At 52.1% G+C, this 57,671-nt stretch carries 40 protein-coding genes and 1 riboswitch (2 of these 41 running past the window's edge); of the genes, 22 read left to right on the plus strand and 18 right to left on the minus strand.

Translation table 11 applies throughout. The features are described 5' to 3' along the window. Positions 1-91: the start of a YfhO family protein gene (locus BQ5453_RS02710; RefSeq protein WP_071122033.1), read on the minus strand. Its footprint begins 2,552 nt before the window's first position; 91 of the gene's 2,643 nt are visible here — the first part of the coding sequence; it begins with the start codon at positions 89-91; its stop codon lies beyond the left edge, outside the window. A 193-nt stretch (positions 92-284) separates the two neighbouring features. Then, positions 285-1,943, minus strand: coding sequence for a putative transporter (locus BQ5453_RS02715; protein ID WP_071122034.1), 1,659 nt, complete (start codon positions 1,941-1,943; stop codon positions 285-287). A gap of 1,001 nt (positions 1,944-2,944) precedes the next feature. On the opposite strand from BQ5453_RS02715, the gene pafA reads away from it, so the two are divergent. From pafA to BQ5453_RS14025, 4 genes are all read left to right on the plus strand, one after another. Beyond that, complete coding sequence (gene pafA / locus BQ5453_RS02720) at positions 2,945-4,561, plus strand: alkaline phosphatase PafA (protein ID WP_071122035.1); 1,617 nt, start codon at positions 2,945-2,947, stop codon at positions 4,559-4,561. 28 nt (positions 4,562-4,589) lie between these two features. Beyond that, positions 4,590-6,239 carry a glycerophosphodiester phosphodiesterase family protein gene (locus BQ5453_RS02725; protein WP_337486889.1) on the plus strand — a complete coding sequence of 550 codons (1,650 nt, stop codon included), beginning with the start codon at positions 4,590-4,592 and terminating at the stop codon, positions 6,237-6,239. Positions 6,240-6,348: 109 nt separating this feature from the next. Beyond that, positions 6,349-7,689, plus strand: a complete 1,341-nt coding sequence (locus tag BQ5453_RS02730) for a hypothetical protein (RefSeq protein ID WP_071122037.1) — start codon at positions 6,349-6,351, stop codon at positions 7,687-7,689. Positions 7,690-8,242: 553 nt separating this feature from the next. Beyond that, the gene (locus BQ5453_RS14025; RefSeq protein ID WP_143033268.1) at positions 8,243-8,473 is read left to right on the plus strand and encodes a hypothetical protein; all 231 of its coding nucleotides are present in this window, start codon (positions 8,243-8,245) and stop codon (positions 8,471-8,473) included. A gap of 430 nt (positions 8,474-8,903) precedes the next feature. On the opposite strand, the gene cysS is transcribed toward BQ5453_RS14025, so the two are convergent. From cysS to BQ5453_RS02765, 7 genes are all read right to left on the minus strand, one after another. Next, on the minus strand, positions 8,904-10,388 hold the full coding sequence (cysS, locus tag BQ5453_RS02735) for a cysteine--tRNA ligase (RefSeq protein ID WP_022101255.1): 1,485 nt from the start codon (positions 10,386-10,388) through the stop codon (positions 8,904-8,906). A gap of 177 nt (positions 10,389-10,565) precedes the next feature. After that, positions 10,566-11,912: a sodium:proton antiporter NhaD gene (gene nhaD, locus BQ5453_RS02740; protein WP_071122038.1), complete on the minus strand. Its 1,347-nt coding sequence runs from the start codon at positions 11,910-11,912 to the stop codon at positions 10,566-10,568. Positions 11,913-12,587: 675 nt separating this feature from the next. Then, entirely contained in the window at positions 12,588-13,172 is a 585-nt protein-coding gene (locus BQ5453_RS02745) for a DUF488 domain-containing protein (protein WP_071122039.1), read from the minus strand. Between the two features lie 69 nt (positions 13,173-13,241). Then, positions 13,242-14,372, minus strand: a complete 1,131-nt coding sequence (locus BQ5453_RS02750; RefSeq protein WP_071122040.1) for a DNA recombination protein RmuC — start codon at positions 14,370-14,372, stop codon at positions 13,242-13,244. Positions 14,373-14,570: 198 nt separating this feature from the next. Next, a complete protein-coding gene (locus tag BQ5453_RS02755; protein WP_071122041.1) occupies positions 14,571-15,497 on the minus strand; it encodes an AEC family transporter in 927 nt (308 codons plus the stop codon). Positions 15,498-15,565: 68 nt separating this feature from the next. Continuing rightward, complete coding sequence (locus tag BQ5453_RS02760) at positions 15,566-16,102, minus strand: cob(I)yrinic acid a,c-diamide adenosyltransferase (protein ID WP_071122042.1); 537 nt, start codon at positions 16,100-16,102, stop codon at positions 15,566-15,568. Between the two features lie 199 nt (positions 16,103-16,301). Continuing rightward, the gene (locus tag BQ5453_RS02765) at positions 16,302-16,883 is read right to left on the minus strand and encodes a hypothetical protein (RefSeq protein WP_071122043.1); all 582 of its coding nucleotides are present in this window, start codon (positions 16,881-16,883) and stop codon (positions 16,302-16,304) included. Between the two features lie 931 nt (positions 16,884-17,814). Here BQ5453_RS02765 and BQ5453_RS02770 point away from each other — a divergent pair. After that, the gene (locus BQ5453_RS02770) at positions 17,815-18,192 is read left to right on the plus strand and encodes a hypothetical protein (RefSeq protein WP_143033269.1); all 378 of its coding nucleotides are present in this window, start codon (positions 17,815-17,817) and stop codon (positions 18,190-18,192) included. A gap of 82 nt (positions 18,193-18,274) precedes the next feature. On the opposite strand, the gene BQ5453_RS02775 is transcribed toward BQ5453_RS02770, so the two are convergent. The 7 genes from BQ5453_RS02775 to BQ5453_RS02805 form a co-directional block, all read right to left on the minus strand. After that, positions 18,275-19,318 (minus strand): transposase, encoded by a 1,044-nt coding sequence (locus BQ5453_RS02775; RefSeq protein WP_074027632.1) that lies wholly within the window; start codon positions 19,316-19,318, stop codon positions 18,275-18,277. Between the two features lie 34 nt (positions 19,319-19,352). Continuing rightward, complete coding sequence (locus BQ5453_RS02780) at positions 19,353-19,730, minus strand: ISAon1 family transposase N-terminal region protein (RefSeq protein WP_143033257.1); 378 nt, start codon at positions 19,728-19,730, stop codon at positions 19,353-19,355. A 4-nt stretch (positions 19,731-19,734) separates the two neighbouring features. Further along, complete coding sequence (locus BQ5453_RS02785) at positions 19,735-20,334, minus strand: hypothetical protein (RefSeq protein WP_071122045.1); 600 nt, start codon at positions 20,332-20,334, stop codon at positions 19,735-19,737. A gap of 278 nt (positions 20,335-20,612) precedes the next feature. Continuing rightward, positions 20,613-21,773 carry an IS110 family RNA-guided transposase gene (locus tag BQ5453_RS02790; protein WP_071122046.1) on the minus strand — a complete coding sequence of 387 codons (1,161 nt, stop codon included), beginning with the start codon at positions 21,771-21,773 and terminating at the stop codon, positions 20,613-20,615. A 699-nt stretch (positions 21,774-22,472) separates the two neighbouring features. After that, positions 22,473-22,751, minus strand: a complete 279-nt coding sequence (locus tag BQ5453_RS02795; protein WP_022103001.1) for a putative quinol monooxygenase — start codon at positions 22,749-22,751, stop codon at positions 22,473-22,475. Positions 22,752-22,772: 21 nt separating this feature from the next. Further along, on the minus strand, positions 22,773-23,441 hold the full coding sequence (locus BQ5453_RS02800) for a porin family protein (protein ID WP_071122047.1): 669 nt from the start codon (positions 23,439-23,441) through the stop codon (positions 22,773-22,775). Positions 23,442-23,475: 34 nt separating this feature from the next. Next, positions 23,476-25,320 carry an SLC13 family permease gene (locus BQ5453_RS02805; protein ID WP_071122096.1) on the minus strand — a complete coding sequence of 615 codons (1,845 nt, stop codon included), beginning with the start codon at positions 25,318-25,320 and terminating at the stop codon, positions 23,476-23,478. 167 nt (positions 25,321-25,487) lie between these two features. Between BQ5453_RS02805 and BQ5453_RS14425 the strand changes: the two genes are divergently transcribed. The 3 genes from BQ5453_RS14425 to BQ5453_RS02815 all read left to right on the plus strand — a co-directional run bounded on the left by BQ5453_RS14425 (position 25,488) and on the right by BQ5453_RS02815 (position 29,836). Continuing rightward, the gene (locus BQ5453_RS14425) at positions 25,488-25,625 is read left to right on the plus strand and encodes a hypothetical protein (protein WP_022102998.1); all 138 of its coding nucleotides are present in this window, start codon (positions 25,488-25,490) and stop codon (positions 25,623-25,625) included. Positions 25,626-26,200: 575 nt separating this feature from the next. Further along, positions 26,201-26,335, plus strand: a riboswitch (cobalamin riboswitch). Between the two features lie 29 nt (positions 26,336-26,364). Beyond that, the gene (locus BQ5453_RS02810; RefSeq protein WP_143033271.1) at positions 26,365-28,389 is read left to right on the plus strand and encodes a TonB-dependent receptor; all 2,025 of its coding nucleotides are present in this window, start codon (positions 26,365-26,367) and stop codon (positions 28,387-28,389) included. Positions 28,390-28,672: 283 nt separating this feature from the next. Beyond that, positions 28,673-29,836, plus strand: coding sequence for a YncE family protein (locus tag BQ5453_RS02815; RefSeq protein WP_071122048.1), 1,164 nt, complete (start codon positions 28,673-28,675; stop codon positions 29,834-29,836). 99 nt (positions 29,837-29,935) lie between these two features. Here BQ5453_RS02815 and BQ5453_RS02820 read toward each other — a convergent pair whose 3' ends face one another. Then, positions 29,936-30,742, minus strand: coding sequence for a Cof-type HAD-IIB family hydrolase (locus BQ5453_RS02820; protein WP_071122049.1), 807 nt, complete (start codon positions 30,740-30,742; stop codon positions 29,936-29,938). Positions 30,743-31,127: 385 nt separating this feature from the next. Next, positions 31,128-31,655 carry an RNA methyltransferase gene (locus BQ5453_RS02825; RefSeq protein ID WP_071122050.1) on the minus strand — a complete coding sequence of 176 codons (528 nt, stop codon included), beginning with the start codon at positions 31,653-31,655 and terminating at the stop codon, positions 31,128-31,130. A 1,277-nt stretch (positions 31,656-32,932) separates the two neighbouring features. Between BQ5453_RS02825 and BQ5453_RS02830 the strand changes: the two genes are divergently transcribed. The 14 genes from BQ5453_RS02830 to BQ5453_RS02895 form a co-directional block, all read left to right on the plus strand. Further along, positions 32,933-34,828: a hypothetical protein gene (locus BQ5453_RS02830; RefSeq protein WP_143033272.1), complete on the plus strand. Its 1,896-nt coding sequence runs from the start codon at positions 32,933-32,935 to the stop codon at positions 34,826-34,828. A gap of 36 nt (positions 34,829-34,864) precedes the next feature. Then, positions 34,865-36,295, plus strand: a complete 1,431-nt coding sequence (locus BQ5453_RS02835) for a DUF5723 family protein (protein ID WP_071122052.1) — start codon at positions 34,865-34,867, stop codon at positions 36,293-36,295. Between the two features lie 507 nt (positions 36,296-36,802). Continuing rightward, on the plus strand, positions 36,803-37,456 hold the full coding sequence (upp, locus tag BQ5453_RS02840; RefSeq protein WP_022102882.1) for a uracil phosphoribosyltransferase: 654 nt from the start codon (positions 36,803-36,805) through the stop codon (positions 37,454-37,456). Between the two features lie 224 nt (positions 37,457-37,680). Continuing rightward, positions 37,681-39,996, plus strand: a complete 2,316-nt coding sequence (locus tag BQ5453_RS02845) for a beta-galactosidase (RefSeq protein ID WP_071122053.1) — start codon at positions 37,681-37,683, stop codon at positions 39,994-39,996. A 231-nt stretch (positions 39,997-40,227) separates the two neighbouring features. Then, entirely contained in the window at positions 40,228-43,716 is a 3,489-nt protein-coding gene (locus BQ5453_RS02850) for a discoidin domain-containing protein (protein ID WP_083361102.1), read from the plus strand. 643 nt (positions 43,717-44,359) lie between these two features. Beyond that, positions 44,360-46,468 (plus strand): HD family phosphohydrolase, encoded by a 2,109-nt coding sequence (locus BQ5453_RS02855; RefSeq protein ID WP_071122055.1) that lies wholly within the window; start codon positions 44,360-44,362, stop codon positions 46,466-46,468. A gap of 548 nt (positions 46,469-47,016) precedes the next feature. Then, a complete protein-coding gene (locus tag BQ5453_RS02860) occupies positions 47,017-48,339 on the plus strand; it encodes a sialidase family protein (protein WP_071122056.1) in 1,323 nt (440 codons plus the stop codon). 20 nt (positions 48,340-48,359) lie between these two features. Then, positions 48,360-49,124, plus strand: a complete 765-nt coding sequence (locus tag BQ5453_RS02865) for a sialidase family protein (protein ID WP_071122057.1) — start codon at positions 48,360-48,362, stop codon at positions 49,122-49,124. Positions 49,125-49,139: 15 nt separating this feature from the next. Further along, positions 49,140-50,138 (plus strand): discoidin domain-containing protein, encoded by a 999-nt coding sequence (locus tag BQ5453_RS02870; protein WP_071122058.1) that lies wholly within the window; start codon positions 49,140-49,142, stop codon positions 50,136-50,138. A gap of 1,604 nt (positions 50,139-51,742) precedes the next feature. Continuing rightward, positions 51,743-53,641, plus strand: coding sequence for a hypothetical protein (locus tag BQ5453_RS02875; RefSeq protein WP_071122059.1), 1,899 nt, complete (start codon positions 51,743-51,745; stop codon positions 53,639-53,641). Between the two features lie 87 nt (positions 53,642-53,728). Then, a complete protein-coding gene (locus BQ5453_RS02880; protein ID WP_071122060.1) occupies positions 53,729-53,923 on the plus strand; it encodes a hypothetical protein in 195 nt (64 codons plus the stop codon). A 671-nt stretch (positions 53,924-54,594) separates the two neighbouring features. Beyond that, complete coding sequence (locus BQ5453_RS02885) at positions 54,595-55,290, plus strand: fumarate reductase transmemBrane cytochrome b subunit (RefSeq protein ID WP_022101461.1); 696 nt, start codon at positions 54,595-54,597, stop codon at positions 55,288-55,290. Between the two features lie 122 nt (positions 55,291-55,412). Then, positions 55,413-57,389 carry a fumarate reductase/succinate dehydrogenase flavoprotein subunit gene (locus BQ5453_RS02890; RefSeq protein ID WP_071122061.1) on the plus strand — a complete coding sequence of 659 codons (1,977 nt, stop codon included), beginning with the start codon at positions 55,413-55,415 and terminating at the stop codon, positions 57,387-57,389. Positions 57,390-57,395: 6 nt separating this feature from the next. Further along, on the plus strand, positions 57,396-57,671 hold the start of the coding sequence (locus BQ5453_RS02895; RefSeq protein ID WP_071122062.1) for a succinate dehydrogenase/fumarate reductase iron-sulfur subunit. 483 nt of this gene lie beyond the right edge of the window; only the first 276 of its 759 coding nucleotides appear in the window; its start codon is at positions 57,396-57,398; its stop codon lies beyond the right edge, outside the window.

Genomic DNA, 57,671 nt, shown 5'->3' on the forward strand with positions numbered 1-57,671 from the left:
GGGTGAAGAAGTAGGCTATGCTGATAGCCAGGAATATGAGCACCGCCACGAGGTCGGGTGCTGCCTTCTTCATGATGTTTGAGAAATTCATTATATAGATGTGTGTTTAATTGATGACAGTTGTTGTTTTGGGTTAGGGGGTTAGCGGGTTAGGGGGTTAAAAAGTAACTTTCTCAACTTTTACGAACTGGGCAAGCAGCGGTAATCTTTTAACCCATTAACCCGCTAACCCATTTAACCTCCTACCCCCCTAACCTCATAACACCCTCTAACCCATCACCCCCTCACACCCACAGCATGACGATGAGCTGCGCAATGATTACGCGCAAAAACATACCGAGAGGGTATACGGTGGCGTAGGCCACAGAAGCCTTGTCGTTGCCGGGCAGCGAGTCGTTGACATACTCCAGGGCAATAGGGTTGGCCATGGCGCCACAGAGCATGCCTGCCGTGGTGGCATAGCTGCGTTTGTAACACACCACGCCCACTATGCTCATGATGATAACCGGCACCAGGGTGATAACCATGGCAATGCCTATCCACCACAAAGCTTGCGGCTGCATGACGGTGGCAAGGAAGTCCTTGCCCGCATCAAGCCCCAAGCAGGCCAGATACATTGACAAACCCAACGAGCGCAACATCAGGTTGGCACTCGTGGTGGTGTAGGCCACCATGTGGAAACGTGGACCAAAGGCGCCAATGAGTATGCCCATCACAATGGGACCGCCCGCCAAACCGAGCGTGACGGGAAACTTTATGCCGGGCACAAACACTGGGATACTGCCCAACAGCAAACCCAGCACAATGCCTATGAATATGGTCACCATATTAGGCTCGTCAAGGCGTTTCACCACATTACCCAGTTCGGTAGCCACGCGCTTTATGCTCTCAGCCTCGCCTACCACCGTCACACGGTCGCCCATGCGCAGTGTCAGGTTAGGGGTAGCCACGAGTTGTATGCCCGAGCGTTGCACACGGCTCACATTCACGCCGTAGCGGTTGCGCAGTTGCAAGTCGCCCAAGTGTCGTCCGTTAATGCTGGCTTGCGTAATGAGTATGCGTTGCGATATAAGTTTTGAGTCGAGCGCGTTCCAGTCCACATCGTTGCGGTTCCAGTTCGTTTCATCGCGCTGACCAAAGTATATGGTGAGCTGCGCCACCTGCCGCTGATGCGTGATAACAAGTATGCGGTCGCCGTTTTCGAGTCGTGTGTCGGCATTGGGCAGTATCACCTTGCCATCGCGCCACAAGCGCGACACCACGAATTTACTTTCGTCCATGCCGCTTATCTCGCCCAGGGTGTGGCCAAACACGGCCGGGTTGCACACCAGGAACGAGGCTATAAAAGCCTCATCGTCGTTATTGTCGTCGCTCGCCTTTTCGTGGCGTGAGAGCCAGCCCTTCACCAGCAGCAGGGCCACAATCACGCCCACCATGCCAAAGGCATACGTCACAGCACAGCTCAGGGCCGCACCCGAGGCTGGCATGTTGCACTGCTTGAGCGTTTGTTGAGCCGCACCGAGTGCCGGAGTGTTGGTAGTGGCGCCACACAGCACGCCCATCATGTCGGGCAAAGGCAGCAGTCCGGTCCAGCCCGGCACAAGTGCCAGCACCGTGCCCAGCACCACCACACCAAGTGCCAACAGGTTGAGTGTGGTACCGCCCTTGCGGAAGGTGCTCATAAAGCCCGGACCCACCTGCAAGCCCAATGTGTATACAAACAGTATCAAGCCAAAGCTTTCGGCATAGTTCAGCATCTGGCTGTCGACCTTCAAACCTGCGGCTCCGGCCAATATGCCGAAAAAGAACACGTAGGTGACGCCAAGACTGATACCACGTATGCGCCACTTGCTCAGAGCCAGTCCGAGCGCGCATATCAGGCAAATAATAATGACAGCCTGTATGGCTGATGGTATTTCAAAAAGCGTTGTTAACCAATTCATGGTCTGGTATATAATGTGTGTTGGGTTGATTTGGCGACAAAGTTAGTGCAAACCGAATGCAGTGCAAAGCGAAAGAGGGACTTTTTCGCTTTGCACTGCTGAGGTGCAGCCTAACTTGGACGAAGTAAAAGTTAGTGCAAACCGAATGCAGTGCAAAGCGAAAGAGGGACTTTTTCGCTTTATTGCCGCTTAGCGCGGAAGACATAAGAATATAAGTTGCAGCGTGTGTTAGCCGCTAACGCGGAATACATAAGAACATAAGAACAAAAGAACATAAGATATGACGTTTGTGTTAGCCGCTTACCGCGGGAACATAAGAACATAAGCTACATAAGTAACATATAAGGCCGCTGCGCGACTGACGGCCACGGACTAACGTCCGGGTGGCCTCAAGAAACATAAGGGCTGACACCGTAGCGTGGATTGGCAGCCGCTAACGCGGTAAACATAAGAACATAAGGACATAAGGACATAAGGGCTGACGCCGTAGTATTACATATAATAACGCTACGGCGTCAGCCCTTATGTTTCTTGAGGCCACCCGGACGATAGTCCGTGGCCGTCAGCCGCGCAGCGGCCTTATATGTTTCTTATGTAGCTTATGTTACTTATGTCTCCCGCGCTAAGCGGCAAGCACGAACGTTATCTTCTGTTCTTATGTGTCCTTATGTCTCCCGCGTTAGCGGCTGTCAAGCCACGCTACGGCGTCAGCCCTTATGTCTCTTGAGGCCACCCGGACGATAGTCCGTGGCCGTCAGCCGCGCAGCGGCCTTATATGTTTCTTATGTAGCTTATGTTCTTATGTCTCCGCGGTAAGCGGCTAACACAAACGATATATCTTATGTCCTTCTGTCTTCCGCGCTAAGCGGCAATAAGTATTAGCGGCTGCTTACTCCCCACCGTCACACATTCGTCACACAATCTTAAACACTTTCGTAACACCAGCATAATACCTTTGCACCCGTAATAACAAACTACTGACATAACCAACACACTACACAATGAAACTAAAGACATTGCTATTCATCGCCGCCTCAGCCCTGACCTGCACCATGGCCAAAGCCGGACAACAAGTGGCACGCCCCAAACTGGTGGTGGGACTTGTGATAGACCAAATGCGTTGGGACTACCTGTACCGCTACATGCCACACTACGGCGAGGGAGGTTTCAAACGTCTGCTCAACCAAGGCTATAGCTGCGAAAATACACGCATACCCTATGTGCCGTCTGTCACAGCCATAGGCCACACGTGCATCTACACCGGCTCGGTGCCAAGCATTCACGGCATTGCCGGAAATAACTTTGTAAAGAACGGTCAAAAGGTGTACTGCACCGACGATGCCACAGTGCGTCCCGTGGGCACGACAAGCAAGGCAGGCTATATGTCACCACGCAACCTGTGGGTAACTACCATTGGCGACGAACTGCGCATGGCCACCAACGACCAAGCCAAGGTGGTGGGCGTAGCCCTGAAGGACCGCTCCTCCATTCTGCCGGCCGGCCACAATCCCAATGGTGCTTACTGGTTCGACGATGCCACGGGATGCTTTATTACAAGCACTTACTACACCAGCAAACTGCCCGCATGGGTTAAGGCGTTCAACGCACAGAAACTGGCCGACAAATATCTGTCGGCACCATGGAACGCGCTACTCGACAAGAAAGCCTACACGCAGAGTACTGCCGACCGCACAAATTATGAAGACGGCATACAACCGGGCGTGGAGGCCACGCTGCCGCTCAACCTGCCCGCACTGCGCAAGCAATATGGCTACGGCATACTGCGCCACACGCCTTTTGGCAACACCATCACGCTCGACATGGCCAAAGCGGCCATTGAGGGCGAAGCCCTTGGCACCGACAGTGTGACCGACCTGCTGGCCGTGAGCTGCTCGAGCACCGACTACATAGGGCACCAGGTGGGCACCAATGCCGTTGAGATTGAGGACACTTACCTGCGCCTCGACCGCGACATTGCCGCTTTTCTCGACTATCTTGACCAAAAGGTGGGACGCGGCGAATACCTGATATTTCTGTCGGCCGACCACGGTGCGTCGAACAATGCACTCTACCTTACCGACCGCCGCATTCCTGCCGGCAGCTGGGACAGCGATGGGGCTAAAAGGTACCTGAACGAGGCGGTGAACGCTGCCGTACACACAAGCGGCAATGTGGTGAGCCACGTGATGAACAACCAGGTGTTTTTCGACCGCAAGGCCATTGCAGCCCAAGGGCTTGACTTTGACCGCATAGAGGCGGCTGCAGTGCAGCGTCTTGAACAGGACTCGGCGGTGCTCTATGCCGTAGACATGGCCAAAACGGCTACATCGGCTCTGCCCGACGAGGTGAAATTCCGCATTATCAACGGCTACAACCGCGAGCGCAGCGGCGATGTGCAGATTGTGCTGAAACCGGGCTTCTCGGCTCACGGTCTTAAAGGTACCGACCATGGTACATGGAACCCCTACGACACACATATTCCGCTCGTGTTCATGGGTTGGGGAGTAACCCCCGGCGCCAGCACACGCCAGTGCTACATGACCGACATTGCACCCACCATAGCCGCCCTGCTTCACATTCAAGCTCCCAGCGGCTGCATAGGACAACCCATTTTTTAAGCACACAACAACACACTACTAATAAATAATGACGCTTAAACACATCATGGCATTAGCCATTGGGTGCGGCAGCATGCTGTTCACCCTGTCTGCGTGCTCAGACGAGCAGCAATTTACCGACAACAACACCGATGCCAAGCGCATCGAGGTGCAACACATCACACCCGAAATGGCCAAAGTGCGCGACTATGTGCCACTCTACGCCGTAGTGGCCCACCGAGGCTCTACCTTTTGGGCACCTGAGGAGACTGAGGCCGCCTGGCGCTGGGCGCGCGAAATGGGGGCAGACTATCTGGAGTCGGACATGCAGGCCACCAAGGACGGCGTAATCCTGGCCAATCACGACGAAAACCTCAAGCGCACTACCAACATTGCCAATGTGTACTCCGAATATGTGCCGGCCTCGCGCAAGGACTTTTACCGCAGTTTTAAGAATGCCGATGACTCGCAACACTTCAGCGAGGAGGACATCGAGGCTCAGTACCAGCGCGATGTGAAGGACTTCCGCCCATACTACACCATGAGCTATTACTACCACGAACTGCTGGCCCTCGATGCTGGCAGCTGGTTCAACACCTCAAGCCCCGACCAGGCACGCGCTGCCTTTGCCCAAAAGGGCGGCATACACCAGTATGTGTCGGCCCTGCAGGACCAAGTGGCCTATGCCCAGGGCAAAATGCTGCGCCGCGATGCCAATGGCGAGCGTGTGCTTGCCTACCACATCAAGGACAAGTACAAGGACATGACACTCGAGCAGATTTACAATGCCGAAAAGCGCACTACCAAATGCGACGACCCCTCGGTGTCGTACACCTATGCCGCTAAATACATGGACTTTGTAGACTATGACTTTGACGATGCTTATGTGGCCGACCCGCAGGACATGGGCAACCGTCCGGGCATCTACATCGAGTTCAAGGAGTCGTGGCTTAACCCCAAGGACATGGAGGTGCGTGTGTACAACGCCTTGGCCGACTGTGGCTGGAACATTGCCACACAACCCGAAACGGAGCACAAGCCTTTCTACACCAATGGCAAGGTGAATGTGGGTAATACCAACGGCAAGGTTATTTTACAAACCTTCTCATTCGACGCGCTCACCCGTGCCTACAACGTGTTCAAAGGCAAGGTGCCCATGTGCTTCCTGTTGTGGACGGGTACTTATGCCACCGACTTGAAATACAACACGCCCACAGGTTATGCCGACTTTATTAGCTACGGCCTCAACCACGGTGCCCACATCATGGGGCCGGCCATATCGGGTGCACCTAACAACTATCCCGAAATGAACAACCCCTGGCAAGCTTACATGATACGCAAGTCGGGCATGATTAACCACCCCTACTCGTTCGACTCTTACGCACAGATGGCCAAATACATGGGCTACTACAACGACTACTATGATGCCGGCAACACCACACAATTTGACGACCTGCTGCTCACCACCGTGCCTGCCACAGCTCACACCAACTTTAGCGGCACCAAGTCGACACCTGTCTACATGGACGGCTTCTTTACCAACCGCTCTGAAATGTCGCTGCGCTTCATGATTGAAAACGGCTTCCGCTGCAACGCCAACTTGCCTAACCCCTTCCACAAGGGCGAGACGTACGACAACTCTCAGGCTCCATCGAGCGTGCCCGATGCCGAAAAGACATTGCAACGACTGGGATATTGATTGTAATAACTATTTGTCACACACACATCATAGAAGGCACGCAACATTAGTCAATACTATAATTGGTGCTTTGAATGCCTGCCTACTTAACATATAACTTTCACAACACATGAACAAATATATAACGCTGTCTCTTCTGGGCCTTGCCGCGCTCGCCAGCCACGCACAGGACTTTGACTCAAAACCGACTCTTGAACTTGGCAACAAGGAGCAGGACGTGAAATTTACCATCGGTGCACGCATGATGACCGATGCAGCATACTACCACTCAGACTTTACGCCCATGCACTCGGGTGCTGCGCTGACTGATGCGCGTATACGCACCTCAATGACTTACCGCAACTGGTACTTCTATGCCGACTTTGGCTTTGGCAAGGGCAAGTTTGACCAAAAGAACATTTTCCTGCAATATGCTGTCAAAGACAAACACGAGGGTAACCATGCCGTAAAGGTGGGCTATTACACCGACCCCGCAGGCTCTATGGCACGACTCACCTCGCTGGGCAGCTACCACTTCATTTCGCGTGCAGGGGCAGCCAATGCCTTGGGCACAGGACGCGAACTGGGTGCCACCTACAAGTACACCAACAAACACGTCACTGCCTACCAGGGCGTGTTTGCCGAGAACCAATACAACAAGGTGGACGCTGGCATCAATGGCGTGAGTGTGGCCGGACGATGGGTGGTGCGCCCCATTAGCACGGCTGACCAAACTTTACACTTGGGACTCAACATGCGCTACGCCCACTTGGGAGGCGGCGAAACTTACAACAATGTGCTTAAAAAGTCGCTCTCGTTGGGGCAGTCGCTCGAAACTTATGTTGACGAAAACCAAGACTTCTCATCATGCACGCTCGACTGGGCCAACAACACGTTCGACGTGGGGGCCGAAGCACTCTACCACAACAAGCGCTTTTTTGTGCGTGGTGAATACCGTCACAAACTTGTCACCAAAAAGCGTGACTCTAAAACGCTCTTCGAGGCTTCTAACGACAACATCGACACATGGGGCACGCTCAGTGCATGGGAGGCTGCCAACCCCCTGCGCACCAACCACTTTAATGGTGGATATGTTGAAGCGGGCTTTCTGATATTTGGCTCTCCCTATCACTACGACACAAACGAGGCTGTGCTTGGTGGGTTGAAAGGCAAAGCGCTCGAGGTCGTAGCCCGCTACAACTACACAGGACTTAACGACATCAACAAGGGCGAGTACTTCTCGGCAGGCCGCAACCAATACTACCCCGACGGCTACATGGCCGACTATCCCTACAACTCAAGCAGTGTGGGTGGTGGCAATGTCAATTCGTTCACCGTGGGCTTGAATTACAGTTTCAACAAATATGCGCAGGTCATGCTCAACTACACCTTGCACAAGGTTGACAAGGACTTCCTGCCTTACGACAAGACCATTCATGCACTCCAGGCTCGCGTACTCTTCTCGTTCTGACGGGGCAACACAGCATATATGAATATTGCTGTCAAGTGAAACGTTAACTTACGAACGGACTCAAGAAGTCGTAACGTGTGTGTTAGCCGCTAACGCGGGAGACATAAGAACATAAGCTACATAAGAAACATATAAGGCCGCTGCGCGGCTGACGGCCACGGACTAACGTCCGGGTGGCCTCAAGAAACATAAGGGCTGACGCCGTAGCGTGGATTGGCAGCCGCTAACGCGGTAAACAGAAGAACATAAGAACATAAGGACATAAGGGCTGACGCCGTAGCGTTACTATATGTAACACTACGGCGTCAGCCCTTATGTCTCTTGAGGCCACCCGGACGTTAGTCCGTGGCCGTCAGCCGCGCAGCGGCCTTATATGTTTCTTATGTAGCTTATGTTCTTATGTTCCCGCGGTAAGCGGCTAACACAAACGTCATACTTCTGTTCTTATGTCCTTATGTTCTTATGTCTTCCGCGTTAGCGGCTAACACATGCGCTTAACAACTAACAAGAAATGCAAAAGTGCCTGCACCTTGCACTTTTTGCTTTTAATAAGATGAATATCAGAGCATTACGCAGTGTATGCACACTTGCACTCTACCTACACTCTACCTACACTCTACCTGCACTTACCTACACTCTACCTGCACTTACCTACACTCTGCCTGCACTCTACCTGCACTTACATCACTGCTACGTATCACAACATAGGGAGGTAGAAAAAGTTATCGGAGCAACCGAAAAATCCACCTCCCTATACACACACAACGCCCTGGCACAACCGTAAACTCTACTACGCCTGGGCGTGCAGACAAGCATATTGTGCAGGCAGGTGTGTACACAAAAACGACCATTACCTACACACCCGAAAACAATGATTACCAGCGCATTACGTCAAAAAGTGCAAGGTGCAGGCAAAATCACCAAACAAATATTTAGGGTTGTGCACCTATAACACACTAACAGCACAAGCACCCAACGCAAGCACCAAGCACTACCACTAAGCGCTACCTCTAATGGGGGCGACGCGTCCCGCGTCGGGATTAAAGACAAAGGCTCACAGACAGGCAGTGTAATCACTGCTGTCTGTGAGCCTTTATTTTGTGTATGGACATTGCATTTTTCCCCGACGCGGGACGCGTCGCCCCCATTAGAGGTAGCGTTGGGTACTTGAGTCCGTTAGCATGTTTACGTTTATAATAGAGAATGTATGCGCATCAAGGCAGTTTCCAGGTGGCACCCTCTTTGGTGTCCTTCACCTCAAAGCCAAAGGCGGCCAGGTCGTCGCGTATCTTGTCGCTTGTGGCCCAATCCTTTTCGGCCTTGGCCTTGGCACGCAGACTGAGCAACAGGTCGATGGCATGGCCAAAAGCCTCCTCGCGCTTGGCGTTGCCACCCTCGGCCTCGCTCTTCAGACCCAATATGTCGAACACAAAGGTGTTTACCACCTTGGTCAAAGCCTCAAGGCCGGCAGGGGTGATAGTTTGCTGCTTGTCGACCAACTGGTTGATGACGCGGCATGCCTCAAACAAGTGACTGATAACGATGGGCGAGTTAAAGTCGTCGTCCATAGCCTCGTAACACTTGGTGGCCAGCTCGTTGGCATAAGCCTCGTCGAGTTTGCCGTTGGCCACAGCCTCAATGCGGCCGAGCTGCGACACGGCGTCCATCAAGCGATCGAAACCCTTCTTCGAAGCCTGCAATGCCTCGTTTGAGAAATCGACTGTTGAGCGGTACTGTGCCTGCAGTATGAAGAAGCGTATCGTCATGGGCGAGTAGGGCTGAGTAAGCAACTCGTGACTGCCGTTGAAGAACTGGTCGAGCGTGATAAAGTTGTTGTAACTCTTGCCCATCTTCTTGCCGGCAATGGTTATCATGTTGTTGTGCATCCAGTACTTTACCATTTGGTCGCCCTGCGATGCCACAGCCTGGGCTATTTCACACTCGTGGTGGGGGAACACCAGGTCCATGCCGCCGCCGTGAATGTCGAAGTGGGCACCGAGGTACTTGCGACCCATGGCCGTACACTCGCAGTGCCAGCCGGGGAAACCCTCGCTCCAGGGTGAGGGCCAGCGCATGATGTGCTCGGGCTGTGCCTTCTTCCAGAGGGCGAAGTCCACCTGGTGGCGTTTCTCGCCCACACCGTCAAGTTCGCGGCTGGCGTCGTGCACATCTTCAAGGTTGCGGCCCGACAGTATGCCATACTTGTGGTGCTCGTTGTACTTTACCACATCAAAGTATACCGACCCGTTGGACTCGTAGGCATAACCATTGTCAAGGATTTGCTGCACGAGCTGCTCCTGCTCAATGATGTGGCCTGTGGCGTGCGGCTCGATGCTTGGCGGCAACACGTTGAGCTTGGCCATGGCAGCATTAAAGCGGTTGGTGTAGTACTGTGCCACCTCCATGGGCTCGAGCTGTTCGAGGCGTGCTTTCTTGGCTATCTTGTCCTCGCCCTCATCGGCATCGTGCTCAAGGTGTCCCACATCGGTGATGTTGCGCACATAGCGCACCTTGTAGCCAAGGTGCTTGAGGTAACGGAACACGAGGTCGAAGGTAATGGCGGGACGGGCATGGCCCAAGTGGGCATCGCCGTACACCGTGGGGCCGCACACATACATGCCCACATGTCCGGGGTGGATAGGGGTGAACAGTTCCTTGCGGCGCGTCAGCGTATTGTAAAGGAATAATGAATGTTGCATATACTAATCCTAATTATTTTATTGGAGGGTTTTGTTAACGGGGTTGACGAGAGGGGGGTAACGGGTTAACAAGTAAGTACGCGGTACACTACTTATTATGTTAAAGTATGAATGGTAAGAAGGCAAACTTACCCGTTAACCTGTCGACCCGTAAACTTGTCAACCTATAATTTAGAGTTACACTCCCAGCACCACGCGCTGCACGAAGTAGCAAACGATGCCGGCCAAGTAGCCCACAAAGGCAATCCACGAAATGTGCTTCATGTACCACCCGAAAGTAATCTTTTCGAGTCCCATCACCACCACACCGGCGGCAGAGCCAATGATGAGCATCGAACCGCCCACACCGGCACAGTAGGCCAACAGTTGCCAGAATATGCCGTCCTGTGCAAAGTCGCCCACAGCAGTCATGGGATACATGCCCATGCAGCCGGCCACGAGGGGCACATTGTCTACAATGCTCGACAGCACACCGATAATGCCTGTTACGAGGAAGTGGTTACCCTCGAACACGATGTTGAGGCCCTGGCCCAGTTGTACGAGCACACCAATGGTTTCGAGACAGGCCACTGCCATGAGTATGCCAAGGAAGAAGAGTATGGTGCTCATATCGATACGCGACAGCATGTTGGTCACACGTTTTTGCATAGCACCCTTCTCCTCGGTATGACCAAGGTGACGGTAGAATATTTCGCTCACCGTCCAAAGCACGCCCAGCACAAGCAGTATGCCTACAAACGGGGGCAGATGGGTAATGCTCTTGAATATGGGCACAAAGATGAGGCCACCCACGCCCAGGAAGAATATCACCTTGCGCTGGCGTGCCGTCAGGTCACTGGCTGAGGTGGCAGCCTGTGGTGTGGCCGCGTAGCCGAGCTTGCCCTTGAGGGTGTACTGCATGATAAAAGCAGGAATGACCATCGACACGACAGAGGGTATGAATATCTCCTTTATCACGCCTGCGGCTGTGATGAGACCCTTGTTCCAAAGCATGATGGTGGTTACATCGCCAATGGGCGAGAAGGCACCGCCCGAGTTGGCGGCTATGATAACGAGCGAGGCATACTTGATGCGGTCCTTGTGGTCGCTCACGAGCTTGCGCAATATCATTATCATCACAATGCTCGTGGTAAGGTTGTCGAGTATGGCCGACAGGAAGAATGTCATGATGGCTATGCGCCACAGCAGACTGCGCTTGCTGGTAGTGCGCATCAGGTCGCGCACAAAGTTAAAGCCTCCGTTTTGGTCGACGAGCTCAACAATGGTCATGGCACCCATCAAGAAGAACAAGGTGGTGGATGTGGTGCCAAGGTGATGCTCTATCACCTCGCTCACGGCTTGCGGTATTTTGTCGCCAATGGCGGCGGCAAGGTACTGGCCAGGGTCGAACATGAAGATGGTCCAACAGCCCACAAACATGAGCAAGGCAATGGCGGCTTTGTTGATTTTTGTAAGGCTTTCGATGGCTATCATGAAGTAGCCCAATACGAATACAGCCACAATCAATGCGGTAAGTGTAGTCATTACGCTTTGTGTTTCAAAAGTTCATAGAGTTAATTTCACGGCAAAGTTGGGCAAAATTAGTGAGGGTTGCAAGTATTTATGCCATAAATGCTTGCAACAAATGTGCGAATGGGGTTGTTAATGTGGTAATATGCTAATGTGGTAATATGGTAATGTAGTAATGTGACAATGTAGTAATATGCTAATGGGCTGACGCCGTAGCGTGACTTGGCAGCCGCTAACGCGGGAGACAGAAGAACATAAGGACATAAGGACATAAGGCCGCTGCGCGGCTGATAGCCACGGACTGACGTCTGCGTGGCTCAAGAACATAAGGGCTAACGCCGAGGTGGGGACTTTTGAAGCGCTTACCGCGGGAACATAAGAACATAAGCTACATAAGAGACATAAATTGGAAGTCTAGGAACTGCGTTCCCAGACTATAAGAGACATAAGGGCTGACGCCGTAGCGTGACTACTTGAGTAGTACTTGGTACGCTACGGCGTCAGCCCTTATGTTCTTGAGCCACGCGGACGTCAGTCCGTGGCCTTCAGCCGCGCAGCGGCCTTATGTTCTTTTGTTCTTATGTTCTTCTGTTTTCCGCGTTAGCGGCTAACACACTCCACAACTTATGTCCTTATGCCCTTATGTTCTTCTGCTTTCCGCGTTAGCGGCTGCCAAGTCACGCTACGGCGTCAGCGAATTTCCGCATTCTTCAACCTATAAGCGTCAGCCAGTTGGTCGGCATCGGTATAAGGGTCGAACAATGCTGCTACGGGCTTGAGCACCCCCTTGCGCAAGTACTCGGCCACCATTTCGCGCTCAAGCGACAACTGGGTGCGCTGCCTGCCGTCCTTAAGCAGATGCACCACCTCCACACCAATATGCTGGAAATAGCGTCCCAACAGACAAAAACGGTGACACATCAATGGATCGGCCTCGGCACACATCAGCACAACGCCATACCCCGCAGCCAAGCCACGCACCACACGCGCAGCACTTTGTACAAAATAAGGCATCTGCATCACACGTTCATAGCTCACCAAACCCAGCGAGTCAATACAGTCGAAGTGACGCGGACCAAAGTCGCGACAAAAGTTGAGGTAGTGGCCGCCATGCCGAACTATAAACGTGCGCAAACGGTCGTCGTTATACTGCGGTGTATAACGACTCACAGGCTGGTTACGCACATCTATCACACACGTCACCCCAACCCGCTGCAATATTTGCCAAAATGTGTCGACTGGCAAATTAGAATGGCCTATGGTGTAAAGCGTCATACGCAACAATGTATGTGAGTAATTGGTTAACCCGTCACCCTCGTTACCCCCGTCAACTAATTAGCGTGTCTACTCCTCGTCGAATGTCAGCCCGTCGGGCATCGAGGCCGAAGGGTTGAGTCCCTTCTCCTTCCACCCCTCGAGCTGGCTCACTATGTTGCCGCGCCCCGTGGTGAGCTGGCGCTGTGCATCGTCGTAGGTGCGATGCAGCTGGTCGATGCTCTTGCCTATCTTGACAAAGTTCTGCGCAAAGGTGCTGAACTTCTTATAGAGCTTTTCGGCTGAGGTATATATCTCGTTCACCGAACGGCTCTGCAGTTCGCTCTGCCACAGGTTGTAGGCCAGTTGCAAGGCCATGAGCAGATTGGTGGGATTGATAAGTATGACGTGCTGCTGATAAGCCTCGGTGGGCAGATTGGGGGCTGCCGTAACGGCCGACACATAGGCTGCCTCGCCGGGTATGAACATCAGCACATAGCCTATGCTGTCGGGCACTATGCGCCCATAATCCTTGGCAGCCAGCTCCTTGACGTGCTGGCGCACACTGCGCACATGCTCCTTTAGCAGAGCCTCTTGCTGGGCGGCATCGTCGGCCGCCACATAGTCGGTAAAAGCCTTGAGCGACACCTTGGAGTCGATAATGACATTGCGCTGCCCGGGCAGGTGCACCACCACGTCGGGTATGGCCACTGAGCCGCGACCGTCGGGCTGATGGCTCTGCAGGGTGTAGTCGCGTCCCTCGGTAAGCCCTGAGGCTGACAGCAGATTGTTGAGCACAGCCTCGCCCCAGTTGCCTTGCAACTTGTTATTTCCCTTGAGGGCCTTGGCCAGGTCCTCGGCCTCGCGGCCCAGCGAGTTAGTCTGTTCCACAAGGGCCTTGATGTAGCCATCGAGCGAGGCGTGGCCTTTGACAAACTGTGTGCGGAAGTCCTCTATGTCGTGCCCAAGGGGTTTGAGCAACTCCTCGAGGGTGTGCAAATGTTGCTGTCGCAGACTGTCGCTTTGCGTGCGCATCATCTCCACCGACATGGCTTTGAATTCTGCCCGCAGTGCCTGTGCCTGTTTGCGCATGGCTTCCTCGGCATGCTGCTGCTCGGCTTTGAGTTGTGCCTGCGCACTGATGGCGGCACGCTGGGTGCGCAACACGCCTATGGCATAACCCGCCGCAAGGGCTACTATTGTGACTATTACAAAATACATAAGCGGGTAGGGGGGAGAGGGGGTAGAGAGTTAGGGGGTTAAGAGGTTAGAGGGTTAAGAGGTTAGAGGGTTAAGGGGTTAGAAGGTTAAAAAGTCACCTTTGTGAGTTGAACAAGCAATGGTAATCTTTTAACCCACTAACCCATTAACCCTCTAACCCATTAACCCTCATAACCCCCTAACCTTATAACCCCTAAATTAGAACAAACTTGCCACGTAGGCCACAAGAGGTATGGTCACCACCGACATCAGCGTGGTAAAAAACAGTCCCTGCGTCATCACACGCTCGTCCTTGCCATACTGCAAGCAAAGCATGATGCCGTTAGTGGCCACAGGCATGGCACTCAGCACCACCGCCACATCGCTCACAAAGGGATTGATGCCCATCAGCGCCAGCACACCACCCACAGCAAGGGGCAGCACAATAAGGCGCAACAGCGTCATGGAATAAACAAAACGGTTGCCAAACATATCGCGCACAGGTATGTGGCTCAGACTCGAACCAATAATGAGCAAGGCACAGGGGGTGGTGAGGTCGCCCAACAGGTGGAACCATTCGCCCACGGGGACGGGCATTTTAATGCGCGCAATGGCTATGACCACAGCTATGAGCGAGGCTATGACGCAAGGCGAAAGAATGAGTTTGGGCGAAAAGGCACTCTTGGCCTTTCCACCATTGATAAACGACACGCCAATGGTAAACACCAACAAGTTGAAAGGTATGTTGAGCACCGAAGCGCAGAACACGGCTTTGGAGCCAAACACGGCATCGCACACAGGATAGCCAATGAAACTCACATTGCCAAAAGCCAGCATAAAACGGCATATACCCATACGCGCCTTGTTCACCTTGAACACATGGGGTATGAGATAGGCCAGCCCTATCAGCACTATGTAGTTGACCACAGCCACCACGCCAAGAGCTACGAGCTCGGAGTTTTCAAAAGCCAAATCCTTGCCCATTACCGAGGCAAGAATTAATGCTGGCATGGATATGTTCATTATAAAAACCGACAGTTTGCGGTCGAGGTCGCCCGACCACAAGTCGCGTTTGGCGGCAAACAAGCCTACCAGCACAATGCCGAATATCATCAGCATCTGCGTCACGATGTGTAATAAGTCCATTGGTGTGTTTAGTCTTTGTTGTGTTATTGATGCTGCAAAGTTACGAAGATATGCTTAATTATAGGCACTCACTCCGCCACCAATGTCTCGGCCGTAGCAGTAAGGCTGTTTATTTTGCGTGCAAGGGCAAACAGAAAGTCGGACAAACGGTTGATGTAGGCCATCATGCCAGGCTGTAGCATACGTTGCACATCATCGGCAACACTGAGTGAGCAGAGCTCGCGCTCCGTGCGGCGGCACACACAGCGCACCACATGGGCCACAGCTGCCACGGGGTGTCCACCGGGCAACACAAAACCACGGAATATGCCGCCCACCAATGTGTCGGTGGCATCGATGCCGTGTTCAAGAGCCTCAACGTCATGCGGGGTGGCATCGAGGCTGAACAGCAGTCGCTGGGCACGCACTATCAGCCTTTCGTCAGCCTCAAAAGCATGTGGCGCCCCCTCAATGTGCAGAGTAGCGAGTTGTGCACGCAACAAACCAAGCTGCGCGTTGAGTTCGTCAAGGGCACCATAGCAGGCTATGCGCGCATCAGTTTTTGGCACACGTGTGCCGTCGGACAGCGAAGTAGTGCCAACATCGCCGGTTCGGGTATATATCATGAGCAAAGGGATTAGTTTACTGGTTGACGGGGTGACGGGGGTTGACAAGTTGACAGGTTAACAGGTTGACAGGTAAGTTAGTCAAGTTATGACGTTCCTTGTCTTTTCAGCCTTTAACACGGGCCGAATGTGCAGAACATACTTACTTGTCAACCCGTCAACTTGTTACCCCGTCAACCACGAATTCCATCAACAAGTTTTACAAGTAATTCACCACATAGTGCTGCCGCTGCAATTCGGGACGGAAAAACACTATGCCAAAGTCGTAAAGGTCAAACGCCACCTGCGCCTTGGGGTGCTGCAGCAGTTTGAGCCACGCCTTGCGATGGCGCCCGCCCACCTGGGTGAGCACCATCATGCCCCCCTCGGCAAGGGCATCAGTCAGTGCTTCGGCACAAGCGGGCCAGTTTCGGTTAGCCACTATCATGTCGGCCTTGCCGCCAGCATGGGTAGTGTAATGCGTGCCGCTGCTGCCAGCCTTGAGCCAGGCTGCCTCTGCCCCGTCGGCGGCATACCCCACACACCAGCAGCGTGCCGGGTGCTGAAAGTTGGCCAGGCGCAGCAGCAGGCGCAGGTCCTTTGGGCGCAAGGGGCAGCCATTCAGCATGCCGCGCCACTTTTGCGCAAGCGGCGCATAGGCATAGTACGCACCGGCCTCGTACACCACACCCGTCACAAAACCAAAGGCAAAGGGTGAGTGTATGCCGTACCCCCTGCGATGGCGAAAGCGGCGCAACCACCGCAGTGTGCGCCGCGGCGCTTTTATCAGTGTGCTTATCATATGTGCAAAGTTAGCAACTTTTCAACAATTATTGCTCCGGTAAAAGTCTAAAGCACATTGTAATAATGCTTTTGCCCTTACAGGTAGGGTGTTCAAAATCGGCATCAAAAATGAGATCGTTTTTGGGCATTCTATTCGTTGTTATTGCTATTCGGTGAAAAGTAAACATGCGAACGGACTCAAGCACAAAACGCTACCTCTAATGGGGGCGACGCGTCTCGCGTCGGGAAAAGATGCAGCTATTATTTAGTAGAGGTTCGTATTTTCCTCCTTTCTCTATTCCGACGCGGGACGCGTCGCCCCCATTAGTGCTTGCGTTTGGTGGTAGCGTTTGCTGCTTGCGTCCGTTCGCATGTTTACGCTAAAAGGTGCAAGAAAAAAAGTTGCATTTGGGACTTATACCATACTACAACAACTTACACACCGAGTATCTTGCATCTTACACTAATACACTACAACTCATTGACTATCAATACTTTACTCAGTGTAAGATACTACAAATTCCACCTACACACAACCTACACACCCCACATGCTGCCACACGGCACAAGCACAGGAGATAGATATCACTGCATAGGGGAGCAGAAAAGTCTGTTGCTCCGACAGATTTCTCTACGTCCCTATGGCGTATGATCCACCGCATACGACAAAAATGACTGCAAGACGGCGGGGTGCGATGTGTAAGATGTATGTAGAGGTGTGTAAGATATTTTGAAATCATCTTACACTCTTGAAACATCTGTATATCAACTCGTTACGTACAAAAAGTGTAAGATGGCAGTAAAAACACACGCACTCTTTTACTAGTAGGCAGACGGGAAGGGAGCAAATATTTGTGTACAAATTGTACACTTTTTTTGTTGGGTGCAATGCCTTGGTGTTACCTTTGCAGCACTTTAATTTTATATCAAACCAAATTGTATTGACTACCATGAAACGAATGCTTAACAGAATGCTGCGCTATGCCGATGCCATTGTGAAACGTGGCGTGGACAAACTGATAGATGCTATCGCGCATAGCGCGGAACCACAAACTAAAAACACTGTAACGCCACGGCAGAAAAAACGCATGCACAACGACACGGATTGCGCATCGCAAACAACTGGCCACACTACGAATTGCGGGTTGACAGAACAAGCCATCAGTCTTATGGACGAATTGTACGACATTCGATACAATGTGCATGACCGCACGCCCGAAGTGCAACGGCGCGACCAGGCGGACAAAGGGTTTGTGCCCGTGAACAAACTGGTGCGCAACACGATGGTGATTGACTTGCACGACTTGTTTTGTTCATTTATAATTTAATGTATTCTAAAATAATTTTCGTATTTTGGTAATACTTTATTTGGCGCACCCGACAAACCCTGTGGAGTAGGCCGTGCAGATGCTAACCCAAAACTGTTGCTAAACGATACATGAAGAATGGTATGTCTATGACTCCTTTTACTTGTGCACGAAAGCATTTGATCTTTGAGTTCAACGATTCAGCTGAAGCGTTAGTCTTACGTCCGTCAAAGTAGTTCAGGATTTCATCCTCATAGAATCTGATGGTATCGCGTACGGACTTGATTTCACGCAGAGTGCAGGAAGCCACTTTCTCATACCACCCCTTGAAATTCTGTTTGGCAGTCTCCTTTGTGAGTTTCTTGTTTCTGAATATGGCTCTAAGGGAGTTGATCAGATTGTATGCTTCTTCAAGTTTTGGGTAGAGTGCGAAAAGTATCTTCGCACGCTTTTTCTGCGTTGCGCTCCACTTCTCTCGGCTCATGGACAATTGCTTGCGACATCGTGTCTGTGCCTCTACAAGAGTCTCGCCATTTTCAAGCCTTTTGGGTTCAAAGCGAGTGTTCAGCCTCATAGGCTTTCTTCCGCGCTTGCTCTTCTTCCAGTTCTTCCCATGCCTTTTCCTCATTCGCTCGCGGTAAGCCTTTCTCTGCGCTGCCAGATTTTCGAGGTATTTGCGAAACTCTGCCTTCTGTCTGTTCGCCTCCTTTACGGCTTTTCGTTTCAGGCGCAGGCGTATCTCTTCGCAGCCCTCTCCACCGCGTTTTACGACATGGAAGCAGTCACGTATGACTGTGGCTTTAGGGAATGCCTCTCGGGCTATGACACGCATGCAATCTGAGAGATCCATCGTGATATTCTCAACCATTTCACGCTTATCTGCAGGTAGTTGCATGAGAACCTTCAGTACGTCAGCAGGATTCGTTCCCTTGACTACTGCTATGATTGCACCCTTGCGACCATGGGCATCCTTGTTGTGAACGATAGTGTACAGTTCGCCCTGGAGGGAGGTCTCGTCTATGCCTTGCTCCTTACCTACGTTTTGCGGAATAAGAATCCACTTGGATGCGTGATCCTTCTGCTCCCACGTCTCGAAGTTACTCAGGGCGTCCTTGTATCTTTTGGCAAACGTGGAGCTGTTAATCATGTACGTATAACCAATCTGACGAGCGGTTATCGTCTCAGAGTCCATTCGCCCTCTTTAAAAAAAGCGCGAAGTCCTTCGCGTATCGAGTGCCCTTATGCTTCAGTTCAAACTCCTTGTCAAGGTCAACACTTCTTGTTGTGCCATCCGGCATTGTCCAACGCCTTCTTCGTATGTGAAGTACCGCCTTCTTGTCTCGGGCTGGATAGTCAAGTAAACATGATTCTTCCCCAAAACCATTGCTCACGGAATCCTTCATGTCTGGTGTGCGATTGTCGCGCTCATCCAGATAGATGTGAAGCTCTGTTGTGTAAAGAACATCCTTGTCCAGAGTACGCTGTGTTGCAAAGTCTGTCACCTCGAAATATTTAAGAACTCCTTCGGGGAGGAAATATGAGGCGAGGCCCTCATACATATTTTTATTGCCATTCTGATTCATAGTGCAAAGGTACTACTTTTGGGCAATCATGTATCGTTTGGCAACTCAGTTTTTGGGTTAGCATCTGCACAGCCCTCCACAGGGTTTGTCGGGTGCGCCCTTTATTTCCATGGCCATTTATATATTCTAATAATGACATACCATCATTTGATTCATTATCATACGACCATATTAATGCTTCTAAGTTATTTTGAAAGTTACCCGGAAGTCCAGTACATGGTTCTTCTAACCAATCTTCTATTCTATCATGTAATTTTCTATAACCGGCCCAAGAACATTTATTCTTTATATTAATCTTTTTTTCTTTATCTTGTATTGCAACAATATTAAGTTCATCATGACAAAGCAAATCAATTAGACTTATTTCAATATTAAATCTTTTATAAGGATATACATCATTAGCGAGATAAATATGAAAATGGGGACATGGTCTATCACCAACTGCTGGACCATGTAATGCAATACGATATGTGTTTGTGGATACTTTAACCGTTTTATCAATAGTAGCCATCTCAACGATTGGTATTGACGGCTCTATTATATTCAACTTTTCTAGTATGTATTCTAAAATTGATTTCATGTGTCTTAATCCTTATTCTAAAGTTTTCTCTAAAAAAGGATTATGAGTATCCTAAGTAACACACGAAATCCCAATATTCGTTTTCTATACAGCGCAAATATCCAGTCTCTCCAAAATTGAAGAGACGACACGTATGTAAAAAGGTATTTTTCTCTTCTAGCTCGAAGCTATACGTGGGCATCCACAAGTATCCAAGGCTTTGGCTAATTTACAAGGACGGAGTCGAACTACCAGAAACTTAATAGCCTTGCAATGGAAACTTATTGTTACAGCTTGCACTAAGCAAGCTGAGTACAATCTTTAGCAACAGACTTTTGGGGTTCAAAGTCCTTGTATGAAACATTGAATTTCAGAATGTGCCAAATGCACACAAGTATTTTTCTGGCCACAGCTACCACTACTTTCAACTTGAATTTCTTCCTCACTTGTGTGTGAAATGCGTAAAACTTAGAGAAGTAACAATCTTTCGTTCTTGATGCAGCCCATGCGCATTGAACACTGGCAATTCTGATGAATCTGTTCCCGTGAGTAATCTTGTTCGATTTGATTTTCTTGTTACTTTCGTCATTTCTTGGGTTGAAACCGCACCAAGAGACGAGATGTTTGGCACTCGGGAACGCATTTACGTCTGGACCTATCTCGGCAAGGACTGTCAGGGCGGAACGCTCGCTTACACCCGGGATTGTCTGAAGGTTCTTCATCTGTTCCTCAAACTCCCTGTTGCAGATTTCCCGCATTTTTTCAATGCATTTGTTCTTGTTATCCTCCAATAAGGCTGATTCTGCAACATATTGTGCAAGCATGTCTATTTCAGCTTCGGAAACGACACCTGTAAGTGCTGCCAGTATCGTATCCTCGCCATGCTTGTTTATAATGCGTTTGTGTACGAGCATAAGTAGTTCTTGCGGTGAAGTTACACCTTCAGATATACGCTTGACAACATTTTTGTAACTCTTGCAATCTGTATTGGACACATAGTTACTCAAACGAATATTACAGCGCTGCAATATCGCATCAATCTTGGAATACTTTCTTACTAATTCCGCATTCAACTCGAATATTCGTCTGTCGTACAAGCGGAGTTGTTGGATTAAAGGAGGTGGAATAAAGCTTCCACGAATTAGTTCCTTCATGACGCATTCCGCAATCCATTGAGCATCCTTGACATCACTTTTACGCCCAGGAAGTTGCTTAATAAAGTAAGGATTAACCAACTTGAGTTCAAATGAATCAACAAGTACGCGCCAGATGGGAATCCAATACACACTTGTGCTTTCCATTGCGACTTCGCTGACTTCGTTTTCTGCCATAAAATCGCGCATGGAATCGAGTTGTGGAGTCAAAACGCCGTATACGCGTTCTATTTTCTCCCCGTTTTCTCGCAAAATACAGAGATATACACTATCTTTGTGCACATCAAGCCCTGCTACAGTTTTCATAAGCTTTTAATTTAATTAGGCGTTAGAGCCTGTTTTCCCACAAATATACGGGATTTTGGCAACATTTGCCAATATAGGAAACTGAAGCGGGCTTGATTTATGTTTTGCTGCGGTCCCTTTTTTATCTCGTGGGCATGTGATTGGAAATTCTCATCTTAATTTACATTGCTGTCCGATTAAACGCCAAGACGCTACTTTTCCTGTCTTAGACCCTTTATAAATAGTACTTCATGCTCTTTATTTCAAAAAGTAAGCCCCTTTATTTAGCAGCACATGGATGCAGAAGCTATTATTGACAGAAGTTAGCTATCACGTTGTCCATGACAGACTTTAATGCTTTTGCCCTGTAAGGTTGGGTGTTGTTTTAGGGATTTCTATTCGTTGTTATGATTGTTCGGTGAAAAGTAAACATGCGAACGGACTCAAACACCAAACGCAAGCACTAATGGGGGCGACGCGTCTCGCGTCGGGAAAAGATTCAGCTATTATTTAGTATAGCTTGTATCTTTCCTTTTAATTATCCCGACGCGAGACGCGTCGCCCCCATTAGTGCTTGCGTTATTTGCAGCGCGTTTCAGGCAACTTATAATGCAACAAAAACGGTCGCGCTTTTGATGCCAATTTTGAAAAACGCGCTAACGGGGCAGCGTGTCCTTACGGTGTGCTGTGCCCGTTAGCGCGTGTGGCGTGCTATGGTGTTTAGGCAAAGGTGAATTGCTCGAGCTTGAGTGTGCCGAGCTTTTCGAGTTGGCCTACATAGAGTTTGAAGTGGTCGGCGGCCATGTGCTTTTTAAGCGAAGCCTCGTCCTGCCATGTTTCGCAAATCATGAACACGTCGGGGCGGGTAGCGCTCTCGAAGGTGTCGTAAGCAATGTTGCCCTCGTCCTTCAACGAAGCGGCGGTCAAGGCAATAGCGGCCTGCAGGGCCTCGTCATACTTGCCCTCGTTGGCCTGGAAAAAACAGTTTAATCTAAGCATAAGTTTATGAGTTTAGAACGTTTAGAACATATATGCCAGCTGCACCTGGAAGGTGTTGGTCTTGTACTTCAATTCCAAATCCTGGCTCTCACCCTCGTTAACGCCAACGCCGTTAAGAATGGCCTTGCCGGCCTTGCCAAGGGCAAAGTTGTAACCCACGCTGGCCTCGAGGTGCTTGAACAAACGCACACCGGCACCAATGTTCCATGTGGTGTTGAGGTTTTCGCGGCTAAAGTTATTGCCTGTGCCAAGATTATTGAACTTCATGTTTTGCAAGGCAAAGCCAAACTGCGGACCGGTGTAGGCAAACACGCTGGCCGAGCTGCCAAGCCCTATGCTGTAGCGCAGGTTAATGGGTATTTCGATGGTGCGGTATGTCTGGCTCTGCGACACTTTGTCATACACCACGTTACCGTCAATGTAGCCTTCCTGCGTAATGTTGAGCTTGCGCTGTGAGTACTGCAACGAGGCATCTACGCCAAGTCCCATGACCGTGCTGAACACAATTTTAGGACCCACATACCAGCCCGACTTGTTGTCGGAACTGAAGTTATTCTTCATGTCGCCCGAATACTTTACCTTGGTCAGGTCATAACCAGCCACAATACCGTAGCTGAACTTCTGCGCCTTGGCTGTAAGGCCTGCAAAGGCCACGAGCAGTGAAAGGCAGAGTGCTGAAAACTTTTTCATGTTGTAGTTGTTATAATTGTTTATTGTGTTGTAATCAGAATGGGAAGAAGAGCGGAATGACCAGTATGGCCACAATGCCCATTACGATTTGCAGCGGCAATCCCACCTTTACGTAGTCCATAAAGTTGTAATGTCCTGCATTCATCACCATGGCGTTAGGCGGTGTGCATATAGGTGTGGCAAAGCAGGCACTTGCCGCCACGGCAGCCGTCATCATGAATGGTGTGGGCGACACGCCGAGTTGTTCGGCAGCAGCCCAGGCTATGGGTGCCACCAATATGGCCGTGGCCGAATTGCTGATAAAGGTGCTCAGCACCGAAGTTACCACATACACACCCGCCATGGCGGCTATCGGGCCATAGGCATGCAGCCCCTCCACCAGTGTGGTGGCAATCCACTCCGAAATGCCGGTTTTAGAGAGCGCAGTGCTCATGGGCATCATGGCCGCAATGAGCACGATGCTCTCCCAACCTATCATTTTATAGGCCGCGTCCACACTGCGCACACAACGTGTCAGCACCATGAGCAGCCCCGCTATGATAACCACCGCCACGGGTTTCACCCCCAGTTGGTCGGCAAATACCATGCAGCCCACCATCAGTGCCATTATCACAGCGGCCACGGGTGCTTTGTGGTCGAGTGCCACGCTCTCGGCCTCCTCGGCCGGCGAGCCTATCACAATCCACTCGCGGTTCTTTTTAGCCATGCTCTCAATGCCCTTCCACTCGCCATGCACAAGCAGCATGTCGCCATTTTTAACGGGCGCGTCGAGCACATTCTCAAACAAGTAGTTGCCCTGGCGCTTTACAGCCAGCACGTTCACACCAAAGCGCTCCCTGAAGTTGGCTGTGCGCAGTGTGCGGTTTATAAGCGACGAGTCGGGCGATATAAGCACCTCGGCCAGCCCAATTTCGTAAAAGTCGAGCTTGGCCTTGCCCTCGCGTTCCTCGTCCTCAAACACCGACAGGTTGTGGTCGGCGGCAAAAGCCTCCACCTGTTCGCGATGCCCCAGCACATAAAAGGTGTCGTCGGCCTGCAGCACGGTGTTGGCCGTCACCGCCTCCTGAATGCTTGAGCTGAATATGGTGTGGTTGGCACGCCGCACCTCGAGTATGGTGATGCCGTACTGGTGGCGTATGTCGAGCTCGCCCACGGTCATGCCCTCAAGGTGCATGCTGCCGCTTTGAGCCTTGAGTCTGAACACGAGGTCGGCAATGTGATACTCGTGCAGCAGGTCGGCCAGCGAGTTGTCGGTGCGGCTGTCGGCTCCCTCACGCGCCTTTTTGCCAAGCATAAAGCGGCAAAGGGGGTAGAGCAGGGCAAAGCCCACCGCACAGCAAATGATGCCGATTGGCAGAAAGTCGAAGAAGGCAAAGCCCTCGCGTCCGTTGTCGCGCAAATAGCCGTCGACAATAAGGTTGGGCGGTGTGCCTATCAGGGTGAGTATGCCACCCATCGAGCTGGCAAAGGCCAGCGGCATCATGAGTTTGGTCGGACTGGTGCCGGCGCTTTTGGCCATGGCCAGAATGATGGGCAGCAGCAGGGCCACCGTGCCGGTGTTGCTCACAAAGGCCGCCACCACGCTGGTCACTATCATTACAAGGAAGAAGAGCTTCACCTCGCTCGTGCCGGCAAGTTTGAGCAGGCGTCCCGATATGGTGCGCGCCAAACCCGTTTGAAACACGGCGCCGCCCACCACAAACAGGCCAATCATCATGACCACGGCAGAGTTTGAAAAGCCCGCCAGGGCCTCGCCGGGGGTGAGCACATTGGTTACAAGCAGCAGGGCGAGCGAACTGAGCGCCACAATGTCCGACCTCACCTTGTCGGCTATAAAGGCCACAATGGTAAGGGCAAACACTGCTATTACGATGGCCACCTGGCCCGAAGGTGAGGCAAACCATGTGCCTACAGTTTGTAAGGTTTCCATGGATATAAGATTACTGTGAGTTAAGGTTGTGTGTAAATTACTACGGACAAAAGTAGGCTATACTTTCAACATAACCAAATAAATGTTTTATTTTTGCCGCCAAAACGCTTATATATATGGTACTGCAACGTAAAAAGAACTCGCACAACCCTTTTGCCTTTAAGGCGGGTAGCAAAAAGAAGTCCACGGGCAAACGCGTGGGCAAGTCGAAACGCGAAAAAGCTAATAACCAACTCAACCGCAGAGTGAAGTAACGTGGTAATGGGCTGACGCCGTAGCGTTGATTGGCAGCCGCTAACGCGGGAAACAGAAGAACAAAAGAACATAAGGACATAAGGCCGCTGCGCGGCTGACAGCCACGGACTGACGTCTGCGTGGCTCAAGAACATAAGGGCTAACGCCGTAGCGTACCAAGTACTACTCAAGTAGTTAACGCTACGGCGTCAGCCCTTATGTCTCTTAAAGTTTGGAACGCAGTTCCCAGACTTCCAAATTATGTCTCTTATGTAGCTTATGTTCTTATGTTCCCGCGGTAAGCGCTACAAAAGTCTCCACCTCGGCGTCAGCCCTTATGTTCTTGAGCCACGCAGACGTCAGTCCGTGGCTGTCAGCCGCACAGCGGCCTTATGTTCTTCTGTCCTTATGTTCTTCTGTTTCCCGCGTTAGCGGCTAACACACTCCACAACTTATGTTCTTCTGTCCTTATGTTCTTCTGTTTTCCGCGTTAGCGGCTGCCAAGCAACGCTACGACGTCAGCACATTACCACATCAACACACCAGCGCATTGACTTATTTTTATTACTTTTGCACACAATAAGTCCGACGGATTAGGGAAACGGGTGTGAATCCCGTGCAGTCCCGCTGCTGTATGCCCTTTGTTCCGACGCTCCAATGTGGCCACTGCTTTGTGTCGACACGACCAAAGTGGGAAGGCGGAGTTGCCGGGGGATAAGCCAGAATACCTGCCGCCGGCCCTGGCAAGCATACTTGCCGGTGACGTATGACCAAGCTCCCGAGGAGGGGCTGGCTACAACACATCACCCAACACACTACACACATCAAGCATTGATAGCCCTTATTGTATCCGCATGTATCACCCTGGCGGAGCCTGACACGCTGCGCACTGCCGAAGTCACCGCCCAACGGCGCGTGGCCGGACTGGCCACTGCCGTTACCGTGCAACGCATCGACTCGGCAGACATCATGCGACGTGGCATCACAAGCACCGCCGACGCGCTGCGTCGCATGGCGGGCGTCAACCTGCGCGACTACGGCGGGGCCGGCGGACTTAAAACGGTGAGCGTGCGCGGACTGGGAGCCGGACACACGGCCGTGAGCTACGACGGACTGGCCGTGACCGACACGCGACAGGGGCAAATTGACATGGGACAGTTCTGCATTGACAATCTGGCGGACATTGAACTGCAAACGCTCGACAACGCACAACTGCTCGTGCCTGTACGCAACATGGCCTCTGCCGTGGTGAACATGCACACTCCCTGGAGCCTCAACCCCGACCACCGATGGCACGCCACAACCACACTGCAACATGCCTCGTTCAACACCTGGGCACCCGCCCTCACGCTCAACAAGGCATGGCGCAGCGGCACTGCCATGAATGTGAGCAGCAACTACTTCTTTGCCGACAACAACTATCCCTTTACGCTGAAAAACGGACTCACCACCTCACACCTCACTCGTAACAACAGCCGCATGCAGCGCGTCACCACCGAGGCCAATGTGAGGCAAACACTCAGCCACGGGGGCATGGTCACCGCCAAAGCTTACTTTTACCACAACTACCGCCACCTGCCCGGCATGGTGCACTACTATGTGAACAATGGCACGGAGCGCCTGCTCGAGCAAACGGCTTTTGGCCAGGCACACTGGCAGCAGCAGTGGCAACGGCTGAGTGTGTTTGCGGCAGCTAAATACAACTGGCAAACAAGCCAGTACACCGACATAGGGGGGCAATATCCCGGCGGCGCACTGCACCAAAACTATTGGCAGCGCGAGGCATACGCCACAGCCGGGGCGGCACTGCACCTCACGGCATGGCTGCAAGCAGCCTACACCACCGACTATTCACACGCCTCACAGAACAACAACCTGCCCACCGACCGTGCCGTGAGCCGCGACACCTGGCTGCAGGCCCTCGCGCTGCAACTGCACACCGCGCGCTGGCAACTGATGGCACGCGGCATACTGCACTGCTACTGGAACCACATGCGCCACGGCACGGCTGCGGCCAACGCACAACGCCTCACCCCAAGCCTTACAGCCTCGTATTTGGCAGTGCGCGCACCGCTATGGCTCTACCTCAGGGCGGGCTACAAGGAGAGTTTCCGCATGCCCACCTTCACCGAGAACTATTACTACCACCTGGGCTCCGCCACCCTCAAGCCCGAACTCACGCGCCAACTCTCGGCAGGGCTCACCATGCAGGCCGCTCCCAGCCGCAAGTGGTGGCCACTGGTGGCCCTTACGGCCGATGGCTACTACAACCGCGTGGCCGACCGCATTGTGTCGGTGCCCTACAACCTGTTTGTGTGGCGCACGGTCAACATGGGCGATGTGCGCACCGCCGGACTCGACGTCACGCTGCAGAGCACATGGCAACCTGTGCCACGCCACACCTTGCTGCTGGCTGCCAACTACACCCTTCAGCACAGCACCGACCACACGTCGGACAAACTCTCCACCTGGCACAAACAACTGGCTTACACCCCGGTGCACAGCGGGGCGGCCTCGCTCACCTGGCAGAATCCGTGGGTGGCTGTGGTGGGCAGTGTGTCGTACGCTTCACTACGCTGGTGTAACAATGAGCATATAGCCAACACCAATTTGCCGGCCTACGCAGAGTGGGGATTTGCCATCTACCGCACACTGCAACTGCGTCATTCACAACTCACTTTGCGTGCCGACTTGGTAAATGCCTTTGACAAACGCTATGAGGTAATCGGGCGCTACCCCATGCCCGGACGCTCCTACAGACTCAGCATCAAATACCAATTATAAGGTGAAGAGTTAACAAGTTGACAAGTTGAAGAGTTGACAAGTTGAAGAGTTAACAAGTTGACAGGTTAACAGGTTAACAGGTTGACAGGTTAACAGGTTGACAGGTTAACAGGTTGACAGGTTAACAGGTTGACAAGTAAGTATGTTCAACACTACTTACTGAATGGTAAGGAGCTTAATATATTTGGCATACTTACCTGCAAACCCGACAACTTGTTTACTAAATTCTACAACGCATATATCAACAATACAATAATAACACAACTATTATATTAAATCAATTATGCTTAAACAACTCAAGTTTGCAGCCATTGCGCTGCTCGTAGCGGTAGGTTTCACCGCTTGTTCTGAAGATGACCCCGCACCCGTTATTCCTCCAGCTCCAATTACCCCCACTGATTCCGTTGCCCCTGCTGATTCCATTATCAACCCCATGCGCGGTGAGGCCGGCATGTACGTTATCAACCAAGGCAACTCTTATGGCAACGTGGCCGGTGCACTCGACTTCATTGCACAAAACGGCACCAAAACCGACAGCGTGTTCTTCAAGGCTAACGGCAAGTTGATTGGCGACGCACCGCAAAAGCCCATCATCTACGGATCAAAGATGTATGTGCCCGTATATGCTTCGAACCTCGTATGGGTGCTCGACGCCAACACTGCCACTGTAATAGCCAGCGTACAAACCAACCAACCCGAAGCAGTATGCGCCAGCAACGGCCATGTGTACATCAGCAACAACGACGGCTTTGTCACCCGCATCGACACCACAAGCTACACCAAGTCAGCCCCGCTGGCTGTAGGCCCCAACCCTTATGGCATAGCTGCCGCCAATGGCAAGGTGTACGTGGCTTGTAGCGATGCCAACAATTATGGCGCAGGTTATGCCAACTCGGCCATTGCCGTAATTGACGAGGCTACCTTCAGCAAGGTGAAGTCCATCACCAACGAGGGCATTACCGACCCTTGGGAGATGGCTGCCGACAACTCGGGCAATGTGTACGTTACCACGCCCTACACCGCCAACAAGGTGTGGAAGATTGATGCCAACGACAATGTGTCGGCACTGTGCGACGGTACTTATATTGCCACCAACACTCAAAACCGCACATCGCGCGCTACGGGCAAGCAGGACTTGCTCTATGTTATCCATGCCGTGACCGACTGGAGCACTTACACCACCACCATCAGCAGCAGTGTGTACAATGCAGCCACTGGCGCACAGTTGAGCAACAATTTCCTGCAAACTCCCGCCAACACCACCGAGTACACCTTTGCCCCCATCTGTATGGACGTGAACCCGGCCAACGGCGACATTTATGTTTGCTCTGACAACGGCTCTAATGGTTATGCCAAGCCCGGCTACATCAACGTATACACCAGCAATGGTGCATTCAGCAAGCGCATTGCCACAGGCATTCACCCCTATGGCGTGATATTTAAGTAAGCAACGCTCGCGCTGCGAGCAAATGTGCAGATACAAAGATGTGCAGATGATGTAATTGTATATCATCTGCACATCTTTATATCTGCACATTTGTGTACATCAGCAAGCAGCGCCCGCCTGGCTCTCCAAATAATGCGCTATTCCGTCTTCATCATTCGAGAGCGTTACAAAGTCAGCTTCGGCGCGCACCTCGGGGGCAGCGTTAGCCATAGCCACCCCGATGCCGGCCAGTCGCAACATTGAAAGGTCGTTATAGCCATCGCCAAAAGCTATCATGTCGGCCGGCTGCTGACCAATGAGGCTCAGCAAGCGCATGAGCGACTGCGCCTTGTCAATGCCCTTGGGCACCAGTTCGAGAAAGAAAGGAGCCGAGCGGAACACCTCCATGTCATTCCCCACCACATCAGCCAGTTCAACCTCGGCACGCACCATGTCGTCGGGGGGTCCCGTCATGAGCAGTTTGGTAGGTTGCGGCTCAATGGCCTCGAGCAAGTTATCCACACCCCGTATAGCCATATTGTTAATACGGCTCTCCTCGTGCACATATTCATCGTCAGGTATTTCCGTCACAATGTCGTGTCCCACATATCCCAGCAAGGCATAGTGGTGTTGGCGCGCATACTGGTGCAGCACCGGAATGACCTGTGCCGGCAGGTGTTTGGCATAGATAAGCTCTTTACTTTTCCAGTCCACAATTTGTCCGCCGTTGTACGACAGGATATAGCCGCCGCGTTTTTCCATTTCGAGGCATTCGGCCACCGGCGCAATGCCATAAGTGGGGCGTCCCGAAGCCAGCACCAGCACAGCCCCATTGGCCTCAGCATCGAGCAGTGCCTGGCGTGTGCGCGGTGTTACTTTCTTTTCGCTATTAGTAAGCGTACCATCAAGGTCTAAACTGATTATCATGAAATAGGTGTTGAATTATTGTAGAAATTGGCATCAAAAGCGAGGCCGTTTCTTGGAACATTTTAAGTTGCTTAAAAACGCGCTGCCAAAAATTGCAAACACTAATGGGGGCGACGCGTGGTAGCGTTGGGTGCTTGAGTTTATCACAGAATGGCATCATTAGGCAGCACAAATCGCAAGCACTAATGGGGGCGACGCGTCTCGCGTCGGGAAAATATGCAGATTTATTTAATAGAGTTCGTAATTTCCTCCTTTCTCTACCCCGACGCGAGACGCGTCGCCCCCATTAGAGGTAGCGTTGGGTGGTAGCGTTTGGTGCTTGAGTCCGTTCACATGCTTACGTTTTACCGGACTGCAATAATTGAGAAATTACCACATTGCCACATTAACGATATGCGCTCGTCGCCTCCCACATCACAATGCCAGCCGTCACGCTCACATTCATGCTGTGCTTTGTGCCATACTGCGGAATTTCGAGAGCCTGGTCACAAGCGTCCACCACGTCCTGCCGTACCCCCTTCACCTCATTACCCATCACCAGGGCATAGCGTTTTGAAGGGTCGAACTTGAAGGCACCCAGTTTAAGGCTGCCCTCCACCTGCTCCACCGCCAGCACCACGTAGCCCGCCGCCTTGAGTTCGCTTACAGCCTGCAGCGTGTCGTTGTAGTAGCGCCATGTCACAGAGTCCTCGGCCCCGAGAGCCGTTTTGTGCATCTCGGCCGAAGGCGGTGTGGCCGTAATGCCACACATATACACCGCCTCAATGCGCATGGCATCGGCCGTGCGCAACACACTGCCCACATTGTGCACCGAGCGTATGTTGTCGAGCACCATCACAAGCGGCACCTTGGGGGCCTGCTTAAAAGTGTCAACGTCTATGCGGTTAAGATCCTCAACAGTAAGTTTTCGCATTGCTTGTATATTATTGAAGTTTCCGATTTAGGTTCGCACGGTCTGAATCATCGTGCAAGGCGAATGCAATCAAGTTTGCTTGAATTGCTGAGCCGCAGCCGATGATGTCAATAAAACGCGCTGCGAACAAACGCAAGCACTAATGGGGGCGACGCGTCCCGCGTCGGGATAGAGAAAGGAGGTAAATACGAACGCTACTAAATAATAGCTGCATATTTTCCCGACGCGAGACGCGTCGCCCCCATTAGTGCTTGCGTTCGTTGCTTGGGGCCTTTCAGTCCGTACCCGTCTTGCCTGCAAAGTTACGAAAACCCCGTGGATAACCCCGTGCATAAACTGTGGAAAAGCTGTGGAGAGGGGTGGGGATAACCTATGCCCCCGCATGGCCGTATGGCCCAATATGGTTATCCACGAGTTCACAACGTTTTACGCAGTATTTCACCACCATAGTCCACAGTTTTCGGCCACTTTCCACAAACTTTTTTTGTACACCTAAAAGTTTTCAACAGGGTGTGAAATAGTCACACCACATGCCGCCAACCCACCTTTATAAATAGGCATTTTGCCCCAACCACAGGCTGTGGATAAAAATGTGAGTAACCCCGTGCAAAACGGGGATAACTTACTGACCAAATTTTGGGCTAAAAAACTATGCACACTTTCCACAGCCATATATACCCAACATAGGTATCTTTAATTTTAATCTATAGAATAAAAAAGAAAATAGAATAGTGAGTATATGAGGGAATGAGCCGGTGTGTGGAAAAACCGTTCGCCCCCTTGTTGGCAATGTGGTCGTACCAGGGTGTTTCGCCCCGTGCCCCACCGCGCGGTTACGGCATGGGGCGAGCGGGTTTTCTGTTACGGGAGGGCGGTATTTCTGTCGGAGCAAACCGAATGCCGCTCCCCCGTAACAGAAAACACGCTCCCCCGTAACCGGAAATCGGCACAGCCAGTGCCGTGACGCGGCAGAGCGGCAGAGGCCATTGGGCAACGGTTGACAGGTAGTGGCACATGGCGTGAATGAACATCGCTCTACTTCCATATTTTACCACCTATGCCGTGTTTTCGACCACTTATGCACACCAACTAAATTATTTTTAAGAAAAAGCAGATTAAGACGTGCTAATAACAATAAATATTCATACCTTTGTGGCATAAGGCAAACACTTATTTACATCTAAAGGCATACGCTTGCCAGTATGATACGAGTTAGTTTGCGGAACTTATAGCGACAATTAAACACATTACTTAAACCTATAACCCCTCTACAGATTATGGCAAACCCACTATTCAAGCACCTATTGGTAACGGGAATGCTCTGTGCCGGAACAACCCTGTTGTTCACTGGTTGCATTGACGATTCCTACGATCTCGATAAAGTAGACCTTACCATGAAACTCAACACCGACGGACTCGGTGTGAAACTTGGCAATACCGACCTCATTGCACTGGCCGACATACTTGACGAAGACGAAACAGTGAAAACCGAGGCTAACGGACTTTACTACCTGGTGAAGGACGGCACCTCAAACTTCAACGTCAAGGTGGACAACATGACCACCAGTTTTAACGACACCAAGCTCGACATGAATACGCCTGTACTTCAATACAACGATGTATTCGAGCAGCTGAGAGATAAAGGCATACCCGTAACACATGGCAGCACACTGCCCATACCGGCCGGCTTTGAGATGCACGGCAGCGCCGAGGGTGACCAGGAGGTTGACTTCAAAATTACGGATGTGAGCGACGTGAAGCAGGTTAAGACCATCGACCTGCAACGCTCAAAGGTGGCCTTGACACTGACCGAGGCCAATCAACCCGCCTCACTCAACCTGGGTGTGACACACCTTAAAAATGTCCGCCTCTATCTGCCCAAATTCCTCGGTGTGACCGATGTGGCTCCGGGCTGGGAACTGAAAGAAGGCAATGTGCTTGTGTACACTCTTAACGGCGGCACATACAACTACAACCGCAACAATCCTGAAATTTGCTCTGTCTACCTCAACAAGGTGGCGCTCGACCAAACCACACATAAAGGCAAGGTGGAGAATGGCGGCATAGAACTGACCCCCAACGAACTCAAGGTGAGAATGACTGCCGAGCAAGTGTACTTTAAAAACCGTGCCGGACGCGAGCTCAGCATGAACGAGGGCGACCAGGCTTCGGTGCGCCTCGACATAAAGGTGCCCAACAATGTGCTCAACATCAGCCAGGTGACGGGTATATTCAATCCGGCCATCAATCCCGACAACGAGCGCATCGACGTGAGCAGCGACCTGCCCGATTTCCTGCAGGACAAGGACGTGCGCATTGTGGCCACCAACCCCACCATACGTTTCCATGCCAACATGAGCACACTGCCCGTGGGCATTGACATGAGAGGTACGCTCACGGCAGTGAAGGAGAATGGCGCCTTTGAAAACGGTGCCACCACCAAGGTAGTAAAGCTTGACAAGAGCGTGATGAACATGGGATGCGACAACTATGTGTACTACTATCAGGGCAATGCCCCCTACGACCCCGAAGGGGCCAAGGCCGGTGCTGCCACGGTGAAGAACACGGCTAACATTGGCGACCTCATTACCGAACTGCCCGATTACCTGGAGGTAAATCTTAAGAACAATCAAATCAACGTAAAGGAGGAGTACTACACCGTGCAGCTTGGCCGCGACTATCATGTTGATGCCGACTACAGCGTGTTTGTGCCATTTGAGTTTGACCGCGGCTTGAAGGTGGTGTACAACGACTCTACCGAGAGCATGCACAGCGACCTCAAGGACCTCAGCGCCACTGGTACACTCGAGGTGATGGCCGATGCTTACAACACCATTCCGCTCGAGCTGCTCGTGGGCTTGAAGGCTGTAGATGTGGACGGCAATGAGGTGCCTGTTGAGTTCAACACCGCCGAGGCCCATGTGGCTCCGGGCGACGGCAGCACCTACACCATGAACGGCGAGGTGAAGCAGCGCAGTGGCTCAGAGGTGATGACACCTATTAAGATTACTGCCAAACTTGATGACAAGGACTTGCTCAGCCGCATCGACAAGCTGTGCTTCAACATACATGCCGACGCTACTGGCAGCAACAAGTTGGTGTCTACCCAGTACCTCAAGCTTAACAATATCAAGATCAAGCTCCATGCGGGTGTGATTGCCGATTTCAACTAAATCCCTTTCATAGTCTAATACAATACTCTGACCAATATGAAACTACGTCATATACTCTCACTGGCCGCCATGCTGGCACTGCCTGCTGCGGCACAGACCGAAGTGAGCACAACTTACTTCATGAACTCTTCGACCTCACGCCACGACATCAACCCTGCCTTGCTCGACAAGCCGTATGTGTCGATGCCGTTATTGCCACTGGGCGACTTCAGCGTGGGGACAACGGGTAACATCGGACTGAAAAAGTTTGTTTATAAAATGGGGCCCGACTGGCAGGGCTACGGCGAGAACGGCAACACCCTTACCACCTTTATGCACCCCAATGTGGACGCTGGTGAGTTCCTTGGCGGACTGAAGGACAAGAACCGCCTTTCGGTTAACCTCAAATATCAGTTGTTCGGCTTTGGCTTCAAGGCTTTTGGCGGCATCAACTCGGTAGAGCTCAATGTGCGCTCCAACACCAATCTGTGTCTGCCCAAAACGCTGTTTGAGTTTATGAAGAACATCGGCAGCCAGGAGTACGACATTACCAACCTGGGTGTGCGCACCGAAAACTATGCCGAGTTGGGCTTGGGCCACTCGCACAAAATTGACGACAAATGGACTGTGGGCGGCAAGCTCAAGTTCCTCTTTGGTTTGGCTTATGCCGATGTGTCGGGCAAGGACGTGCGTTTCCAGCTGGCCGAAGACAAGTGGCAGGTGAGCGGCGACGTGCAGGCTGTGGCCTCGATCATGAAAACCGAGTTCAAGCAGTCGGACAAGACGGAGCCTGTTGAGAATGTGCAGCCCGGCGAACTGCCGCGCCACCGCATCAAGGAGCTTGGCGACTTTAAGGGCGGTTTGGCTGGCTTCGGTATGGCCGTTGACTTGGGTGCCACCTACAAGGTGATGGAAGACCTCACGGTGAGCGCAGCCCTTACCGACCTGGGCTTTATAAACTGGAGCAATGCACAGCACGCCTCATCGGCCGGCCATTGGGAATTTGAAGGCTTTGGCAATGGTAACTATGGCGAAGAAATACCCATCAACAAGGACGGCCGCGACCTTGGCGACCAGTTTAAGGACCTTGGCGACGACCTTGGCGATGCCTTTGCCGTGTACGACGATGGTGTGAAGTCGGCCACCCGTGCTTTGGCTGCTACCCTCAGCCTCGGTGCCGAGTATACGCTGCCGGCTTATCGCAACTTGCGTTTCGGTTTCCTCTATCAGAGCCGCATGGCGGGTCGCCACAGCTACCACCAGGGTCGTTTCTCGGCCAACGTGGCGCCTGTTAAGTGGTTCGATGCCTCGTTGAGCATGGGCTTTACCAGCACAGGTGTGCAGGGTGGTCTTGTGGCCAGTCTCCACGCCAAGCACTTCAACTTTACCATCGGTACCGACCGCTTCTTTGGCAAATTGAGCAAGCAGGGCATTCCCCTCAACCGTGCCAACAGCAACATCGCCATTGGCATGTCGTTCCCGTTGTAGGATAATGTGCTAATGAGTTAATATGGCAATGTGCCAATATGTTAATGAGCAGACGCCGTAGCGTTGCTTGTTGGCATATTGGCACATTGTTATATATTGCTGTAGGGTGAAACGTAACGGACTCAAGCGCCAAACGCTACCTCTAATGGGGGCGACGCGTCTCGCGTCGGGCATTTTCAATACTCGTCCCGCGCGTCGGGATTTAAGGCAAAGGTTCACAGACAGGTGCGTAATTCGTGCTGTTTGTGAGCCTTTATTCTGTGTGTGAGCATGGCATTTTTCCCGACGCGAGACGCGTCGCCCCCATTAGAGGTAGCGTTTGGCGCTTGAGTCCGTTCGCAAGTTTACGTTTCACCGGGCAGCGATAATTGCCATATCAGCCCATTGGTTCATAGCCATTTGCAAGCATATTAGTGGGGAAAGCAAGCGTAATTGCGCAGAAAGCAGTATATTTGCGGTTAATAACCACCTTTTATTTAATACCACAACTTATAATAGTAACAACAAATGAAAGTAATAAACCTGGGCGAACGGAGTTCGGTTATAAACTCATACATGGCGCAGCTGCGCGATGTGGAAGTGCAGAAGAACCGCACCCTCTTTCGCCGTAACATGCAGCGTATAGCCCGCGCCACAGCCTATGAGGTGAGCCGCACGCTGCAATACTCTGAAAAGGCCATCACCACACCGCTGGGCGTGAAACAAGTGCCTACCTACGACGACCGCATTGTGGTAGGTACGGTGCTGCGTGCCGGTGTGGCATTTCACGAGGGATTTCTCGACACGTTTGACCAAGCCGACTCGGCCTTTGTGGCCGCTCACCGTGACGAGGGCAAGCGCGAGGATATTAAAATACACGTTGACTACATAGCCGCTCCGCAGTTGGACGGCTGTACCTTTTTGATGGTGGACCCCATGCTTGCCACTGGTGGTTCGCTCGAACTCTCTTACAAGGCATTCCTTACACACGGCACACCGGCCAAACTGCACATTTGCTGTGCCATTGCCGCACAAGAGGGCATTGACCACTTGTGCCGCGTGTTCCCCGACGATGTCACACTCTGGGTGTCGGCCGTCGACCCTATCCTTAACGACCAGGCTTACATCGTGCCTGGACTTGGCGATGCCGGCGACTTGTCTTTCGGTCCGAAATTGGATTAGAGGGTTAGGGTAGGTTAGAGGGTTATGAGGTTATGAGGTTATGAGGTTATAAAGTAACCTTTGTGTGTTAGGTAGGTTATGGTAATCTTTTAACCCTCTAACCTCATAACCCCTTAACCTCCCTCTAAACCTCATAACCCCCTTACCTCATCTCCCTCCTCCTTGCTTGCCTAACACACAAAGGTTACTTTATAACCTCATAACCCCATAACCTCCTCCTATATATGAAGAAACTCTTATCCCTTTTGTTACTGCTTGCCCTTGGCTGCGGTACAGTCTCTGCCCACGATTTCAAGATAGAAAAGGGGCAATTTGTGCTCGATGGCAAACCCATCACTCTGGTGTGTGGTGAAATGCACTATCCGCGCATACCACAGGAGTACTGGCGCGACCGACTGTTGCGTGCCAAAGCCATGGGCCTTAACTGCATATCAACCTACGTGTTCTGGAACATTCATGAGCGCCAGCCGGGCAAGTTCGACTTTACCGGCGAAGCCGACCTGGCCAAGTTTATACGCACAGCGCAGGAACTGGGCCTCTATGTGGTGCTCCGTCCCGGCCCCTATGTATGTGCTGAATGGGACTTCGGCGGCTTCCCCTATTGGTTGCAGAACAACAAGCACATGAAGTGGCGCAGCGACGACCCCGACTTTCTGGCCGCTTGCCAGCGCTACATCACGCGACTGGGCAAGGAAGTGAGCAAGTACTGCGTGGGCAATGGCGGCAATGTGCTGCTTGTGCAGGTAGAAAACGAGTATGGCTCATACAGCAACGACCGCGTGTATATGGGCAAAATACGCGACATGTTGGAGAAGGCCGGCTTTAATGCCCCCTTCATCACCTGCGACGGCGCAGGCCAAATGCCCAACGGCTACATGAAGGGCGTGCTGCCCACAGTTAATGGTTCGGTGGGCGAGGAAGTAAAGCGCGCCATCGACCGCTTCTATCCTGGCGGCCCCTACTTTGTGGCAGAATTCTATCCCGCATGGTTCGACGTGTGGGGACAAGGACACTCACGCCGCGACTACCGCTCGCCGGCACAGCAAATTGACTGGATGCTCGGTCATGGCGTGTCGGTTAATATGTACATGTTCCACGGTGGTACGAACTTTGCCTATACCAATGGTGCCAACACCATAGGTAGTGGCTATGAGCCACAGCCCACCAGCTACGACTACGATGCACCGCTCAGCGAGTCGGGTGTGGCCACACCCAAGTATTATGCTTTCCGTGAGGTGATACAGAAACACTTGCCCGCCGGCGAAACGCTGCCCGATGTGCCTGCTGCCAATCCTGTGGCCACCTTTGCACAGGTGCAGCTGCTCGACAGTGTGCCCCTGCGTGCCGCCTTCGGACGCAGCATGCAGTCTGAACGTCCGCTCACAATGGAAGAGGCCGGACAGGACTTTGGCTACATTCACTATCAAACTACCGTTGAAAAGGGTGGCAAGGGCCGACTCGTTCTGCGCAAGTTGCGCGATTATGCCATCGTCTTTGTCAATGGCAAGCGTGTAGGGTCGCTCGACCGCCGTTTCAGCCAGACGGGCATGATGGTAGACATACCCGATGGTGCCAAACTCGAAATATTGGTGGAGAACGTGGGCCGCATAAACTATGGTCCCGACTTGCTCGACAACCATAAGGGCATCACCGAGAGCGTAAATTTCTGTGGCAAGGAACTGAAGGGCTGGACCACCACGCCGCTTCCACTCTATCAGCTCACCAAAATGCCGCGCTGCCAGGCTCCCGAAAAGGGTAACCACGACATGGAGGGCGTGGCTTTCCACCGCGGTACCTTCAAACTCGACAAGCGTGGCGACGTATTCCTCGACATGAGTGGTTGGGGCAAGGGCGCCGTGTGGGTTAATGGCCGCAGCATAGGCAAGTTCTGGCAAATTGGTCCGCAGCAAACGCTTTACGTGCCGGGTCCGTGGGTAAAGAAGGGCCGCAACGAGGTGATTGTGTTCGACATGGAGCCTACAGGCCACTATGGTGTGGCTGGTTTGGCCGACCCCGTGCTCGACAAGTTGGGCCACGACCACAATGCTCCCAAGGCTGGCGGTCGCGTTCAGCCCACAGGCAAACCTATCATTGAAGATGGCGACTGTGTGTTAAGCGCCACCATGCAGAAGGCTGATGGCGTGCAGCACTTCGACTTTAAGGCACCTGCCACCATGCGCCACCTCTGTGTTGAGGTGGAAAGCTCGTACGACGGCAAAAACTCTTGTCTGGCTGAGATCAACCTTATCGGCGAGGACGGCAAGCCGCTGCCTAAGGACGCTTGGTCTGTGGTGTATGTAAGCACAGAACAGGCTGACGAAGGACCGGCTGAATACCTCTTCGATGAAAACAAGCGTCAATATTGGCACTCAAAGTGGAAGGGCGTAGCCCCCGATGAGTTCCCTCACCGTGTCATTATCGACCTTGGCGAAATTCAAACTGTCAAAGGCATTGAGTTGCAACAGCGTAATCCCAATATGCCGGGGTGTGTTAAGGACTTCCGTGTCTACGGCCGTCCGCAGTTCTTCCTCTTCAAGTAGAGGTTATGAGGGGGTTATGAGGTTATAAGGTTATGAGGTTATAAAGTAACCTTTGTGTGTTAGGTCGGTTATGGTAATCTTTTAACCTCTTAACCTCTTAACCCTCTTACCCCCCCCTACCTCATCTCCCTCCTTGCTTGCCTAACACACAAAGGTTACTTTATAACCTTATAACCTCAAAACTCATAACCTTATCCCCCTCATACCCCCTTCTCCCTTCCCTATATTCTCATGAAACAAGCTGTCATATTATCTCTGTTATTAGCCTATGCCCCAAGTATGGCACAGGCACAAGTAAAGGTGAGTCAGACGGCCACACAAGTGACCATTGAGAACCAGTATTTGTCGCGCACCTTTAATATAGCCGGCAACCGCCTTACGCCAGGCGTGCTTGTAAACAAGCGTGCCGCAGGAGCCACCTTCACACCTGGCCAGGGCAGTGAGGAGTTTGCACTCAATCCGCAGGCCCGTCAACACACCCTCGTCAGTCGCAAGGGGTGGAAGGCCGAGGCCGACTCGTGGTGTAATGAGTCGGCAACAGTGGGCAACCCCAACCTGGCCATCGATGGCGACAACGGCACCATGTGGCACACCTGGTACGCCACCCCCACACCGGGCGGGCAAAAGGGCAACGACAAATTGCCGCACAGCCTCATCATATCGTTGGGCAAGCGCACCGCATTCCGCGCTTTTGGCTATCTGCCGCGCCAGGGAGCCTATGGCGCCATGTCGAACGGCAACATCAAGGGGTACGAATTCTACATATCGAACGACAAAAAGAAATGGACGCTCGTAAAGAAAGGCAAGTTCAACTATAACAGCGTGCAAACCATTTGGGTGGCCCTCGACAAGGAGTACAAAGCCAAGTATGTAAAGCTCACCGAAACCTCGTCAACCAACGGCGGCGCATTCGGTGCCTGTGCAGAGTTCTACCTCACCACCGATGTGGTAAAGTCTGCCGCAGCACCCGCCACAGGCTTGAAAGCCTCGGCCATGAAAGTAAAGGGTGTGCATGTGGCCAGCACGGGCAATGGCAAACGCGTCACCTTCGACCTGGCCCCAACGGCCTATACCAACCCCGTCGACGGCGTGACATCGACGTGGGACATCGACATGGTGGTGGAGATGAACGACAACGACCACTTTATGCGCAAATACTTGCTCGTAAAGGCTGCCGATGAGGCTACCCGCGCCTTGCCCATCGACTACATTGAAATGGAAAACCTTGGCACACAGCAGGTGCCAGCCAACAGCAAGTGGACCCGCCAGCAGGCTGCCGGCGGCGAGGGCGGCATGTCGGCCTACACCATTACGCTGGGGCAGCCCGTGTATGTGGACGGCATGTTCTTCGGTTCAGAGTTTCCGCAGGCCGAAAACGAGATTGACGACCAGGGTATGTACCACACCCGCTACTACAGCGGCAAGTCGCTCAAAACGCTCGACCTTAACGAGCACCGCGTCAATGCCAACGGCCAGTTCCGCACATGGCCTAATGTGACGGGCGCCACACGCTCGGCCACCGACCACAACGTCATACGCACCGACTTCTTCAAATACATCAACACCATAGCCCGCCCCATCAAGGCACGCATGCAGTACAACTCGTGGTACGACTGGATGATGGACATCACCGAGGACCGCATCAATGCCTCGTTCCGCGAGATGGAGCGTGGTTTCACGCAGTACGGGTTGCGCCCCATGGACTCGTATGTGGTGGACGACGGCTGGAACAACTACGACCAGGTGGGCACCGCCGAGTCGGGCACCACGCATAACACTACCGGATTTTGGGAGTTCAACTCAAAGTTCCCCAACGGCTTGAAGGGCGCCAGCGACATTGCCCACCGCTATGGTTCGGGCTTTGGTATATGGCTCGGTCCGCGCGGCGGCTACAACTTCAACCAGCAGTGGGGCAAATTCCTTGAGCAACACGGCAACGGCACCTACAGCACCACCACCTACGATGTGGTGACAGGCGACTCGGTGTATGTGGCCAAACTGCGCGACTTCTTTATCAAGCAGCAGCGCGACTACGGTGTGAACTATTGGAAACTCGACGGATTTGCCACCCAACAGCCGCAGGCATCTACCAACGGACGCTACATTACGGGCGGCAAAAACGGCAATTATTACTTTACCGAACACTGGGAACGCTGGTACCGCAACCTCGATGCCATGTATGCCGATGCCAAGAGTCGCAACCAGGACTTGTGGATTAACCTGACCTGCTATGTCAACCCCTCGCCCTGGATATTGCAGTGGAGCAATTCGGTGTGGATACAGAACTCACGCGACATGTGGCATGCCGTGGTGGACGGCCGCGAACGCGAAATGGACCAACAACTCTCCTACCGCGACGACCGCTATTGGGTGTTTATCAACAGTCAGCAACTGCAGTTTCCGCAGGCCCACATCTTCAACCACGACCCCGTGTATGGCAAAACCGGTGCCGTGGCCCCCAATGCCATGACCGATGCAGAGTTCCGCGCCTATCTGTATATGATGGCAACCCGCGGCACGGCCTTTTGGGAGATGCTTTACAGCTACAACCTCATGAACGAGGGCAACAAGTGGCTCATCAACGCCGAAGCCCTCAACTTTGTAGACAGTCATTACGAAACCTTGCGCAACGCCATATACTTTGGCCAGTCACCCCTCAAGGGCGGCATCTACGGCTACTCGTGCTGGCGTCAGGGCAACAATGGTGCGGCTGATGGCATCGTGTCGTTCCGCAACCCCTCAAACAGTGAGCAAACCTACACCTACACCCTCGACAAGAGTGTGGGAGTGCCCGAACAGGCTGCTGGCTTGTGTGCCTCGCTGGTGATGGAGTATACGGGCAATCCCGAGCAGCAGACGGCCGAGGCCGCGGGTTATGCCGCTGCAGCCAATGCCAATGGGCTGGCCTATGGCTCAACCCTCAGCATCAAGCTCAAGCCGGGTGAAATAAGGGTGCTGCGCTTTGCTGCCGACAGTGCGGTGGCTGCGCAACCCGTCATGGCACGGGCCAACAAGCAGCACGAAGTCACACTCGTAATGGACCAGCCCGTATGCACCGACGGGGCCACCTTCGAACTGCTTGCGGGCGGCAAGCGTACCGGAAAGCCTGCCACAGCTGTCACCACCGATGCCGACTACCGCACACTGCACCTCACCTTTGGCAGCACCTTGGGCGAGACCAAGCCATACAGCATACGTATCAAAGGACTGAAAAACTGGCAAGGTGCTGCCACTGCGGCCGAGTCGCCACAGTTCTACTTTGCTCCCGACAGTGTGCTCGAGCGCATCGAAAAGCCCGTCACGCTGAGCGAGGCCGTACGCCTTGGCTCGCACAAGGCAGTTGTGGGCAAGGGCGATTTCAGCATCGACTTTACGCTGACCACCACCGATGCCGATGTGCAGTTGGCCAGCCAGGGCGAAGCATGGAGCTTGGCGCTCAAGGGTGGCAAACTTTGTTTCAAAGCAGGCCATGTGGCCTACACAACCCCCGTCAGCGTGCACGATGGCAAAGCCCACCACATTGTGTGCTGCCGCGAGCGCAACGGCATGGTGAAGGTATATGTCGACGGCCAATTACAAGGCACAGCCTATGACAAGGCTTACGTAAATGAACCTTTGCAGGCGGCCCCCATCGTGCTGGGCCAGGCAGGGCGCACCTTTACTTTCGACACCTTCACCCTGCGCGATGGTGCCCTGCCGTTCGACGAAGTAGGGTTATAAGGGGATAAGGTTATGAGGGGGTTATAAGGTTATGAGTTTTGAGGTTATAAAGTAACCTTTGTGAGTTAGGCAAGCAAGGGTAATCTTTTAACCCTCTAACCTAATAACCCTCTAACCCCCTAACCTAATAACCCCCTAACTTCCAAACTCCTTGCCTAACAAACAAAGGTAACTTTATAACCTTACTCAAGTTTCGGATTTGGCCAAGGCGGGCTGAAAGCCCAATGGAGCACATAGCCCAGGGCAAGCGAAGCGGCACCCTGGGTATCACGCGTTGGAGCAGTCGCGCCCTGTAAGGGCAAAAGCTTTAAGCCATGCCGCAATTATTGCACAAAATATACATACACTTGATATTCCATATTAAGATCACGAATTCAGCTATCAGCTAAGGCTACAAAAGGCTTAAAGCTTTTGCCCTTACAGGGCGCGACTGCTCCATCACGCGATACCCAGGGTGGCGCTTCGCTTGCCCTGGGCTATGTGCTCCATTGGGCTTTCAGCCCGCCTTGGCCAAATCCGAAACTTCTATAACCTCATATTTCCATAACCTTATATTCCCCTCCCACATTGCTTGCCTAACACACAAAGGTTACTTTATAACCTTATAACCTCAAAACTTAAAACTCATAACCTCCCCAACCCCATGCCAAATAATAGCAACATAGCCAAGTCAAAGCTAAAAGGCGCATTCACGCTGATAGGCACCGTCATTGTGGTGGTGCTGTTGTTGGTATACTTCTTGCCGCGCGAAACCAAGTTCGGCTACGAGTATGAGCAAGGGCGCCCCTGGCGCTACAACTCACTGATAGCCACCTTCGACTTCCCCGTGTACAAAACCCCCGACGAGGTAAAAGCCGAACGCGACAGCGCGCTCTCACAGTTTCAGCCCTTTTACACCGAAGACGTACAGATAGCGCAACGCCAGATAGCCGCTTTCGAAACAGCATGGCGCGCAGGCCGTTTTGGCGATGTGCCAGTCCACTGCCTCAACCATGTCGACAAAATGCTGCGTGGTGTCTACGAGGCCGGCATGGTGCCATCGGCCGACCTGTCGCAAATGGCCAAGGAGCGCACCCCCGGTGTGCGGGTGGTTGAGGGAACCGAGGCCGTGACGCGCCCCATTACCGAACTCTACTCCACCCGTTCGGCCTACGAGTATATAGTGTATGCCGACACCATAAACTTTCCGCGCGAGCTATTAGCCCGTTGCAACATCAACGAATATCTGTCGCCCAACCTCAGCATCGACAGTGCCAAAACCTCTGCCGTGCGCGAAGACCTGCTTGCCGCCGTGTCGCCAGCATCGGGCATGGTACAGAGCGGACAGCGCATCATCGACCGTGGCGAGATAATATCGGCCGAGCAGTACAAGATACTGCAATCATTCGAACGCGAAACCGTGCGCCGCAACGACCCCTCAAAGGGCATGTGGCAGGTAGTGACAGGCCAAGTAATATTTGTGCTCTGCGTCATAGTAGCCTTCGTGTTCTACCTGCGCCTGTTCCGCCGCGAATATCTGCGTTCGCCGCACAGCATACTGCTGCTGTCGTCGCTCATTGCCATATTCCCCCTCATCACCTATGCCATGGTCGACCAAAAGTTCCTCAACGTCTACATGGTGCCGTATGCCATGGTGCCCATATTTGTGCGCATATTCATGGACTCGCGCACAGCCTTCATGACCATGGTGTGCTCCGTCATACTCTCATCGTTAGCCCTCCACTCCAACTACGAATTCGTAGTCGTGCAATTCATGTCGGGTATGACCGCCATCTACGCCCTGCGCGACCTTACCGAGCGCTCGCAACTGCTGCGTGTGGCCCTTGCCGTGTTTGTCACGAGCAGCGCCATCATGTTAGGCTACGACCTGTCGCAAGGCATCGAGTTCTCACACCTCGACCGCTCAATGTACGTGTACAATGCCGTTAACGGTGTGCTGCTGCTCTTTGCCTATCCGCTGCTTTACATGATTGAAAAGTTGTTCGGCTTCACCTCGAGCGTCACACTCGTCGAGCTGTCCAACACCAACAACAGCGTGTTGCGCCGTATGTCCAAAGTGGCACAAGGCACCTTTGTACACTCGTTGCAAGTGGCCAATCTGGCAGCCGAGGTAGCCGACAAAATAGGTGCCAAGCCCCAGCTCGTGCGTACCGGCGCCCTGTATCACGACATAGGCAAAATGCTCAACCCCGCCTTCTTTACCGAGAACCAGACAGGTGTCAACCCCCACGACGAGCTTACCGAGGAGCGTTCGGCACAAATCATCATCAGCCACGTGACCGAGGGCCTCAAACTGGCCGACAAGTACCACCTGCCCAAGGTCATACGCGACTTCATAAGCACCCACCACGGCCGTTCCCAAGTAAAGTACTTCTACATTCAGTGGAAGAACAAGCACCAGGGCGAGGAGCCCGACGCCAAGCTCTTTACCTATCCCGGCCCCAACCCCTTTACGCGTGAGCAAGCCATACTCATGATGTGCGATGCCGTAGAAGCCTCGTCGCGCTCGCTCAAAGAGTTTACTGAGGAAAGCATCAAGGAGTTGGTCAACCGCATCATCGACGGCCAGGTGCAGGCAGGCTATTTCCGCGAGTGCCCCATCACCTTCCGCGACATAGCCGATGCCAAGCGCGTGTTGGCCGAGAGCCTTAAAACCATCTACCACACCCGCATAGCCTACCCCGAGCTTAATGCCAAGCCCGCCGAGCCGGCACCACAGCCGCGCCGCGCCTATTTCTTCGGCCGCAGATAACATTCGGGGCTGCCGCATAACACACATTGTTGACAGGTTGACAAGCATACTTTGCTTGCCAGCCTGTCAACTTTTATATATAGCAGTCCGGTAAAACGCAATATGCGAACGTACTCAAGCACCCAACGCTACCACGCAACTCAACCTCTAATGGGGGCGACGCGTCTCGCGTCGGGGTAGAGAAAAGAGGAAAATATGAATTCTACTAAATAATAGCTGCATCTTTTTCCGACGCGAGACGCGTCGCCCCCATTAGTGCTTGCGTTAGTGCTTGAGTTGTGTGCTTGCGTTTAGTGCTTGCGTTGGGAGGTAGCGTTAGTGCTTGAGTTGTGTGCTTGCGTTTAGTGCTTGCGTTGGGAGGTAGCGTTTAGCGCTTGCGTCCGTTCGCATATTTGCGTTTAACCAGACAACATTACCATAGTGCGCAAGCAGCTTGCTATGTGTAACTGTGTGTTATACAACATAATCACAAATGTGTTATAAAAAGAGCAAGTTGCGTAACTTTGCAACCGAAAAACATATAATCACTTAACAAACACTGCAACTACATGAAAAGAAATCTACTAATCACAGCACTACTATGCAGCTCCGGCCTTTATGCTTCAGCCCATAGCAGTGCCCCGATCCCTGCTCCCGCAGGCCAGACCGAGGCAGTTGCTGCCGACTACGAGTATACTGGCGAGATGAGCATCAACATGTCCACAGGACATTTTACGGCATTCAGTGGCAATGGCGCTTACGCCTCAACCTGGCAAAACTACAAAGGTTGGTCAAACGTGCCAGTTGTCCGCCTCATCTGTTCCAGCAACCAAAAGGCTCAAAACAACATGGATGTGGCTGGCAGCAATGCAACAACCATTGTGGCCCATCGTGGTAGTGTTGACAGCGAGTATGCCCTGGTTGTAGAGAAAGGCTACGTCATAACAGGCGTCAGTTTCGACTTTGCCATAGCCTCAGGCAGCAGTGCCGTTACGGTGACACCCATTGGCGGCACCGCCGTAAAAAGTACAGCCGAAGGGCAACACGTCGAGGTAAAAGGACTGAGTGCCGACACCGTAGTAGCTTTCAAACTTAGTGGCGGAAAAAATGCCATAGCTCTGACCAACCTCAAGGTAACTTATGGCAAGGTAAAGCCAGCCTTTGCCTCGGGCAAACTGGCCATCAACACCTCAACAGGTACATTAAATGGTAAGAGTGGTTACTGCTCAGCCTGGACAAGTACACAGAAATCGCCGCAAATCAAGCTCGATTGCGGGGTAAACAACATCAGCGTGGCTGACTGCACCGACAGCATCATGCAGTGCTGGCGTGGCAACCAAGCAGACAGCAAATACACCCTCACCGCCCAAAGTGGCTGGGTAATAACCGGCTACAGTTTCGACTTCACCGCAGCAGATCCTGCCAAAACCTGTGGCGTGACGGGCCCCGACGGCAAAAAACTCACCAGCAGCAGTGCGGTGCAACACATCAAGGCCACGGGCCTTTATGACAAATCGGTGGTAGCCTTTGCCATGAACGATGCCAATCATGCCATCAATGTGTCAAACTTCGTAGTAACGTGGGAAACCGACACGACTGCCAACACCGAACTGCCAGGTTACACCGTGTTCGACAACAGTGGTGCGGTGCCTTACCGCATTCCCGCCATCGGCACCGCCGCCAATGGCGACCTCGTGGCAGTGGCCGACTACCGTTACAGCAAGGCCGACATAGGCAGCGGACGAGTAGACTTGCACCTGCGCATATCAAAGAACAACGGCCAGAGCTGGGGCGAGATAATGATGCCTGAGAATTTTAAGGGCGATGGCCAAATGACCACATGGCGACATGACAACATGACAAGGCCGCTTATGGCGACCCATGTATTGTAGGCGACCGTGAAAGTTCGCGTATGATGATAGTATCGTGCTCAGGTTTCCCCGGCTTCTTCAGCAAGGACGAAAAACACCTTGGTTGGGCACGTTGGTATTCTGACGACAATGGCCAAACATGGACAGGACCAGAATACATCGATATGAAATACATTTACGAGCCATTGGCCGCGGCAGGTACCCCCGTCAACGGTTTCTTTGTAGGTTCGGGCAAGATACACCAGAGCCGCTATATCAAGAAAGACAAGTATTACCGTCTTTACTGCGTAGGTTCAACACAGGAGAATGGTGGTAACAAGAAGAACTGGGTGCTTTACTCCGACGACTTTGGCGAGAGCTGGGACTTCCTTGGTGGCCTCAAGCACGCCCCCATTGTCGACACAGCCGATGAGCCCAAGGCCGAGGAGCTGCCCGATGGCAGCGTATTGCTCTCAAGCCGCGATGTAAATGGCCGCTATTACAACATTTACACCTTCAGCGGCAACGATGGCATAAGCGGCAGCTGGGGCGAAAAGGCATTGTCAAGTTCTGCCAATAAAGGCTTGATAGCCAACAATGGCTGCAACGGCGAGGTGCAGGTAGTGCCCGTAGTGCGCAAGGCCGATGGCGTGAAAACCTTCATAGCCCTGCAGTCGCTGCCCACTTCAGGACGCAACTATGTGTCAATATTCTACAAGGATCTCACCGACAAGGACACCTATGCCAGTCCCGCCAACTTTGCCAAGAATTGGGACGGCCGCTATGTTGTAAGCAACACCTCATCGGCTTACAGCACTTGGAGCTAGCAAAAGGATAACGCTTTGGCCTTCATCTACGAAGAGGGTGGCGGCAATGGCGGTTACGACATTGTGTACAAGCGCATCGACATACCCACGCTCACAGGTGGCAAGTACGACTTCGACGCAACCCGCACCTTCGAGCGCCAGCAAATAGACTGGACTTTGGCCAACCGCATAAAAAAGATGGGCGCCTTGATCGACTCTATCAAGCCAGCTGTCGAGGCTAACACCAAATACATTTTTGGCGATAAACTCATAACCGATGCCAGCCAGTTGGAGTGCAAGTTCGGCTACTCGGGTGGCACCGCAGGCAAGGGCGACAACCAGCCCATCAGCAATTTGATTGACGGCAATGCTGCCACCTATTTCCACACCGACTACAGCAAGGGCAACCTGAAAAATGGCGTGCACTGGTTTGATGTGACAGCACCCGCCGAGGGCAAGTTTGCCAACGCCATAGTGGTTAACGTAACACAGCGTAAAGGTGCCCAAGCCGATTTTGTGAAAGAGTTTACCATCTCGGGCTTCAACAGCGAGGCAAAGAGCGACTCTGTGTATATAGCAAAAGTCACAGTGCCCAATGCCGCTGCCGGCCAACAGTCAACCATGCAGTTCACCATTCCCGAGGGAGCAAGCTACAAGTATCTGCGTTTCAATGTCACAGCCACGAGCAACAACCGCGGCTATTGGCACTTGGCAGAGTTCATGCTGAGCAAGCCCGACAGCCTCGATGCCAACAGCCCCAATGTGTTGCACCCTGACGCCTACGCCACTATGAAGGACGCCATTGCTGCTGCCGAGGCTGCAAAGCAACAGGCCACCGACAATGACATTGCCGCGCTCGAGGAGGCCTATGACGCCTACCTCCGTGCATTGCAGGGCACTGCTACCGGCATTATAGCCACTCCCGCTGTCAAGCCGGGCAAGGCTACCATTTATTACGACTTGATGGGCCGCCGTGTGGCAAACCCCGTAAAGGGCGTGTTCATTACCAACACTGGCAAGCGCGTTATTAAGTAACGCGCACGCACCCGAACAACAGCAAGTAAGGGCTGGCACTTCTCACGCGAGGTGTCAGCCCTTATTCGTTACAAACTCTACTAAATAATAGCTGCATTTTTCCCCGACGTGAGACGCGTCGCCCCCATTAGTGCTTGCGTTTCTTCAAGCGCCCAACGCTATCACCCAACGCTACCACTCAACGCTACCTCTAATGGGGGCGACGCGTCCCGCGTCGGAAAAATATGCAGCTATTATTAGCAGTAGTTGCGTTTGTATTTAACTCCTATCTCTATCCCGACGCGAGACGCGTCGCCCCCATTAGTGCTTGCGTTTTTTCAAGCGCCCAACGCTATCACCCAGCGCTACCACTCAACGCAAGCTCTAATGGGGGCGACGCGTCCCGCGTCGGAAAAATATGCAGCTATTATTAGCAGTAATTGCGTTTGCATTTAACTCCTATCTCTATCCCGACGCGAGAGGCGTCGCCCCCATTAGTGCTTGCGTTTCTTCAGGCGCCCAACGCAATCACTCAACGCTACCTCTAATGGGGGCGACGCGTCTCGCGTCGAAAAAATATGCAGCTATTATTAGCAGTAGTAGCATTTGTATTTAACTCCTATCTCTATCCCGACGCGGGACGCGTCGCCCCCATTAGAGCTTGCGTTTGGTGATAGCGTTGGGTGCTTGAGTACGTTCGCACGTTTGTGTATTACCACCCATAATCTTATTTATGTAAAAGTGCCTGCACCTTGCACTTTTGCTCTTTTATAGCTTGATAATCAGATAGTTATGCAGTGTAGGTACACCTGCACAATGCCTACACTTGTCTGCACTTACTTGCACTGTGTCTGCACTTGTTTGCACTTATCTTACACTTATCTTACACTGTGCCTGCACTACCTTGCACTTGCCTGCACTGACTGCATAGTATCTACATTTGTCTGCACTTACACTCATGGATTTCCCCGGGCACTGCCATGAATTACAGCATAGGGAGGTAGAAAAGATCTTCGGAGCAACGGAAAATTCTACCACCCTATGCACCCACACCGCCCTGGCACAACCATAAATACTACATCACTTTGGTGTGCATGCAAGCACTTGTGCAATCAAGCAAACATTTGTGCAGACAGGTGTGTATGCAAAAGTAACTGCTACCTGCACACCCGAAAACCTTGAATATCAGCGCAAAAACATCAAAAAGTGCAAGGTGCAGGCAAAATAGCCAAACAAATATTTATGGCAGAATATCTGCACTTTGTGCACTCAATAGCACACTATCAGCTGCAAAAAACATCGCTGCATATTAAAAATCCAAGGCGTAAGTGTTGTACCATAAAGGGCTTTTGACGAAAAGTGTTACGCTTTGGCATTTTACCACACAGCAATTGGCTGTGCACGTGCCACCCATAAAGTGTACTCATGCAGGTAACACATTAGTACATAATGCGCATGGTAAAACGCAAAAAGTGCTATTTGTTAAGGTTGTTAACAACATTTATTACCCCCCCGATTGCATTTAAGGTTTAATGTCTATATTTGTGGCGATAAAATGAACTGACTTACAACAAATGTAAAGAACCATTCAGAACTAATTGTAATACTATTAAATAACCAAGCTAATGAAAAAGACAATTACTCTTTTAGGCATGCTGTTGGCATTCTTTGCCACAGCGGGGGCGCAGACAGCAGCCAAGTTCTATTCGTCCACAGCCACACCTTATGCCAATTTGGAGTCAGGAAAATCGTATGCCATATTGGTGGCAGCCGATAAGAACTGTGTAGACGGAGATGCAGAATATACCACGGCAAAGTTCCTTTCTTGGGCTACGTTAAAAGATGGCAAGGCCACAACCGATCCTTACACATCAACCAATGACCTGCGTGGCAAGGTAGAGCAGAATGGCTATACATGGGTAGTTACTGTAAATAGCGATAACAATACAATCACTCTGAAAACGGGTGACAACAAATACGTGCCAGCGCCATCAAATAATGGTGATGGCGGTGTTTTGTCTGCAACTGCTGGCGAACTGACACGTGTGGACAAAGGCGACTGGTGCCTACTTACTAATGGCACTTATGGCAACCAAACTTGCTATCTGACATTGGGTGGTGATACTAAGCGTGATGGCAATCGTAACCATCTTGAATACTGGCACTATGACGCAAATCCCACTAATGGTGAAATAGCCAAGTTCAAGTTCTTTGAGGTGTTAGACGGCACTTCGTATGACGTCACCTACAATTACACAATCAACGGCACACAAGTTGGCGCATACAGCGTTACAGCTGTTTCGGGCATGGCTTATCCTACTCCAGGCAATTTGCCCGACTTTGTAACTGCCGCTGCTCCCGAGGGCACAGTGACAGAGGCCACGACAAAAGACATAGCGGTTGATATAAGCAACTACCCCTTCAAATTCTCTCTGAACGAGAGCGACACACCCGAATGGGGCTACCTTACAGGTAATATATCTACTGCAGACCGCAAATTGTTCACCAACAGCACCACATCTATTGTGCGCTCAGCAGCCAATGCCGCTTATCAAAACAGCACGCTCAATGGCGTAGCAGATGACCTTTGGCGCATGGTGGGCAATCCTTTCAGTGGTTTCAAAATTATGAACAAGTCAGGCAAATGCTTTGTAAAGGCCGCCAGCGGCAATGGTGCTACATATGCCGACGCTTCGGCTACAGAGAGCGACAACTTGTGGAAGGTGTATGGTGGTGATGTTATCAATGAACCAGACAATGTAACAGATGCAAATAAGGAAGAATTAAAGGCCAAAGCCTTTGTGTTGCGCCACAGCACAGTAGGTGAAGGTAATAATTATTTGAACGCTGGTGGAGCCAGCGGCACAAGCATTGGCGCTTGGATAAAGAAATCCAACGGTGCTTGTTTCCTCTTCCTCGAACCTGAATTTACAGTAGACCTCAACACCAACGACAATCTTGTAGCCTCTTTCGCTACTTTGGCTCTGCCTTTCGACTTCAAGGTGGCAAGCAGCAACACCAACGATGCCAAGTTGTACAGCGGTGCTTACAATGCAACTACGGGTACACTCGATATGACAGCTGTTGAGGGCGTTGTTCCCGCCAGTGCAGGTGTCGTAATCAAGAGCGACAGCAAGGCTGAAAACATTGTGCTCACTGCCAATGCCAAGGCTGCTGCAACCGCTTTGACAGGCAACCAGCTTGTAGGTACTACTAAGGAAATAGCCTTCTCAGATTTGACCGACAAACTTGTGTTCGGTGTGACAGCTCAAAATCATGTAGGCTTCTATGCCGCAGGTGGCTCAGACGCTCTGCCCGCCAACCGTGCTTACCTGCCCACTTCGGTATTAGGTGGTGAAAATGCTGTAGCCATGAACTTTGGTGGCAATGTAACCGGCATCAACGCCGTTGTTAAGGCAGACAAGGCCAACGCAGCAATCTACGACCTCACTGGCCGTCGCGTAACACGCACAGTAAAGGGAGGCCTCTACATTCAGAATGGCAGCAAGTTCGTTGCCCGTTGAGCCGGTGCTCGAAATTAGCTGATAAGGATTGGCTATATTGCAGACCTGCTTAATAATATACTAACCACAAGTAAAGACATTCAAGATATGAAAAAGACATATATGCAGCCCCAGTCTGTTGCAGTACACCTCTATGCCGAGGAGGCCATGCTCAACCTCAGCGGTGGTGCCCAAATTGAAGTAAACAAAGACGAACGTACCGATGTGCGCTGGAGCCAGAAGCAAAACGACATGTGGGGCAACCCCCAAGGCGACATGTGGGGCAACATGGACAAAGACTGATAGCCCTGTGACCGGTGTGACGCTAACACCCAACGCTACCTCTAATGGGGGCGACGCGTCCCGCGTCGGAATTTAAGGCAAAGGCTCACAGACAGGCGTGTAATTACGCTGTCTGTGAGCCTTTTTAGTGGATAAACATTGTATTTTTCCGACGCGAGACGCGTCGCCCCCATTAGTGCTTGCGTTTTCTATCAGATTGACAGGTTAAAAAGCGGATTTGAAGCCATTGGAAGAACTGTAATGCCAGAAAAATGCGCTCTAATGGGGGCGACGCGTCCCGCGTCGGGGCATTTTCAGCAGCCTCGTCCCGCGTCGGAATTTAAGGCAAAGGCTCACAGACAGGCGTGTAATTACGCTGTCTGTGAGCCTCTTTTAGTGTATAAACATTGCATTTTTCCGACGCGGGACGCGTCGCCCCCATTAGAGGTAGCGTTGGGTGGTAGCACAGACCCTGCGAAGGCGTACACACCCCAAACGGACGGACAGCCCGTTTTTTGTACCCGCAAAACTTGTAAACACAAATAAAAACCTTTAATTTTGCACGCATAAAGGTGTGTCCTCCCCATTTATGAGGATATGCAGCAAAACAAGGGAAAAGGGGCACGCCCCGCACCCCGTGTGGCGCCGGATAAATTTAATAATCTAAATATCAACTTAATTCAAATCATTTTATGTGGTTAACTAACTCATCCATCGGACGGAAGGTAATCATGTCAGTAACTGGCATTGCGCTTATTCTGTTCCTCACATTTCATGGTTGCATGAACTTGGTAGCCCTCTTTTCAAAAGAAGGTTACAACTGGGTATGCGAGATGTTGGGTGCCAACTGGTATGCCGTAGTGGCAACCGCCGGCCTTGCAGTGCTCGTAGCCCTCCACTTTATTTATGCCATCATTCTTACCCTGCAGAACCGCAAGGCCCGTGGTAACAACCGCTATGCCGTTACCTCAAAGCCCGAAAAGGTAGAGTGGGCATCGCAGAACATGCTCGTGCTCGGCATCATCGTGGTGCTCGGCATGCTGCTCCACCTCTTCAACTTCTGGTACAACATGATGTTTGCCGAACTCTTCAACGCTGGTATGCCTTATGTTAACGGCGTAGAAGATGCTGCCGATGGTTATGGCATGATAGCCTACACCTTCAGCAATCCGGTGTTCACTGTGCTCTACATCATCTGGTTTGTAGCCATCTGGTTCCACATGACACACGGTTTCTGGAGCGCTATGCAGACACTCGGTTGGAATGGCAAGATTTGGTTCAACCGCTGGCGTTGCATCGGTAACATCTACGTTACTGTGCTCATGCTCATCTTCCTTGCAGTAGCTCTCAAGTTCGCCTTCTGCGGTGGTGCTTGCTGCGCAGCATAATGTATTCTTTTAAAGTGGAAGAGCGGGAAGGTAAGAAGCGAAAAGAATAGATATGACTATTGCTGCTTGCTTAACTCTTTCAACTCCTAAACTTTTAACTTTATAAAATAGAATATCCTATCATGGCTAATATAGATTCTAAAATACCTCAAGGTCCTGTTGCTGAAAAATGGACCAACTATAAGGCTCATCAGAAATTGGTGAACCCCGCCAACAAGCGTAAGCTCGACATCATTGTAGTAGGTACAGGTCTGGCCGGTGCTTCGGCAGCAGCCTCACTTGGCGAGATGGGCTTCAAGGTGCTCAACTTCTGCATTCAGGACTCTCCCCGTCGTGCGCACTCTATCGCCGCACAGGGTGGTATCAATGCTGCCAAGAACTATCAGAACGATGGTGACTCTGTTTACCGCCTCTTCTATGATACTGTAAAGGGTGGTGACTACCGTGCCCGCGAGGCCAACGTATACCGTTTGGCTGAGGTGAGCGCCAACATCATCGACCAGTGCGTGGCACAGGGTGTACCTTTCGCACGCGAATATGGTGGTTTGCTTGCCAACCGTTCATTCGGTGGTGTGCAGGTAAGCCGTACTTTCTATGCCAAGGGTCAGACTGGCCAGCAGCTCTTGCTCGGTGCCTACTCTGCCCTCATGGCTCAGGTACACGCCGGCACTGTAAAGCTTTACTGCCGCTACGAAATGCAGGACGTTGTAATCATCGACGGCCGTGCACGCGGTATCATTGCCCGTAACCTCATCAACGGCAAGCTCGAACGCTTTGCCGCCCACGCAGTAGTATTGGCCACTGGTGGTTATGGCAACACTTACTTCCTTTCAACCAACGCCATGGGTTGTAACTGCTCGGCTGCCATTGCAGCTTACCGCAAGGGTGCTTACTTTGCCAACCCTGCTTACGTGCAGATTCACCCCACTTGTATCCCCGTTCACGGCGACAAGCAGTCAAAGCTCACCCTTATGTCTGAGTCACTGCGTAACGATGGCCGTATTTGGGTGCCCAAGAAGAAGGAAGACGCCATTAAGTTGCAGAAGGGCGAAATCAAGCCTACCGACATCAACGAGGCTGACCGCGACTACTATCTTGAACGCCGTTACCCCGCTTTCGGTAACCTCGTTCCCCGCGACGTAGCTTCGCGTGCTGCCAAGGAGCGTTGCGACGCCGGCTTTGGTGTGAACAACACTGGCCTTGCCGTATACCTCGACTTTACTGAGGCTATCGGCCGTCTGGGCATCGACGTGGTGCTCCAGCGTTATGGCAACCTCTTCGACATGTACGAAGAAATTACCGACGTTAAGCCCGGCCAGGTAGTGCGCAAGGGTAACGACGGTATCGAATATACCAACCCGATGATGATTTACCCCGCTATTCACTACACGATGGGTGGTCTTTGGGTTGACTACGAGCTCTCTACCAACATTCCTGGTTTGTTCGCCATTGGTGAGTGTAACTTCTCTGACCACGGTGCCAACCGTTTGGGTGCTTCTGCCCTTATGCAGGGTTTGGCCGATGGTTACTTTGTGTTGCCTTACACCATTCAGAACTACCTCAGCGACCAAATCACTGTGCCCCGCTTCAGCACCGACCTGCCCGAATTTGTGGCTACCGAAAAGGCTGTGCAGGATCACATCAACCACTTGCTCAACATCAATGGTAAGAAGTCGGTTGACAGCATTCACAAGGAGCTTGGCCACATCATGTGGGAGTATGTTGGTATGGCCCGTTCAAAGGAGGGCCTCGTAACAGCTCTTGCCAAGTTGAAGGAAATCCGCAAGGAGTTCGAGACCAACCTCTTCGTTCCCCACATCGAGGGTGTTAACGTTGAGCTCGACAAGGCTATCCGCTTGAACGACTTCATCACCATGGGTCAGCTCATCGCCATCGACGCACTCCACCGCGAGGAGAGCTGCGGCGGTCACTTCCGCGTAGAGCATCAGACTGAAGAGGGCGAAGCCAAGCGTGACGACAAGAACTGCTTCTACGTATCATGCTGGGAATACCAGGGTGAGGACAAGGATCCCGTTAAGTACGAAGAGCCCTTGAAGTACGAAGCAATCGAAGTAAAAACCCGTAACTACAAGAATTAATAAGCCATGGCTAAGAACATATCATTCACAATCAAGTATTGGAAGCAGAATGGCCCCAAGGATGCGGGTCACTTTGACACGCGCGAGATGCACGACATCCCCGATGACACATCATTCCTCGAAATGCTCGACATTCTCAACGAAGAGCTCGTTGAGGAGGGTAAGGAGCCTTTCGTATTCGACCACGACTGCCGCGAGGGTATCTGCGGTATGTGCTCGCTCTACATCAATGGTACACCCCACGGTAAGACTGAGGCTGGTGCCACCACTTGCCAGCTTTAC

This window comes from Prevotellamassilia timonensis (assembly GCF_900106785.1).
Classification (GTDB): Bacteria; Bacteroidota; Bacteroidia; order Bacteroidales; family Bacteroidaceae; genus Alloprevotella; species Alloprevotella timonensis.

Excerpts from the sequence above, each read along its gene's own strand:
- BQ5453_RS02715 (WP_071122034.1), bottom strand. The coding sequence starts at position 1,943 with ATGAATTGGTTAACAACGCTTTTTGAAATACCATCAGCCATACAGGCT.
- BQ5453_RS02795 (WP_022103001.1), bottom strand. The coding sequence starts at position 22,751 with ATGCTTAGATTAAACTGTTTTTTCCAGGCCAACGAGGGCAAGTATGAC.
- BQ5453_RS02725 (WP_337486889.1), top strand. The coding sequence starts at position 4,590 with ATGACGCTTAAACACATCATGGCATTAGCCATTGGGTGCGGCAGCATG.
- BQ5453_RS02800 (WP_071122047.1), bottom strand. The coding sequence starts at position 23,441 with ATGAAAAAGTTTTCAGCACTCTGCCTTTCACTGCTCGTGGCCTTTGCA.
- BQ5453_RS02880 (WP_071122060.1), top strand. The coding sequence starts at position 53,729 with ATGAAAAAGACATATATGCAGCCCCAGTCTGTTGCAGTACACCTCTAT.
- BQ5453_RS02775 (WP_074027632.1), bottom strand. The coding sequence starts at position 19,318 with ATGATTAACAGCTCCACGTTTGCCAAAAGATACAAGGACGCCCTGAGT.
- BQ5453_RS02765 (WP_071122043.1), bottom strand. The coding sequence starts at position 16,883 with ATGATAAGCACACTGATAAAAGCGCCGCGGCGCACACTGCGGTGGTTG.
- BQ5453_RS02790 (WP_071122046.1), bottom strand. The coding sequence starts at position 21,773 with ATGAAAACTGTAGCAGGGCTTGATGTGCACAAAGATAGTGTATATCTC.
- BQ5453_RS02820 (WP_071122049.1), bottom strand. The coding sequence starts at position 30,742 with ATGATAATCAGTTTAGACCTTGATGGTACGCTTACTAATAGCGAAAAG.
- cysS (WP_022101255.1), bottom strand. The coding sequence starts at position 10,388 with ATGCAACATTCATTATTCCTTTACAATACGCTGACGCGCCGCAAGGAA.
- BQ5453_RS02780 (WP_143033257.1), bottom strand. The coding sequence starts at position 19,730 with ATGTATGAGGGCCTCGCCTCATATTTCCTCCCCGAAGGAGTTCTTAAA.
- BQ5453_RS02825 (WP_071122050.1), bottom strand. The coding sequence starts at position 31,655 with ATGCGAAAACTTACTGTTGAGGATCTTAACCGCATAGACGTTGACACT.
- upp (WP_022102882.1), top strand. The coding sequence starts at position 36,803 with ATGAAAGTAATAAACCTGGGCGAACGGAGTTCGGTTATAAACTCATAC.
- BQ5453_RS02830 (WP_143033272.1), top strand. The coding sequence starts at position 32,933 with ATGGCAAACCCACTATTCAAGCACCTATTGGTAACGGGAATGCTCTGT.
- BQ5453_RS02865 (WP_071122057.1), top strand. The coding sequence starts at position 48,360 with ATGATGATAGTATCGTGCTCAGGTTTCCCCGGCTTCTTCAGCAAGGAC.
- BQ5453_RS02885 (WP_022101461.1), top strand. The coding sequence starts at position 54,595 with ATGTGGTTAACTAACTCATCCATCGGACGGAAGGTAATCATGTCAGTA.
- BQ5453_RS14025 (WP_143033268.1), top strand. The coding sequence starts at position 8,243 with ATGAATATCAGAGCATTACGCAGTGTATGCACACTTGCACTCTACCTA.
- BQ5453_RS02875 (WP_071122059.1), top strand. The coding sequence starts at position 51,743 with ATGAAAAAGACAATTACTCTTTTAGGCATGCTGTTGGCATTCTTTGCC.
- BQ5453_RS02730 (WP_071122037.1), top strand. The coding sequence starts at position 6,349 with ATGAACAAATATATAACGCTGTCTCTTCTGGGCCTTGCCGCGCTCGCC.
- BQ5453_RS02760 (WP_071122042.1), bottom strand. The coding sequence starts at position 16,102 with ATGATATATACCCGAACCGGCGATGTTGGCACTACTTCGCTGTCCGAC.
- pafA (WP_071122035.1), top strand. The coding sequence starts at position 2,945 with ATGAAACTAAAGACATTGCTATTCATCGCCGCCTCAGCCCTGACCTGC.
- BQ5453_RS02750 (WP_071122040.1), bottom strand. The coding sequence starts at position 14,372 with ATGTATTTTGTAATAGTCACAATAGTAGCCCTTGCGGCGGGTTATGCC.
- BQ5453_RS02815 (WP_071122048.1), top strand. The coding sequence starts at position 28,673 with ATGCTTAAACAACTCAAGTTTGCAGCCATTGCGCTGCTCGTAGCGGTA.
- BQ5453_RS14425 (WP_022102998.1), top strand. The coding sequence starts at position 25,488 with ATGGTACTGCAACGTAAAAAGAACTCGCACAACCCTTTTGCCTTTAAG.
- BQ5453_RS02755 (WP_071122041.1), bottom strand. The coding sequence starts at position 15,497 with ATGGACTTATTACACATCGTGACGCAGATGCTGATGATATTCGGCATT.
- BQ5453_RS02855 (WP_071122055.1), top strand. The coding sequence starts at position 44,360 with ATGCCAAATAATAGCAACATAGCCAAGTCAAAGCTAAAAGGCGCATTC.
- BQ5453_RS02785 (WP_071122045.1), bottom strand. The coding sequence starts at position 20,334 with ATGAAATCAATTTTAGAATACATACTAGAAAAGTTGAATATAATAGAG.
- BQ5453_RS02845 (WP_071122053.1), top strand. The coding sequence starts at position 37,681 with ATGAAGAAACTCTTATCCCTTTTGTTACTGCTTGCCCTTGGCTGCGGT.
- BQ5453_RS02770 (WP_143033269.1), top strand. The coding sequence starts at position 17,815 with ATGAAACGAATGCTTAACAGAATGCTGCGCTATGCCGATGCCATTGTG.
- nhaD (WP_071122038.1), bottom strand. The coding sequence starts at position 11,912 with ATGACTACACTTACCGCATTGATTGTGGCTGTATTCGTATTGGGCTAC.
- BQ5453_RS02890 (WP_071122061.1), top strand. The coding sequence starts at position 55,413 with ATGGCTAATATAGATTCTAAAATACCTCAAGGTCCTGTTGCTGAAAAA.
- BQ5453_RS02850 (WP_083361102.1), top strand. The coding sequence starts at position 40,228 with ATGAAACAAGCTGTCATATTATCTCTGTTATTAGCCTATGCCCCAAGT.
- BQ5453_RS02745 (WP_071122039.1), bottom strand. The coding sequence starts at position 13,172 with ATGACGCTTTACACCATAGGCCATTCTAATTTGCCAGTCGACACATTT.
- BQ5453_RS02835 (WP_071122052.1), top strand. The coding sequence starts at position 34,865 with ATGAAACTACGTCATATACTCTCACTGGCCGCCATGCTGGCACTGCCT.
- BQ5453_RS02860 (WP_071122056.1), top strand. The coding sequence starts at position 47,017 with ATGAAAAGAAATCTACTAATCACAGCACTACTATGCAGCTCCGGCCTT.